Genomic DNA, 57,671 nt, shown 5'->3' with positions numbered 1-57,671 from the left:
GGGTGAGTGGCGGGCCGTCGATGTCGTCGCGGCGGCGCTCGCCCGGATCGAGCGGGTCGAGCCCACGCTGCACGCGTTCATCGAGGTGTGGGCGGAGGAAGCCCTGCGGCAGGCCAGGGAGGTGGATGTGCGGGTCGCCGCGGGCGCGCGGCTGCCGTTGGCCGGGGTGCCGATCGGCGTGAAGGGGCGGTCCGGGCGGCGTGCGGCGGCGGCCCGCGCGCTGGTCGCCGCCGGGTGCGTCCCCGTGGGCGCGACCTCCGTACCCGGCCCGGGTACGCCCTGGCAGACCTGGGGTCTCGGCGCCGCCGGCCGTACGGTCAACCCCTGGCGGGCCGACCGTACGCCGGGCGGCTCCTCCGCCGGGTCCGCGGCGGCGGTCGCCGCGGGCCTGGTACCGCTGGCGACCGGCACGGACGGCGCCGGATCGGTACGCATCCCCGCCGCCTGGTGCGGCATCGTCGGCCTGAAATCCACGAACGGACTCCTCCCCTCCGCCGACCGCACCGGCCTCGCCTCGGCCGGGGTCCTCACCCGTCACGCGTCCGACGCTGCGGCGTACTGGCGCTGCGTGACGGAAGCCGCCGGAGCCGCGCGGGAGTCGGCGCCCGCCGTCAACCCTCCATCCGCTGCCCCGGCTCCTCCCGTCGCCGTCTGGTCGGACGACCTCGGGTTCGCCGACGTCGAACCCGGGCTCGTCGCGATCGCCCGTACCGCCGCCCTTCGCCTCGCGGGCGCGGGGCTCGTGCGGCAGGCCCCCTCTCCCCCGGGACCGTCCGGCGCGCTCGTCCTGGAGGACCCGGGGCCCGCCTGGCTCACCCTCCGCGCCGGGGCCGGGGCCGGGGCCGGGGCCGGGTCCGGGGCCGGGGCCGGGTCCGGGGCCGACGCCCGTGTCGATCCGGCGGACCTTCGCGCGGCCCAGGAGATCCGCGCCGAGAACGACCGACGGCTCGCCACGCTCTTCGCCGGGGCCGACCTGATCCTCACCCCCACCACGCCCAACCCCCCGCACGGTCACGACGGTCCCGGTGACCGTTACTCCACGGCCCTCACCTGGGCGTTCAACCTCAGCGGGCACCCGGCGCTGAGCATCCCGGCCGGCTTCGACGCCGACGGATGCCCGGTCGGCCTCCAACTCGTCGCCCGGCCCGGCGAGGAGGCCCTGCTCCTCCGCGTGGCGAAAGCCGTCGAAGCCACCGAGGCCGCCAGGACCGCGAAGACCACCGAGGCCACCGAGGCCGTCCGGGAGTAGCCCCCATTCCAGCCCGTTCGGGCTGAGGTTCACGGACGCTCGACCGCTGGTTGGGCGGTGTCGTCCCTCCGGCACCGGCTGTGCGCCGGGGGCGGGGGATCCCGCCCTGTCCTGCCGCGATGTTGATGCTTACGTTGGTGTCGGCGTTGCAGGTGAAGCCGCAGGAGGAACAGACGAACCCGGCTAGGCACCCTCTGGGACACCGCCGCCCTGACCCGGGCGAAGACGTTCCTCAGCACGGAGCCGCCGTTCGCGGGCTTCCCGTACGACACGGAGGAGGAGGCCGCCGCCTGAGCCGTCGCGTCAGGCGGTGATGTCCTTCGCCGTGAATCTCGCCCACGCCGCCGACCCGAACACCGCCGCGTACACGGCCTGAAGACCGAGATTGCGCTGGAGGTCGTCCCAGTAGACCGGCTCGCGCATCAGATCGGCGAAGGAGAGCCAGTAGTGGGAGAAGAAGTACGGGTGGAGGGCGTCGAGCTGGGGGATCTGGTCGAGGATCTGGACGGTGATGAGCAGCCCGACCGTGGTGGCCATGGCGGCGATGCCGCTGTTGGTGAGGGTGGAGATGAACAGCCCGAGGGCCGCGACACCGATCAGTGACGCCGCCACCGCCAGCGCGATCAGCAGGGCCCGCAGCAGGCCCTCGGCGAAACTGATCCGGGTACCGGAGATCGTGGTGAGGTCCCCGAGCGGGAACAGCAGCGCCCCGACCGCCAGTGCGGAGGCCGCGACCACCAGGGTCGCGACCAGGCAGAACGTCATGGTCGTCGCGTACTTGGTGAGCAGCAGCCGGGTCCGGCCCGCGGGTGAGACCAGGAGGTAGCGGAGGGTGCCCGCGTTCGCCTCGCCCGCGATCGCGTCCCCGGCGATCACGCCGACGGCCATCGGCAGGAAGAAGGGAAGCGTCGCGGCCAGCGCCGTGAACACCAGGAACAGACCGTTGTTGGTGATCTGCGCGATGAACGCGGGCCCGCCACCACCGCCCCGCCCTCCGGTCCGCCGCCCATCGACGACCCGTCGCCCGTCTCGATCCGCACCGCGATCCCGACGAGGATCGGCACGGCCGCGAGGACACCCAGCAGCGCGATCGTCCGCCACCGCCGGAAGGTCGTCAGCAACTCGCTGCGGAACAGTCCGAAGGTCCACAGGAGGCTGGGGGTGCGCGCGGGGGCGGTCGCCTGCGCGGCGGCCGGTGCGGTCTCCTCCGGCGGCGCGTCCGGCGCGTCCGGTGTCTCCCGCGGGGCCTGCGGCCCGGACGTGTCAGCCCGCGACATCGAAACCCTCCCCCGTGAGTGCCACGAACGCGTCCTCCAGGGAGGCGCGTTCGAGGGCGAAGCCGCGGACGCGGACGCCCGCGGTGACCAGTGCGGCGGTCAGTTCGGCGAGGTCGCGGTCGGGTGGGGGCGGTTCCGCCGTCACCCGGCCACCCGCCTCGGCCACGACCACGTCCGCGATTGCCTGCTCCTTGAGCACCCGGGCCGCGTCCGCCGTGTCGGGGGTGGTGACGACGAGACGGCCGCGTGCGCCGGCGGCCAGTTCGGTCACCGCGCCCTGGGTGATGAGCCGGCCCCGGGCCATCACGGCGGCGTGCGTGCACACCTGCTCGATCTCGTCGAGAAGGTGGGAGGAGAGGAAGACGGTGGTGCCGTCGGACGCCAACTCCCGTACCAGCGTGCGGATCTCACGCATCCCCTGCGGGTCAAGCCCGTTCGTCGGCTCGTCGAGGACGAGGAGGCGGCGCGGCTGGAGCAGGGCCGCCGCGAGGCCCAGCCGCTGCTTCATGCCGAGCGAGTACGCCTTCGCCTTCTTGCCGGCGGCGGCCGCGAGCCCCACCCGGTCGAGTGCGGCCGCGACCCGCGTACGCCGGGTGCGCGGGTCGGCGGTCGGGTCGGCGGAGTCGTAGCGGAGCAGGTTGTCTCGGCCGGAGAGGAAGCCGTAGAGGGCGGGGCCCTCGATGAGCGCGCCGACGTGCGGGAGGACGGTCCGGGTGGAGCGCGGCATGGGCCGGCCGAGGACCTGGGCCGTGCCCGAGGTCGGCTCGATCAGGCCCATCAGCATGCGGATGGTGGTGGTCTTGCCCGAGCCGTTCGGGCCGAGGAAGCCGAAGACGCTGCCGCTGGGAACCGTCAGCTCCAGGTGGTCCACGGCCACCTGTCCGCCGCGGAAGGTCTTGGTCAGCCCCTGGGTGTGGATGGCTGCGTCGCTCATGGCTCCCCTCGGGTACGGCCGGTGGGCCGGGACGGCGTACCAGCCGTCCCGGCCCACAGCCGAACGTCACTCCTGCACCGGACCGGTGCCACCGCTGCACCGCCCCGGCCCACCGAGACGGCTTCACCGCGCCCGGCGGCTCTACTTCGCCGCGTTCGCCGCCTTCACCAGGGCGTCCTTGGTGACGGCACCCGCGTACACCTTGCCGTCGTCGGTGAAGAGGACGTTGATCAGCCGGGTCTTGAAGACCGTACCCGAGCCGAACTCGCCCTTGACCTGATCACCGAGGGAGTTCAGGAAGCCGTCGACCCGGGCGTCGCCGGACGACTCGCCGCCGCCCGTCGGCATGCCGGCCTCGGACCCGCCGTCGATCACGGCGATCGTGCTCCAGCCCTTGCCGATCATCTTCAGCCCGTCGAGCCCGCTCGCGAACTCGTCCTCGGAACCCTCGGACCCCTCGGAACCCTTGAGCCCCTTGCCGTCCTCGTTCTTGAACTCACCGTGCTTGCCGGGCCCCTCGAACGCGGAGTCGCCGGACCCGGACTCGTGGCTGCCCGACTTCTCGACCTCGTCCGCCTCGGTGACCTTCGCGCCCTTCGGTGGGGTGAAGTCGAACGTCGACGCGTTCGGCTTGCCGAAGTCGACCTTCGTGAAGCCCGCGTCCACGACGGCCGCGCCACCGCTCGCCGGGGTGAGCGTGAACTTCAGCGGCAGCCCCGTCTTCTCGTCGACGGCGATGGAGATCGCCCCGACCGTGGAGCCGGACTGCTTCGGCTTGATGACCAGCTTGTACGCGTCCCGCCCGGCGACCTGAGCGGTCCCGTCGACGGCCACGGACGTGGTGTCGTCGACGGCCTTCAGGGCCTCCTCGGCGAGCTGCTGGGGCGTGGCGGGTACGTCCTCGGCGGTGTCCGGGGCGTCCTTGCCGCCCTTGCCCGCGCGGTCCTCGCCCTCGCCCTTCGGGCCGACGTCGGTCGCGTGGTAGACCTCGTTCGAGGCGCTGTCGTACGCCCACAGGTCGTCGCCGTTGTGGATGACGCTGTACTCGGCCGCCTCGTCCAGCAGCGACAGCTTCTGCTTGTCGGGTCCGTCGGCGGCGATCCGCAACGTGTGGGTGCCGGTTGCGAGTTCGAGCAGCTTGGAGGACGGGTCGGCGGAGGAACCGCCGTCGCCGCCGGGGGCGCCCTGCGATCCCAGGCTGTCCGCCAGGCCGCCCAGGTCGGGCAGGCCCAGATCCGTGGTGATCTTCACCGTGCCGGACACCTGCTGCACGTCGGACGCGGCGATCTTCTCGATGAGTTCCTGCGCGCTGATCTTCGGCAGATCGGGGTCACCGGAGCCGGCGAAGGCCGGGACGAGCCCGATGGTCGCGGCCGCCACGCCCAGCACGGTGACCGGGACGACGTACCGTGCGGCCTTGCGTCGCCGTGCCGAGCGCGCCTCCTCGGCCTCGGCCGCGAGCACGGCCGCGTCGCCGGACCGGGTGCTGTCGTCGGTTTCGTACGGTGCCATGTGTGCCTTACCTCCGTCGTCGGCGGCGGCGTCTGCTCTCAGCCGCCATTCTCACCCGAATCGGTGAGGAGTGGTGATACCCATCTGACCAAATCGGCCAGAGGGAATCGTCAGACTCGGGACTCAACTCCACGTACTGCTACGGGATGACATGGCGGACCGTCAGGGATGACATGACGAGGCGGCGCCTCCCCACGACCCGTAGGGGACGCCGCCGACGACCGGATCGCGGACGCCGACCCGACGCGAGGACGTCCGGGCGCGAGGACGATCCGGCACGAGGACGATCCGGCACGAGGACGACCGGCACGAGGACGACCGGATGCGGCGACGTCAGGGGAGAAGGCGATCCGGCGCAGATGCCTCTCCGGCGCAGCGACGTCCGGGGCGACGACGACCCGGCGCAGTGGCTGTCCGGCGCGGGTGACTGTCCCAGGCGCGGGTGGCTGTCCGGCGCCGTGGCTAGCCGGCGCGGTGCACCACGGCGTCGCACAGCTCCACCAGCGCCGCCTTCGCGTCGCAGTCCGGGAGGGGGGCCAGCACGGCGCGGGCCTCCTCCGCGTAGCGGATCGTGTCGCGGCGGGCCTGCTCCAGCGCGGGGTGGACGCGGAGCCGGGCCAGGGCCTCGGCGTGGCGGGCGTCGTCGGTGAGGTCGGAGTCGAGCAGCTCGCACAGGGCGATGTCGTCCGCCAGCCCCAGCCGGCCCGCCCGCTCGCGCAACCGCAGCACCGGCATGGTCGGCACGCCCTCGCGCAGATCCGTGCCGGGGGTCTTGCCGGACTCGTGGGAGTCGGAGGCGATGTCGAGGACGTCGTCGGCGAGTTGGAAGGCGACGCCGAGCCGCTCCCCGTACTGGGTGAGGATGTCGACCACGGTCTCGTCGGCCCCGGCCATCAGCGCGCCGAGCCGTCCGGCGACCGCGACCAGCGAGCCGGTCTTGCCGCCGAGCACGTCGAGGTAGTGGTCGATCGGGTCGCGGCCGTCGCGCGGCCCGGCGGTCTCCAGGATCTGCCCGGTGACCAGCCGCTCGAAGGCCTCGGCCTGGATGCGGACGGCGTCGGGGCCGAGGTCGGCGAGGACATGGGAGGCGCGGGCGAAGAGGAAGTCGCCGGTGAGGACGGCGAGGGAGTTGTCCCAGCGGGCGTTGGCGCTCGGCACGCCCCGGCGCACCTCGGCCTCGTCCATCACGTCGTCGTGGTACAGCGTGGCGAGATGGGTCAGCTCGACCACGACCGCCGAGGGCACGACGCCCGGCGCGTAGGGGTCGCCGAACTGCGCCGCGAGCATCACCAGCAGGGGGCGGAACCGTTTGCCGCCCGCGCGCAGCAGGTGCTGGGCGGCCTCCTGGATGAAGGGGACCTCGCTCTTGGTCGCCTCCAGCAGACCCTCCTCGACGGCCGCCATTCCGGCCTGGACATCGGCTTCGAGAGCCTGGTCCCGCGCGCTCAGCCCAAACGGCTCGACGACGGTCACGAGGGTTCTCCTGTCTGCTGACGTCTACTGACGATCACACGGTCGCACGGTCGGTCTGGTTCGCTCTCACGGGCGATGACACAGTTTGTCGATCTGTCGCTGCCATCACCCGAGTCAGCGTATCCGGTCACCTTTCGATCACCACGAGCGCCCACGGGTCGACGCGCGTACGGCACCCGCGCGAGGCCCGCCCGGGTACCCGCCCCGCCGCGGGAGACCCCACCGGCATCCGGCGCCCCCGCGGACACCCGAAGACCCTCACGGACACCCGAACTCCCTCGGATTCGCCCGCGAACACACAGCCCGACTTGACCGATTTGCCGCATAGCCAGCACTTCACCCCACTCCTCCCGTGAGTTGGGTCACCAGCCCGGCGCGACGCAGCCACCCGCCACCGCGCCGACTTTCCCTTTGCGGTAGGCAAGTTGACCCGGGAACGCGCATCGGAAATAGCCGCCGAATCACACCAAACTCAAGGTCAACTAGACCTACCGGCCAAACCGGGACTTGTTCCGATCGTGTGCTCTCGCATACGTTCACACCCCGTCCGGACGGACCGCCGAATCCTGCCGCCGCCCGGACTCCCCACCCATCACCACTCATCCACGCACGGCAGGAGCGGGGGACCCAGGTAAGCGCCGGTCCGGCATTTCCCCCATCGGACCGGCTAGGGGTGAAGCCACGCGCAGTAGGCCCGGTGGCCGCGGCACGCACAGCGGCCGCCGGGACGACGCGCGCGGCCGGGCATCTCCAGCCCGAACCCGACAGCTCACCCCGCAGGCGACGGAGAGGAATCCGCCATGCCCGCACGAGGCAAACACCGCCGCCCCAGAAGCAACGCGTTCACCCGTGGCGTGCTCGCCGCCGGAACGGGCGGGGCCGCCCTGGCCCTCCCGCTCACGGTCGCCACGACCGCGAGCGCCGCCACCCCGGCCCAGGCCGTCGGCGCCGTCCAGTCGGCGCCGCAGTCCGCGCCGGCCGCGACGCAGCCCAAGTCCGCGACCTACACCGTCGTCTCCGGCGACACGCTCTCCTCCATCGCCCGGGAGCACGCCGTCAAGGGCGGCTGGCAGCGGCTCTACAAGGACAACCGCGCCGCCGTCGGCGACAACCCGGCCCTGATCCGTCCGGGTCTGAAGCTGAAGGTGAACGGGACGAAGGCGTCCACGGCGAAGAAGGCGTCGACGGCCTCGAAGACCGCCAAGGCCACGCAGGCGTCGGTCAAGACCTACCCGGACAACCTCGACGGCTGGATCCGCGAGTCGCTGGACATCATGGCGCAAAAGGGAATTCCCGGGTCGTACAACGGGATCCACCGCAACATCATGCGCGAGTCGTCGGGCAACCCGCTGGCGATCAACAACTGGGACTCCAACGCGGCCAAGGGCACCCCGTCGAAGGGCCTGCTCCAGGTCATCGACCCGACGTTCGCCGCCTACCACGTGTCCGGCACCCCGTACGACCCGTACGACCCGGTCGCGAACATCACGGCGGCCTGCAACTACGCCGCCGACCGGTACGGCTCGATCGACAACGTGTTCGGTCCGTACTGAGCCCTCACCAGCTCCGCACTCGTTCCCCTGGGCCGACGGGCCCAGGGGAACGCCCTGTCTCAGCGGAACAGCCTGTCCAGCACCACCGCGATCCCGTCGTCCTCGTTGGAGAGGGTCACCTCGTCGGCGACGGCCTTGAGCTCGGGGTGGGCGTTGGCCATGGCGACGCCGTGCGCGGCCCAGTCGAACATCGGGATGTCGTTGGGCATGTCCCCGAAGGCGATGGTCGCGTCCGGGGTCAGCCCGAGATGGTCGGCGGCCAGCGCGAGCCCCGTCGCCTTGGTGATGCCGCATGGCTGGAGTTCGACGGTGCCGGGCCCCGACATCGTGACCGTCGCCAGCGAGCCGACCGCCATCCGCGCCGCCGAGGCCAACTCGTCGTCCGACAGGAAGGGATGGCGCAGCAGCACCTTGCTGATCGGCTCGCACCACAGGTCGTCCCGGCGCGGCACCCGCAGCGCCGGCAGCGTGGGGTGCGGCATGAGGTAGCCGGGCTCGATCAGGGTGAGGCCGTCGACGCCGTCCTGGTCGACGGCCGCGTACACCTGTCCGACCTCCGCCTCGATCTTGCCGAGCGCGGTCTCGGCGAGTTCCCTGTCCAGGGTGACCGACCAGAGCAGCCGGTCCGCGCCGGGGTCGTACAACTGCGCGCCCTGTCCGCACACCGCGAGCCCCCTGCTGCCGAGGTCGTCGAAGAGGGGGCGCACTCTCGGTGCCGGCCGTCCCGTCACCACGAGGTGCTGGGCACCGGCCTCCGTGGCCCGCGCCAGCGCGGCGAGGGACCGGTCGGAGAGCGTGTCGTCACTGCGCAGGAGGGTTCCGTCCAGGTCAGTGGCGATGAGTGAATATGCGGTGGGAGCGGCCATGATCAGAGAATACGGATGCGACGCCCCATCGGTTCGACCCGAACCGGACGACGTACGCCACCCCGACCGGCCGCAACGCCCTGACGCCCCCTGAGGTCAACCCCTTTTCCCGAACAGGGGTTCAGGGGGAGTGGATGGGCACGCGGCCCTTGAGATGGCCGCAGGCCTCGAAAGGGGCGCGGGGAACTGCGCGAGAAGCCCCACCAAACCCGCACCCCGCGACGCACCGCCCCCACCCGAGCTCGTCCCGGAACCCCACCCGAGCTCACCCGGAACCCTCACCCGTGAGCCGCCGCCAAATGCCGAGCCAACCGAGGCGAGGCGAACTCGGTCCCGCACACGAACCGCATCACCGGCCCGTACGACGCCGCCGCCGGCAACCCCGTGAAGTACAGCCCGGGATCGACGACCGGAACCCGGCCCCAGCACCGGCGTCCCCGGCTCACCCCCAGCTCCGTACGGAGCTCGTGCCCGAGGAATCCCATCGCCCCGAGGTCCACCCGGTACCCCGTCGCCGCGATGACATGATCCGCGCCCAGCTCCGCCGTACGACCGTCGTGCCCGCGCGCCAAGAGGACCGGGCGCCCGTCGATGACGCCGGCCCGCACGACCCGGTCCACCTCCCGCACCTCCACACGCCCCTCGAACCGGTCCCGCAGCCACCACGCGCCCAGCGGCCCGAGCACCCGGCGGACCAGGAAGTGCCGGCCGGCGGCGGGCAGGTACCGGTAGGGGTGCGGGTAGTGACTGAGCGCCCACAGCGACCAGGCCCGCCCGAACGGCGACTCGGGGCGCAGCCTCGGCTGCCGCCACGGGGGCGCCCCGAAGGCCACGGCGCCGTGCCCACGCGCCACCACCTGGACCCGCGCGCCGGCCTCGGCCGCCAGGACCGCCGTCTCCAGGGCGGACTGCCCCGCGCCCACGACGATCAGTTCCCGGTCCTTGAACCGGCTCAGGTCGGCGTGCTGGGAGCTGTGCGAGACGGGCCCCGCGGGGGTGGGGCCGTCCACGGCCGCGCCCGCCAGCTCGGCCGGCAGGTGCGCCAGCCCGAACAGCCCGCTCGCCACGACGACGGCCCGCGCGGTGAACGACTCCCCCGAGTCCAGCTTCAGTTCGAAGCCGCCGCTCTCGCTCCGGTCCACCGAGACCACGCGCACCCGTTCCAGGTCGGGCACGAGCCGCTGCTGGAACCACTCGCCGTAGGAGATGAAGGTCTCGACGGGGATGATGTCCTCGTCCGTCACCAGCCGCCGGATCCCCGCCGCGTCGCAGTAGTCGCCCAGGGTGTGGCCGTGCTGCGGCGCGGCGATGCTCGACGCGGCCGGCGTGGACTTCAACAGCATCCCGGCGGGCATGTTGTCCCGCCAGCTCACCATGGGTTCACCGAAGACACGGACGGGAATGCCGCGCGCCCGCAGATGCGCGGCGGTGGACAGACCGAACGGCCCGGCACCGACGACTGCTACCGGTTGAATCACGAAGTCCCTCCCCAGGACGCCTGATGCCTACTTCGTGTGGTCACGCACATGCCCACGTACGCCGACGGCCCTCGGGCCCCAGGGCCCTACGAGCCAGGTCGGACACGGCCTAGGGGCGCACACGGGCGTTGCCGAGGCGGTTGGTCCGCCACAGCTGGTAGAGATGCTTCGCGCCCGGTCGTACGAAGCGCGCGAGCATCGTGAGGAACGGCAGCGGGTCGTCACCCGCGAGCCATGCGAGCTCGGTCCCGTTCGCGCGCGGCGGCGCGTGCGGGGTCGTGTAGCCGCTGCGCCGGTAGGCGAGCAGGGCCGCCAGATCGATGTTCTCCACGATGTACCGGCGCCCGGCGAGCTGTTCCCCCTCCGGGACCGGGCGTCCGGTCAGATCGAGGTGCATGGCGCGGACGACGTCGATCCCGGCCTCGTTCTCGAACAGCCGGAACTGCGCGCCCATCCGCGGGTTGAAGTCCAGCAGCTTGTACCGCCCGTCCCGCCGGTCGAACCGCAGATCGAGGTCGATGACGCCGGAGAACCCGATCTGCTTGATGAACCGGGCGGAGATGTCCGCGAGTTCGGGGTTGTCGACGACGTACGCGTTCGCCGTCATCCCCGCGTGCGGCGGCCACGACCGCACCTTGACCCCGGTGAACATCGCGAGCGGGGTGGAGTCCGCGTCGAAGTAGGCGTGCACGATCCAGTCCTCGGCGTCCTCCCGGGGCAGGTACTCCTGGAGGATCACCCCGGGCCGGTCGCCCCAGCCGCGGGCCAGCCGCAGCAGGCACTCCCGGTCGGCGATGCGGGTCGTCCCGTTGACCGCGGGCTGCCTGCGCCGTTCGAACGCCTCCCGGTTCTTGGCCACCACGGGGAAGCGGGCCAGCTGCGCGAACCGTTCCACGTCCTCGTACGACTGCGGGAACGAGCTCGCGGGGCTGGCGATGCCGTGCTCCACGCAGAGTTCGTGCAGCCCCTGCTTGCTGGCGAGGCTGCGCGGAAGCTTGGCGTCGACGCGGGGGAAGAGGAAGCGGGTCGCGAGCTCCTCCTGGTGCTCGGCGATGAGCACCGCGGCTTCCTCGTCGGTGGGGACGAGCACGGTGGGCCGCCCTATCCGCCGGCCGATGCGCAGCAGCCCGTCGACCAGCCACCCGGGCTCCTCCGTCCCGGTGGTCGGCCACACGAACGCGCGCCGCAGATAACGTGAGGCGGCGGCCGGTGTGTACCGGTCCTCCGTGATCGCGTACATCGGCACGCCGAGGCGGCCCAGGCTGCGGATGGCTCCGACGCCGCCGTGGTGCAGCGGATAGTCGCCGAGCTTCACGACGAGTCCCGGAACGTCTCGGTCCGCCTGTACCGGCGCACCCCAAGTGCCCATGGCCACGGGTCCCCCACGTGTCCCCTACCGGACCCGGACCCACCCCGTCCGTGTCCCCCAGAGGACGCTAAGCCGGAACCTTTCCTTCCGACCCTCCCCTATCAGGACATTGCGAACTCTTTAGACACTCCCCGGTCTTGGCACCGCCCCGTAACGTGAGCCGCGACCAGAGGTACGACGGAACGCACGAGAGCGAGGCAGCACCCGATGCCCCCCTTCGATGTCCCCGACGAGGTCCCCGAGGGTCACCCGTTCGACGTCCCCGAGGGTCACCCCTTCGGTCCGCACAACCTTCCCTACGGCGTCTTCTCCCTCGACACGTCCGACGCCCCCTGGGCCTACGCCGGGACCGCCGGGACCCGTACCGTCGGCGTCCGGCTCGGCGACCACGTCCTCGACGCCGCCGCGGCGGCGCACGCCCTCGGCTCCCCGTACGCCGCGCTGCTGGCGCACCCCACGCTGAACCCCCTGCTGGCGGCGGGGCGCACGGCCTGGTCGGACCTGCGCCGGGCGCTCACGGCGTGGCTGACGGTGCCCTCGCACCGCGAGACGATCGCGCCGCACTTCCACGCGCTGTCCTCGGTGACACTGCACCTGCCGTTCGAGGTGGCCGACTACGTCGACTTCTACGCCTCCGAGAACCACGCCCGGAACGTGGGGCGGATCTTCCGTCCCGACGCCCCCGACCCGCTGACGCCCAACTGGAAGCACCTGCCCATCGGTTACCACGGCCGGTCCGGCACGGTCGTCGTGTCCGGCACGGAGGTGGTGCGGCCGGCCGGACAGCGCAAGGCGCCGGCCGATCCGGCGCCGGTGTTCGGACCGTCGGTGCGGCTGGACATCGAGGCGGAGGTCGGCTTCGTGGTGGGGGCGCCCTCGAGCGGGCCTACCGGTGGGGCTGGGGGACTTCCGCGACCACGTCTTCGGGATGTGCCTCCTCAACGACTGGTCGGCGCGCGACCTCCAGGCCTGGGAGTACGTGCCGCTCGGGCCGTTCCTGGGCAAGTCGTTCGCCACGTCGGTCTCGGCCTGGGTCACACCGCTGGAGGCGCTGGAGGAGGCGCGGGTGGCGCCGCCGGAGCGTACGCACCCGCTGCTGCCCTACCTGGACGACGCCGCGCCGGACATCGATCCCGGCGGGTACGACCTGCGGATCAGCGTCGCGATCAACGGGCATGTCGTCTCGGAGCCGCCCTTCGCCACGATGTACTGGACGGCAGCACAGCAGTTGGCCCACATGACGGTGAACGGCGCCTCGCTGCGCACGGGCGACCTGTACGGCTCCGGCACGGTCAGCGGGGCCACCCCCGGCCAGCGGGGCTCGCTGCTGGAACTCACCTGGAACGGACGCGATCCGCTCGACCTCCCGACCGGCAAACGCACGTTCCTGGAGGACGGCGACGAGGTGACCCTCACGGCGTGGGCCCCGGGCCCGAACGGCACGAAGGTGGGGCTGGGCGAGGTCAGGGGAGGGTGGTCGGGGCGCAGGGTAGAGCGGCGCGCCCGGGCTCAGGGGCGGAACGCCACATCCGGACCCAGGGGTGGAACGGCGCATCCCAGCCACCGGAACCGCGTTCCCACCCCTGGGACAAGCCGGTGGCAGATCTTGTGCCCGCCCCGACGCAAGCGCACGCCGGCACCGTCTTCGCGGCGGAAGGCAAGGCAACCGGAGGGCCGCGAGCGTCCGCTCCGCCTGAACGGCCTTCCCTTCGCGCCCTCTGTGCGGACACGTGCCCGCCGGACTCCCTCGCCCCTGCCTGCTCCGCCGAGAGGTCCGAACTCCCCACGCGTCCCGCGTTCTGCGATTTCACGCAGAGTTCCATCCGCGCTACGCATTGTGCGACGCGCCGACCGCGTCAACTGCGCACCCCGTCAACGTTGCTGACGGGGCGTGAGACGCGGCCGGCCCGCCTGCGACCGGGAAGCCCACAAGACCTCCCCTTATTGATTAGTCGATAATCAATTCCCGGGGCGACGCCAGGGGGCAGGACCCCGGACATTCGGACGGCCAATACACGCGCATGCAACGACACGCCTGCCCGACATTCGCCACGGAGCCGTAGGGAACGCCTCGCATCGTCACACCGCCCGACCGGCAAGAATAATTAAGCGGCACAGTTTTGTGCACTTTATCGTGCACTTTCCCTTTGGTTGAAAACTTGACCTCCCTCCCTGGCGAGCGCGACCGCCAGAGAATGTCCGGTCAAACAGCGACCCAGAGGTGCTCCCTGCTCACTTTTCTCACTCCCGTACGAAAGATGAACGCCAAGAACCGCACAACAAAAGGGGCGTCACGCGAAAATGCTCACGAAACGTCCGTCGACACGGTACGTCTCGTCTTCACTTTCGGAGATGCCACATCAGGCCCTCGAACCCCTCGCCGGAGGGAGTAGCCGACGGTACCTTCCTGGCCACAGTTACCTTTTCGCAGCTCATGGTGTTTACTGGAAGCAGGTCTGAACCTTGGTGGGTCCAGGCCCTTTCATTGGAGGCCTCGGGGGTGGTTCCCCGGGGCCTCCGTGCTTTTGCCGCTTCTCACTCCACATCACGCCCCCCGGTGCACTCCGCAATTACCCTTGCCCTCGCGCCCGACTTTCCGATGCCACACGGTCAACTTGGCGTAAAGAAAAGAATACTGACCGTGACAGCTACCAGTTGCGCGAACACAGAGCAAACCCCCACCGTGAGGGCATTGTTTTCTCCCCCGGCGGATACCACGGAGCCCGCCGAATTCCGTACTCCCGTGCATGTGCGACTGGCGATTTCCTCTCACAGAGAGGTAGCGTTGTCGACCTAACGTCTTCGTGTCGCAACCGGACCTAAACCAGCCGGTGATCATGCGATGGAGAGGGCGCTGGACCCACCAACCCGGGTGCGTCTGCGATCGGCAGGCGCACCCGGACCTCCTTCGTCTCCCCTCGGGAAGGATTCGGACCCCGATGCAGACCGCCGTCCCCGATGGCGTCGGCACACCGCGCGCGCCCATGCCCATGGGCATCGACGACCGTCGACTGACAGACCGTCACCGTCACGCGCTGTTGCCCTCGTACGTCTCCGTTCCCTCCGGCACTACGCCCGGAACGGAGGGTTGACCGTGCCTCCCAAGGTCGACACCTTCCGCACCGTCGAGGTCCTCAACGGCCGCCGGACCATGCCCGCCGGCAGCTTTCTGGACCTCCTCCCCGCCGACGTCTGGCAACTGTTCGTGCGGGCCTGGGGCCTTGACGCGCGGGTGCATGAGCGTGGCGAGGAGCTGGCCCTGGGGCCGGACGACCAGCATGTGTACATCGTCCTCGGCGGCTGCGTCCTGCAGGAACGCCGTCCGCTCGGCACCAGGATCGCCCGGTTCCGCGGGGTGGGCCAATTCCTGGGCGAGGCCAAGCTCATCGACCGCGAAGCCTCGGTCGACACCGTCTGCCTCACCACGACCTGGGTCATGCCCTGCCCCGTACGACGCATGAACGTCCTGCTGCACCAGCAGCCCGACGCTCAACTGGCCCTGCTGCGCAGCCTGGAGCACCGCAACCGCAGCGACGAGATGATCTACGGCACCTCCACCCGTGCGCCGCTCCAGCGCGTCGGTGGCCTTCTGCTGCACCTCGCCGCCGTCGCCGGCACCAGGAGCGGCGCCGAGCCCGGCCACCACACCATTCTCGGACCGACCCAACGGGACATCGCCGACGCCCTGCTGATGGGGATGTCCACCGTGGAGAACGTCCTCCGCCTCCTCCGCGACACCCACCGGGTGATCACCAGCAAGTACCGGCAGTTCGTGGTGACCGACCTCCCCGCACTGCGCGACCTCGTCGCGACCGTCTAGGCGTACCCGCTCTCCGCCGCGCGTCCGTCGGCTTTTCCCCCGCCCCCACCCCACCCCCACCCACGACAGCTTCCTGCGGCGTCGCACAGACCCCATGAGGGTCACGCACGCCCGCGCCCGAACGGATCGGACCACGATGACCCTCAGCTCGACCGCCCTGGCGATCGGAACCAGTGCGGGCCCCCTCCTGGCGGCAGCCCTGGCCGGAGCGTGCACGCTCGCCATCGGGTACCTCGGCGTCCGCCACCACGCCAAGGTCTTCGCGTGGATGAAGCAGACCCACGACAACGACGAGACCGCGAAGGACGTCGAGGACGCCCACAGCTACCTCAAGGAGACCTTCGAGGCGTTGTGCGAACGCGCCCAGAAGCCCTGCCAGGCGGCCGAACTCGCGCCGCTGAAGCGGCTGCGGCACCTCATCAGGGCCTCAGCCGACCAACTGGACGTCCTGCACACCGAACTCCACGGCGTCGTCGAGCACATCGACCTCTACCTCGCCGCCGCTCTCCCCGAAACGGCCGTCGCGGCACGGATGCCGTACGCACAGCATCTCGGCCAGCTGGAACACGCCATGCGACAGGAGCACGCCCGCATCGAACTCGAACGCGCCGTGAACAAGGCGCAGCAACGCATCCGATCGCTCCGACGAACCTGACGGACGGCTCACCGGCTCAGCCACTTGACCGCTCGGCGGCTGGACGGCCGGGCGGCTCGGCGGTCTCGGAGCTTTACGCCCAAGGGTCCGGCTCGGGCTCCTCGTCGGGCCAGTGCACGCCACCGTCCGTGGCCGTGTCCGCCTCCGCGTCCGCGGGGTCGGCGTCGGCCCTGCGCGCCGGGCCCCTCGCCCCTTCGGACCCGGGAGCCTCCGAGGCCGCTCCGCCTTGGGAACCCAGCACCCCCAACACCCCCTCCCCGTACGTCGCCAGCTTCTTCTCGCCGATTCCGCTGATGGTGCCGAGCTCCGCGACGGACGCGGGCGCGGTGGCCGCGATCTCGCGGAGGGTGGCGTCGTGGAAGATGACATAGGCGGGGACGCCCTGCTCCCGAGCCTGTTCGGCGCGCCAGGCGCGGAGGGCCTCGAAGACGGGGATCAGGTCGTCCGACAGCTCGACGGCCGCCGCCTTGGCCTTGCGCTCGCCCCGGCCGGAGCCTGAGCCACCCGAACCGCCGCCCGACGCCGCCCGCGAGGTCACCGGCTTCTTCGGCTCCTTGCGCAGCGGCACGTCCCGCTCTCTTCGCAACACGGTCCCGCTCTCCTCGGTGAGAACGAGCGTGCCGTACTCGCCCTCGACCGCGAGGAGCCCCTGGGCGAGCAACTGCCGTACGACGCCCCGCCATTCGCCCTCGGCCAGTTCCTCGCCGATACCGAAGACGGAGAGCTGGTCGTGGTCGAACTGGATGACCTTCGCGGTCCGCCGCCCCAGCAGGATGTCCACGATCTGCACGGCGCCGAACTTCTGCCCCCGCTCGCGCTGGAGCCGCACCACCGTGGAGAGCACCTTCTGCGCGGCGACGGTGCCGTCCCAGGTCTCCGGCGGTACGAGGCAGGTGTCACAGTTGCCGCAGCCCGCGGCCTGGGGTTCCTGGCCGAAGTACTGCAGGAGCTGGCCTCGCCGGCACTGCACGGTCTCGCAGAGCGCCAGCATGGCGTCGAGGTGACTGGCGGCCCGGCGGCGGAACGCCTCGTCGCCCTCGCTGCCCTGGATCATCTTGCGCTGCTGTATGACGTCGTTGAGGCCGTACGCCATCCAGGCCGTGGACGGCAGCCCGTCACGCCCGGCGCGGCCGGTCTCCTGGTAGTAGCCCTCGACGGACTTCGGCAGGTCGAGGTGGGCGACGAACCGTACGTCGGGTTTGTCGATGCCCATGCCGAAGGCGATCGTGGCGACGACCACGAGCCCTTCCTCGCGCAGGAACCTCGACTGGTGTGCCGCGCGGGTGCCCGCGTCGAGGCCCGCGTGGTACGGCACCGCCTCCACGCCGTTCTTGCTGAGGAACTCGGCGGTCCGCTCGACGGAGTTGCGGGAGAGGCAGTAGACGATGCCGGCGTCGCCCGGGTGTTCCTGGCGCAGGAAGGACAGGAGCTGCTTCTTCGGGTCGGCCTTGGGCACGATGCGGTACTGGATGTTGGGCCGGTCGAAGCTGGCCTCGAAATGCCTGGCCCGGGGCATGTCCAGCCGCTCGGTGATCTCGCGGTGCGTGGCTCGGGTGGCGGTGGCGGTGAGCGCGATGCGCGGCACGTCGGGCCAGCGCCGGCCCAGGAGAGAGAGGGAGAGGTAGTCGGGCCGGAAGTCGTGGCCCCACTGGGAGACGCAGTGTGCCTCGTCGATCGCGAAGACGGAGATCTTGCCGCGGCCGAGCAGATCGAGGGTGGCGTCGAGCCGCAGGCGCTCCGGCGCGAGGTAGAGGAGGTCCAGCTCGCCCGCGAGGAACTCGGCCTCGACCACGCGCCGCTCGTCGAAGCCCTGGGTGGAGTTGATGAACCCGGCGCGCACGCCGAGGGCCCGCAGGGCGTCCACCTGGTCCTGCATGAGCGCGATCAGCGGGGAGACCACGATGCCCGTGCCGGGCCTGACCAGGGACGGGATCTGGTAGCAGAGGGACTTCCCGCCGCCGGTCGGCATGAGCACGACGGCGTCACCGCCCGCGACCACGTGCTCGATGATCGCTTCCTGCTCGCCCCGGAAGGCGTCGTATCCGAAGACCCGGTGGAGCACGGCCAGCGCCTCGCTGTCCGTCCCGGTCGTCCTGTCCTCGTCCGCCATCACACTCGTCCCGCCCGTCCCGATCATGGCCCGCCCCCCGCGCCCTTGCGTCCTGTGCCGTCCGTGCTTCCTCCAGCCCTTGCCACGATAGGCGCCCGCACCGACAGCCTCAGAGTTATCCACAGGCTCCACCCGTGCGGGCCGTATTCGGCCGCACCACCGCTCGCTCATATGTACGACGGGGCCCGGCCCCCTGGCGGAGACCGGGCCCTGTCGTACGAACCGTGGCCGAGCGCGTCCATGCCGTGGCGGAGCGCGCCGATGCCGTGGCCGAGCGCGCCACTGCCGTGACGAAGCACGCCGCGCCTCGGCAGGGCGGAGCCTCAGCGCACGAACACCCCCGCCTGCCCCGCCAGGTCCAGGAAGTACTGCGGTGCGACGCCGAGCACCAGGGTGACGGCGACGCCGACCGCGATCGCGGTCATGGTCAGCGGCGACGGCACGGCGACCGTCGGCCCCTCGGGGCGGGGCTCGCTGAAGAACATGAGCACGATGACGCGGATGTAGAAGAACGCGGCGATGGCCGAGGAGATCACACCGACCACGACGATCGCGCCCGCGCCGCCCTCGGCCGCCGCCTTGAACACGGCGAACTTGCCCGCGAACCCGGAGGTCAGCGGGATGCCCGCGAAGGCCAGCAGGAAGACCGCGAACACCGCTGCCACCAGCGGTGACCTGCGGCCGAGCCCGGCCCACTTGGACAGGTGCGTGGCCTCGCCGCCCGCGTCGCGCACCAGCGTCACCACGGCGAACGCGCCGATGGTCACGAAGGAGTAGGCGCCCAGATAGAACAGCACGGACGAGACGCCGTCGGGCGAGGCCGCGATGACACCGGCGAGGATGAAGCCGGCGTGCGCGATCGACGAGTAGGCGAGCAGGCGCTTGATGTCGGTCTGGGTGATGGCCACGATCGCGCCGGCCAGCATGGTGACGATGGCGACGGCCCACATGACCGGCCGCCAGTCCCAGCGCAGGCCGGGCAGCACGACGTACAGCAGTCGCAGCAGCGCGCCGAAGGCGGCCACCTTGGTCGCGGCGGCCATGAAGCCGGTGACCGGGGTGGGGGCGCCCTGGTAGACGTCCGGGGTCCACATGTGGAACGGCACCGCGCCGACCTTGAACAGCAGGCCCATGACGAGCATCGCGGCGCCGATGAGCAGCAGCGCGTCGTTGCCCATGGTGCCGGCGAGGGCGGGGTTGAGGTCGCCGATGGTGCCGTCGACGACCTGGGCGATCGTCGCGTACTTCACCGAGCCCGCGTAGCCGTAGAGCAGGGCGATGCCGAAGAGGGTGAAGGCGGAGGCGAAGGCGCCGAGGAGGAAGTACTTGACGGCGGCCTCCTGCGACATGAGCCGCTTGCGGCGGGCCACGGCGCACAGCAGGTAGAGCGGGAGGGAGAAGACCTCCAGGGCGATGAAGAGGGTCAGCAGGTCGTTGGCCGCCGGGAAGATCAGCATGCCGCCGATCGCGAAGAGCAGCAGCGGGAAGACCTCGGTGGTGGTGAATCCGGCCCTGACGGCGGCCTTCTCGCTGTCGCTGCCGGGCACGGAAGCGGCCTGTGCGGCGAAGGAGTCGACCTTGTTGCCGTGGGTCTCGGGGTCGAGGCGGCGTTCGGCGAAGGTGAAGACGCCGAGGATGCCGGCGAGGAGGATCGTGCCTTGCAGGAACAGGGCCGGTCCGTCGACTGCGATGGCGCCCATGGCCGCGATGCCGGCCTTCGTGGTGCCGTATCCGCCCGCCGCGAGCGCGACGACCGCGGCGAAGGAGGCCGCGAGGGCGACCACGGAGACGAACACTTGAACGTAGTAGCGGGACTTGCGTGGCACGAAGGCCTCGATCAGGATCCCGATGATCGCCGCGCCGATGACGATCAGGGTGGGCGACAGTTGCCCGTATTCGATCTTCGGCGCGTCGATCTTGGTGATCGGGTCGGCCGCGGTTGTCCACAGGCTGTGGACGGCTGATGCGCTCACTTGGCCGCCTCCACCTCGGGCTGGGGGTCCTTCTTCTGGACGTCGGACATGGTGTGCTCGACCGCTGGGTTGACGATGTCGGTGAGCGGCTTCGGGAAGACACCCAGGAAGATCAGCAGCGCGACCAGCGGGGCGACGACCACGAGCTCGCGCACCCTCAGGTCGGGCATCCCCTCGACCTCGGCCTTCACCGGGCCCGTCATCGTCCGCTGGTAGAGGACGAGGGTGTAGAGCGCGGCGAGGACGATGCCGACGGTGGCGATGATCCCGACCACCGGGTAGCGCGCGAACGTGCCGACCAGGACGAGGAACTCACTGACGAACGGGGCGAGTCCGGGCAGCGACAGCGTCGCGAGACCGCCGATCAGGAAGGTGCCGGCGAGCACCGGCGCGACCTTCTGCACCCCGCCGTAGTCGGCGATGAGCCGGGAGCCGCGCCGGGAGATCAGGAATCCGGCGACCAGCATCAGGGCGGCGGTCGAGATGCCGTGGTTGACCATGTAGAGCGTCGCGCCGGACTGACCCTGGCTGGTCATCGCGAAGATGCCGAGAATGATGAAGCCGAAGTGCGAGATCGACGCGTACGCCACCAGCCGCTTGATGTCGCGCTGGCCGACGGCGAGCAGCGCCCCGTAGATGATGCTGATCAGCGCGAGGACGAGGATCGCGGGCGTCGCCCAGGTGCTGGCCTCGGGGAAGAGTCCGAGGCAGAAGCGGAGCATCGCGAAGGTGCCGACCTTGTCGACGACGGCCGTGATGAGGACGGCGACCGGGGCGGTGGACTCCTGCATGGCGTTGGGCAGCCAGGTGTGCAGCGGCCACAGCGGCGCCTTCACCGCGAACGCGAAGAAGAAGCCGAGGAACAGCCACCGTTCGGTGGTGGTCGCCATCTCCAGGGTGCCGTTGGCACGGGCCTCGGCGATCTCCGGGAGCGAGAAGTTCCCGGCGACCACGTACAGGCCGATGACCGCGGCCAGCATGATCAGACCGCCGACCAGGTTGTAGAGGAGGAACTTCACGGCGGCGTACGAGCGTTGCGTGGCCGCCGTCTCCTCTCCGTGCTCGTGGGCACGGTCCCCGAAACCGCCGATGAGGAAGTACATCGGGATGAGCATGGCTTCGAAGAAGATGTAGAAGAGGAAGACGTCGGTGGCCTCGAAGGAGATGATCACCATCGCCTCGACGGCCAGGATCAGGGCGAAGAAGCCCTGGGTCGGCCGCCACCGCTTGCTGCCGGTCTCCAGCGGGTCGGCGTCGTGCCAGCCCGCGAGGATGATGAACGGGATCAGCAGGGCGGTGAGCCCGATCAGCGCCACCGCGATGCCGTCGACGCCCAGTTCGTAGCGCACCCCGAAGTCCGCGATCCAGGCGTGGGACTCGGTGAGCTGGTACCGGTCGCCGCCGGGGTCGAAGCGGAACGCGACGATCGCGGCGAGCACCAGCGTGCCCAGCGAGACGATCAGCGCCAGCAGTTTCGCGGCGTTGCGCCGCTGGGCCGGGACGGCGGCCGTGGCGATCGCCCCGAGGGCCGGGAGCGCCGCCGTCGCTGTCAGCAGAGGAAAGGACATCGGTATCAGACCGCCCTCATCAGCAGGGTCGCGGCGATGAGGATCGCAGCGCCGCCGAACATCGAGACCGCGTACGACCGGGCATAGCCGTTCTGGATCCGGCGCAGCCGCCCGGAGAGGCCGCCCATCGAGGCCGCCGTGCCGTTGACGACGCCGTCGACCAGGGTGTGGTCGACGTAGACGAGGGAGCGCGTGAGGTGCTCTCCGCCGCGGACGAGGACGACGTGGTTGAAGTCGTCCTGGAGAAGGTCGCGCCGGGCGGCCCGGGTGAGCAGCGATCCGCGCGGGGCGACGACGGGGACGGGCTTGCGCCCGTACTGGAGCCAGGCGAGGCCGACGCCGATGACCATCACGGCGACCGTGGAGATCGTCACCGTCAGGGCGCTGATCGGCGGGTGGCCGTGCTTGTGGCCGGTGACGGGCTCCAGCCAGTGGATGAACCGGTCGCCGATGCTGAAGTAGGCACCGCCGAAGACCGATCCGACGGCCAGGACGATCATGGGGATCGTCATGACCCTGGGCGACTCGTGCGGGTGCGGTTCGTGGCCGTGCTCGTCGGGCTGCCAGCGCTTCTCGCCGAAGAACGTCATCAGCATCACGCGCGTCATGTAGAAGGCGGTGATGGCCGCGCCCAGCAGGGCCACGCCGCCGAGGATCCAGCCCTCGGTGCCGCCCTTGGCGAAGGCCGCCTCGATGATCTTGTCCTTGGAGAAGAAGCCGGACAGACCGGGGAAGCCGATGATGGCGAGGTAGCCGAGTCCGAAGGTGACGAAGGTGACCGGCATGTACTTGCGCAGGCCGCCGTACTTGCGCATGTCGACCTCGTCGTTCATGCCGTGCATGACCGAACCGGCGCCGAGGAAGAGACCGGCCTTGAAGAAGCCGTGCGTCACCAGGTGCATGATCGCGAAGACGTAGCCGATGGGGCCGAGGCCCGCGGCCAGCACCATGTACCCGATCTGCGACATCGTCGAGCCGGCGAGGGCCTTCTTGATGTCGTCCTTCGCGCAACCGACGATCGCACCGAAGAGGAGCGTGACCGCGCCGACGACGGTGGTGACGAGCTGTGCGTCCGGCGCGGCGTTGAAGATGTTCGCGGAGCGGACGATCAGGTAGACACCGGCGGTGACCATGGTCGCGGCGTGGATGAGGGCGGAGACCGGGGTCGGGCCCTCCATCGCGTCCCCGAGCCAGGACTGCAGCGGCACCTGGGCGGACTTGCCGCACGCGGCGAGCAGCAGCATGAGGGCGATCGCGGTGAGCGTGCCCTCGCTCGTCTCGCCGACGGAGCCCAGGACCGGCCCGAAGGCGAAGGTCCCGAAGGTGGTGAACATCAGCATGATGGCGATGGACAGCCCGACGTCGCCGACACGGTTGACCAGGAAGGCCTTCTTCGCGGCGGTGGCGGCGCTGGGCTTGTGCTGCCAGAAGCCGATCAGCAGGTAGGAGGCGAGGCCGACGCCCTCCCAGCCGACGTACAGCAGCAGGTAGTTGTCGGCGAGGACGAGCAACAGCATCGCCGCGAGGAACAGGTTCAGATAGCCGAAGAAGCGGCGTCGGCGCTCGTCGTGCTCCATGTACCCGATGGAGTAGACGTGGATGAGCGAGCCGACTCCGGTGATCAGCAGCACGAACGTCATCGACAGCTGGTCGAGCTGGAAGGCGACGTCGGCCTGGAAGCCCTCGACGGGGATCCAGCTGAACAGGTGCTGACCGATCTCGCGGTGTTCGGCGTCCTTGCCGAGCATGTCGGCGAAGAGGACCACGCCGACGACGAAGGAGGCGGCGGCGAGGGCCGTGCCGATCCAGTGGCCGACGGCGTCGAGGCGCCGGCCGCCGCACAGCAGGACGGCGGCTCCGAGCAGGGGCGCCGCGACCAGCAGCGCAATCAGGTTCTCCACGATTCTTCCGACCCCTTACAGCTTCATCAGGCTGGCGTCGTCGACCGAGGCCGAGTGGCGGGACCGGAACAGCGACACGATGATCGCGAGTCCGACCACGACCTCCGCGGCGGCGACGACCATCGTGAAGAAGGCGATGATCTGGCCGTCGAGATTGCCGTGCATACGGGCGAAGGCGACCAGGGCGAGGTTGCAGGCGTTGAGCATCAGCTCGACGCACATGAACACCACGATCGCGTTCCGCCTGATCAGGACGCCGGTGGCGCCGATCGTGAACAGCAGGGCGGCGAGATACAGGTAGTTGACGGGATTCACTTCGATGCCTCCCCGCTGTTGCCGCCGTTCGCGCCATGGCCGCTGTTGGTGCGCTCCAGGCGGTCCTCGGCGCGCTGCTCCAGGGCCTTGAGGTCGTTGAGTGCCTCGGTCGACACGTCGCGGATCTGGCCCCGGTCCCGCAGGGTCTTGCTGACGGTCAGCTCGGACGTGGTGCCGTCGGGCAACAGGCCCGGAACGTCGACCGCGTTGTGCCGGGCGTAGACGCCGGGGGCCGGCAGCGGCGGCAGGTGCTTGCCCTCGCGTACCCGCTGTTCGGCCAGCTCGCGCTGGGTCTTGGCGCGCTCGGTGCGCTCACGGTGGGTGAGGACCATGGCGCCGACGGCGGCCGTGATGAGCAGGGCGCCGGTGAGTTCGAAGGCGAACACGTAGTCGGTGAAGATCAGGGCCGCGAGGCCCTCCACGTTGCCGCCCGCGTTGGCCGTGCCGAGGCCGTTGAACTCCGACAGCGAGGCGTTGCCGATGCCCGCGATCAGCAGGATGCCGAAGCCGGCGCCGCACAGGAGGGCCAACCAGCGCTGGCCCTTGATGGTCTCCTTCAGGGAGTCCGCCGCGGTGACACCGACGAGCATGACCACGAAAAGGAACAGCATCATGATCGCGCCGGTGTAGACGACGATCTGCACGACGCCCAGGAAGTAGGCGCCGTTGGCCAGGTAGAACACGGCCAGGATGATCATGGTGCCGGCGAGGCAGAGGGCGCTGTGCACGGCCTTCTTCATGAAGACGGTGCACAGGGCGCCGATCACGGCGACCGTGCCGAGCACCCAGAACTGGAAGGCCTCACCGGTGGAGGTGGTGTAAGCGGCGAGTTGCGCGCTCATGCCTGTGCCTCCTCTTCTTCGGGCTTCTCGCCCCTGGAGGTGGCGACCTGACGCACCGTGCCGGGCGCGGCCTCGGTGACCAGCCCCCGGTAGTAGTCCTGTTCGTCCGTGCCCGGGAAGATCGAGTGGGGTGAGTCGACCATGCCCTCCTCAAGACCGGCGAGCAGCTGCTCCTTGGTGTAGATGAGGTTGGCGCGGCTGGAGTCGGCCAGCTCGAACTCGTTGGTCATCGTCAACGCGCGCGTGGGGCACGCCTCGATGCACAGGCCGCACAGGATGCAGCGGGCGTAGTTGATCTGGTAGACGGCGCCGTACCGCTCGCCCGGGGAGTAGCGCTCCTCGTCGGTGTTGTCGGCGCCCTCCACGTAGATGGCGTCCGCGGGGCAGGCCCAGGCGCACAGCTCGCAGCCGACGCACTTCTCCAGGCCGTCCGGATGGCGGTTGAGCTGGTGCCGTCCGTGGAACCGGGGAGCAGTGGTCTTCTGCTGCTCGGGGTACTGCTCGGTCAGCCGCTTCTTGAACATGGCCTTGAAGGTCACGCCGAAGCCGGCGACGGGGTTCTGGAAACCGGGCTTGGTCTCCTTCGGCTCCTCAGCCATCGGACGCCTCCTTCCCATTCGAAGATCCGTCACTGTCAGTATCGGACCCACCACTGACAACGAGCTCCCGCTCCCGGCGCGAACGCCTGCGCGGCACCGGCGGGAGGGTCTGTCCGGGCAGGGGCGGTACGGGGAATCCGCCGGCCATCGGGTCGAATCCGGCCGGTTCGGCGGGCTGGTCCTGTGCTTCGCGCCGGTCGCGGAAGAAGTCCGCGACGAACGAGAGCAACAGCAGGGCGAGAACAGCTCCGCCGACGTAGAGCGCGATCTCGGAGAACGCGTAGTTCTCGTTCCGGAGCACACGCACGGTCGCGACGAGCATCAGCCAGGCCACGGAGACCGGGATGAGAACCTTCCAGCCGAGCTTCATGAGCTGGTCGTAGCGGACGCGCGGGAGCGTGCCTCGCAGCCAGATGAAGAAGAAGACCAGCAGCTGGAGCTTGACGACGAACCAGAGCATCGGCCACCAGCCGTGGTTCGCGCCCTCCCAGAAGGTACTGATGGGCCAGGGGGCCCGCCAGCCGCCGAGGAACAGCGTCACCGCGATCATCGACACGGTGATCATGTGGATGTACTCGGCGAGCATGAACATCGCGAACTTGATGGAGCTGTACTCGGTGTTGAAGCCGCCGACCAGGTCGCCCTCGGACTCCGGCATGTCGAAGGGGGCCCGGCTGGACTCGCCCACCATCGTCACCATGTAGATCAGGAACGAGACCGGCAGCAGCAGGACGTACCAGCGTTCCTGCTGGGCGCCGACGATCGCCGAACTCGACATCGACCCGGAGTAGAGGAACACCGAGGCGAAGGCCACGCCCATGGCGATCTCGTACGAGATGATCTGGGCACACGAGCGGATGCCGCCGAGCAGCGGGTACGTCGACCCGGAGGACCAGCCGGCCAGGACGAACCCATACACCCCGAGAGAGCCGATGGCCAGGATGTAGAGCATCGCGATCGGCAGGTCGGTGAGCTGCATCGTGGTGCGCTGGCCGAAGATCGAGATCTCGTTGCCGGCGGGGCCGAAGGGGATCACCGCGATCGCCATGAAGGCCGGGATGGCCGCGACGATCGGTGCGAGGACGTAGACGACCTTGTCCGCGCGTTCGACGATGACGTCTTCCTTGAGCATCAGTTTGATGCCGTCGGCGAGCGACTGGAGCATGCCCCAGGGGCCGTGCCGGTTGGGGCCGATGCGCAGCTGCATCCAGGCGACGACCTTGCGTTCCCACACGATGGAGAACAGCACTGTGATCATCAGGAAGGCGAAGCAGAACACCGCCTTGACGACGACCAGCCACCAGGGGTCGCGGCCGAACATCGAGAGGTCTTCCGCGGCGAGGTACATCGGGCTCACGCCTCCACCTCCTCGGGGGCCTCGGCGGCGAGCGTCGCGGGGCCGATACGGACGAGTGCGCCGGGCAGCGCCCCGGTGTCGGAGGCGACGCCCGAGCCGGTGGAGTTCAGCGGCAGCCAGACGACGCGGTCGGGCATCTCGGCGATCAGCAGCGGCAGTTCGACGACCCCGGCGGGGCCGCTGACCGCGAGGAGGTCGCCGTTCTTGACACCCGTCTCGGCGGCCGTGGCGGCCGACACGCGCGCGTGGGCGGCGTGCCGGGTCCCGGCGAGCGCCTCGTCGCCGTCCTGGAGGCGGCCCTGGTCGAGCAGCAGCCGGTGTCCGGCGAGGACGGCCTCCCCGGCGGCCGGGCGGGGCAGCGCGGCCCCGACCTCCACCGGCTCGTTGGCCCGTGCCCCCTCCCAGGCCCCGAGGCGGTCCAGCTCCGCGCGCGTGGTGCGCAGGTCCGGCAGGCCGAGGTGGACGTCCATGGCGTCGGCCAGCATCTGCAGGGCGCGCCCGTCGGTGGGTGCCACCCGGCGGGTCATCTGGTCGGGCTTCAGCGCGGCTTCGAACATCCGCACGCGGCCCTCCCAGTTGACGAAGGTGCCCGCCTTCTCGGCGACGGCGGCGACCGGGAGGACGACGTCCGCACGGTCGGTGACCTCGCTGGGCCGCAGTTCCAGCGACACCAGGAAGCCCACCGCGGAGAGCGCCTCTCGCGCGCGTGCCGGGTCGGGCAGATCGCCGACTTCCACACCCGCCACCACCAGGGCCCCGAGCTCTCCGGTGGCGGCGGCCTCGACGATCTGCCCGGTGTCCCGGCCGTAGCGCGCGGGGAGTTCGGCGACGCCCCAGGCGGCGGCGACCTCCTCCCGCGCGCGCGGGTCGGTGGCCGGGCGCCCGCCCGGCAGCGCCGACGGCAGCGCGCCCGCCTCGACGGCGGCGCGCTCCCCGGCCCGGCGCGGGATCCACACCAGCTTCGCGCCGGTCAGCGACGCGGCGCGGACGGCGGCGGTGAGCCCGCCCGCGACGCCCGCGAGACGCTCCCCGACGACGATCACGGCGCCCTCGGTACGCAGCGCCTCGGCGGCCCTGGTGCCGTCGTCGTCGAGGCCGAAGCCGCTCGCGAGGGCGTCCAGCCACTCGGTCTCGGTGCCGGGCGCGGCGGGCAGCAGCGTGCCGCCGGCCTTCTCCAGGCCCCGGGTGGCGTGCGTGGCCAGCGAGAACACCCGCTGCTTGTGCTTCCGCCAGGCCTTGCGCAGCCGCAGGAAGACGCCGGGCGCCTCCTCCTCGGCCTCGAACCCGACCAGCAGGACGGCGGGCGCCTTCTCCAGGGAGGTGTACGTGACGCCCGTACCGTCGAGGTCGCGGCCGCGGCCGGCGACCCGGGCGGCCAGGAAGTCGGCCTCCTCGCCGCTGTGCACGCGCGCGCGGAAGTCGATGTCGTTGGTGTCGAGGGCCACGCGCGCGAACTTGCTGTACGCGTAGGCGTCCTCGACGGTGAGCCGGCCGCCGGTCAGGACACCGGCCCTGCCGCGCGCGGCGAGCAGCCCCCGGGCGGCGACCGCCAGGGCATCCGGCCAGGACGCGGGCTCCAGGACGCCCTCGGCGTTGCGGACGAGCGGGGTGGTGAGCCGGTCGGGTCGCTGCGCGTACCGGAACGCGAAGCGGCCCTTGTCGCAGATCCACTCCTCGTTGACCTCGGGGTCGTCGGCCGCGAGGCGGCGCATGACCTTGCCGCGCCGGTGGTCGGTGCGGGTGGCGCAGCCGCCGGAGCAGTGCTCGCACACGGACGGCGAGGAGACCAGGTCGAAGGGGCGGGAGCGGAATCGGTACGCCGCCGAGGTCAGCGCGCCGACGGGGCAGATCTGGATGGTGTTGCCGGAGAAGTACGACTCGAAGGGGTCGCCCTCGCCGGTGCCGACCTGCTGCAGCGCGCCCCGCTCGATCAGCTCGATCATCGGGTCGCCGGCGACCTGGTTGGAGAACCGGGTGCAGCGGGCGCACAGCACGCACCGCTCACGGTCGAGCAGGACCTGCGTGGAGATCGGGACGGGCTTCTCGTACGTCCGCTTGCGGCCCTCGAAGCGGGATTCGGAGTGGCCGTGCGACATGGCCTGGTTCTGCAGCGGGCACTCGCCGCCCTTGTCGCAGACGGGGCAGTCCAGCGGGTGGTTGATGAGCAGGAGCTCCATCACACCCTTCTGGGCCTTCTCCGCGACCGGGGAGGTGAGGTGAGTCCTGACGACCATCCCGTCCGTACAGGTGATCGTGCAGGACGCCATGGGCTTGCGCTGGCCCTCGACCTCGACGATGCACTGACGGCAGGCGCCGGCCGGGTCGAGGAGGGGGTGGTCGCAGAAGCGGGGGATCTCGATGCCGAGCTGTTCGGCGGCCCGGATGACCAGGGTGCCCTTGGGCACGCTGATGTCGACGCCGTCGATGCTCAGCGAGACGAGATCTTCCGGCGGGACCGCCGCCTCCCCGCTCCCGGAGGGAGCGCCGGTGGTCACGGTCATGCGTTCACCTCCGCGTGCTTGTCCTGGTCGGCCCAGGCCGTCGACCTGGCCGGGTCGAAGGGGCAGCCCCGGCCCGTGATGTGGTCCTCGTACTCCGCGCGGAAGTACTTGAGGGAGGAGAAGATCGGCGAGGCGGCGCCGTCGCCGAGGGCGCAGAAGGACTTGCCGTTGATGTTGTCGGCGATGTCGTTCAGCTTGTCGAGGTCGCTCATGACGCCCTTGCCGGCCTCGATGTCACGCAGCAACTGGACCAGCCAGTAGGTGCCTTCGCGGCAGGGGGTGCACTTGCCGCAGGACTCGTGGGCGTAGAACTCGGTCCAGCGGGTGACGGCCCGGACGACGCAGGTGGTCTCGTCGAAGCACTGGAGCGCCTTGGTGCCGAGCATGGAACCCGCGGCGCCCACTCCCTCGTAGTCGAGGGGGACGTCGAGGTGCTCGTCGGTGAACATCGGGGTGGAGGAGCCGCCCGGCGTCCAGAACTTGAGGCGGTGTCCGGGCCGCATGCCGCCGCTCATCTCCAGGAGTTGGCGGAGCGTGATGCCGAGCGGGGCCTCGTACTGGCCAGGGCTCGCGACATGGCCGCTGAGCGAGTAGAGCGTGAAGCCGGGGGACTTGTCGCTGCCCATCGACCTGAACCATTCCTTGCCCCTGTGCAGGATGGCGGGAACCGACGCGATCGATTCGACGTTGTTCACGACAGTCGGGCACGCGTAGAGGCCCTCGACAGCCGGGAAGGGAGGACGCAGCCGCGGTTGACCACGGCGGCCTTCGAGCGAGTCGAGCAGCGCGGTCTCCTCACCGCAGATGTACGCACCGGCGCCCGCGTGCACGGTGATGTCGAGGTCGAGTCCGCTGCCCAGGATGTTCTCGCCGAGGAGACCCGCCTCGTAGGCCTCGCGGACGGCCTCGTGCAACCGCCGCAGGACGGGGACGACTTCACCCCGCAGATAGATGAAGGCGTGCGAGGACCGAATGGCGTAGCACGCGATGATCATGCCCTCGATGAGGCTGTGCGGGTTCGCGAAGAGGAGCGGAATGTCCTTGCACGTTCCGGGCTCCGACTCGTCGGCGTTGACAACCAGATAGTGCGGTTTGCCATCACCCTGGGGAATGAACTGCCATTTCATCCCGGTCGGGAATCCCGCGCCGCCACGGCCGCGCAGTCCCGACTCCTTGACGTACGCGATGACGTCGTCCGGTGTCATGGCCAGCGCCTTGCGCAGTCCCTCGTAGCCGTCGTGCCTGCGGTAGACGTCGAGCGTCCAGGGCCGGTCCTCGTCCCAGAAGGACGACAGCACCGGTGCGAGCAGCTTCTCCGGGCTGCTGCCCTTGATCTCGGGTGCCAACGTCATCACTCCCCCTCCTCGGCGGCGGGCCCTGCCGGGTGGGCCGGGTCGGAGGCCGATGTCTCCTGTGGCGCGTCGTGCGAGCTGAGGTGTTCGGTCGGCGACGGCTCGTGCACCGTGCGGTCCTGCGGCTCGTCGTGCGGGCCGCCGTCCCGCGGGTGAACGACGCGCGCGGCTCCGGCCTCTCCCCTGGCCAGGCGGAGGCCGACCAGCGACGCGGGGCCCGCGCCGCCGCTCGCCTCGACGGCACCGGGCCGCTCGTCGGGGAAGCCGGCGAGGATCCGCGCGGTGTCCTTGAAGGTGCACAGCGGCGCCCCGCGCGTGGGCCGGACCTCGGCTCCCTCGCGCAGGTCGTCGACGAGTCGCTTGGCGCTGTCGACGGTCTGGTTGTCGAAGAACTCCCAGTTGACCATCACGACCGGGGCGAAGTCGCAGGCCGCGTTGCACTCGATGTGCTCCAGGGTGACCTTGCCGTCGTCGGTGGTCCCCCCGTTGCCGACGCCCAGGTGCTCCTGCAGCGCCTCGAAGATCGCGTCGCCGCCCATCACCGCGCACAGGGTGTTGGTGCAGACGCCCACCTGGTAGTCGCCGGAGGGGCCCCGCCGGTACATGGAGTAGAAGGTGGCGACGGCGGTGACCTCGGCCGTGGTCAGGCCGAGCACCTCGGCGCAGAACCGCATGCCGGTGCGGGTGACATGGCCCTCCTCCGACTGCACGAGGTGCAGCAGCGGCAGCAGGGCGGACCGGGAGTCCGGGTAGCGGGCGACGACGGCCGCCGCGTCCCGCTCCAGCCGGGCCCGAACGTCGTCCGGGTAGTCGGGCGCGGGCAGTTGGGGCATGCCCAGGCTGACGCCCTCGGGGGTGGTGGTCACCGGTCGACGCCTCCCATCACGGGGTCGATGGACGCGACGGCGACGATGACGTCGGCGACCTGGCCGCCCTCGCACATCGCCGCCATGGCCTGCAGGTTGGTGAAGGACGGGTCCCGGAAGTGGACCCGGAAGGGGCGGGTGCCTCCGTCGGAGACGACGTGCACCCCGAGTTCGCCCTTGGGCGACTCGACGGCCGCGTACGCCTGTCCCGGCGGGACGCGGAAGCCCTCGGTCACCAGCTTGAAGTGGTGGATCAGGGCCTCCATGGATGTGCCCATGATCTTCTTGATGTGGTCCAGGGAGTTGCCGAGTCCGTCCGGCCCCAGGGCGAGCTGCGCGGGCCAGGCGATCTTCTTGTCGCCGACCATGACCGGGCCGGGCTGCAGCCGGTCCAGGCACTGCTCGACGATCCTGAGGGACTGGCGCATCTCTTCGAGGCGGATCAGGAAGCGGCCGTAGGAGTCGCAGCTGTCGGCGGTCGGGACGTCGAAGTCGTACGTCTCGTAGCCGCAGTACGGCTGGGCCTTGCGCAGGTCGTGCGGGAGGCCGGCGGAGCGCAGGATCGGTCCGGTGGCGCCGAGGGCCATGCAGCCGGACAGGTCGAGGTAGCCGACGTCCTGCATACGGGCCTTGAAGATGGGGTTCCCGGTGGCGAGCTTGTCGTACTCGGGCAGGTTCTTCTGCATCTTCTTCACGAACTCGCGGATCTGGTCCACCGCGCCGGGCGGCAGGTCCTGGGCGAGTCCACCGGGCCGGATGTACGCGTGGTTCATGCGCAGGCCGGTGATCAGCTCGTAGATGTCGAGAATGAGTTCACGATCACGGAAGCCGTAGATCATGATCGTGGTGGCGCCGAGCTCCATGCCGCCGGTGGCGATGCACACCAGGTGGGAGGAGAGCCGGTTCAGCTCCATCAGGAGCACCCGGATGATCGTGGCGCGGTCGGGGATCTGGTCCTCGATGCCGAGGAGCTTCTCCACGGCGAGGCAGTACGCCGTCTCGTTGAAGAACGGCGTCAGGTAGTCCATGCGCGTCACGAACGTGGTGCCCTGGGTCCACGTGCGGTATTCGAGGTTCTTCTCGATGCCGGTGTGGAGGTAGCCGATGCCGCAGCGGGCCTCGGTGACGGTCTCGCCGTCGATCTCCAGGATCAGCCGGAGCACACCGTGGGTGGACGGGTGCTGGGGGCCCATGTTGACGATGATGCGCTCGTCGTCGGACCTGGCCGCGGTCTCCGCGACCTCGTCCCAGTCGCCGCCGGTGACCGTGTAGACGGTGCCCTCGGTGGTCTCGCGCGCCGAGGCGGCGGACTCCGCCGATGCGTGCTGCGTGCTCATGAGTACGACCTCCGCTGGTCCGGAGCCGGGATCTGGGCGCCCTTGTACTCGACGGGGATGCCGCCGAGGGGGTAGTCCTTGCGCTGCGGGAAGCCCTGCCAGTCGTCCGGCATCATGATCCGCGTCAGCGCGGGGTGTCCGTCGAAGACGATGCCGAAGAAGTCGTACGCCTCGCGCTCGTGCCAGTCGTTGGTCGGGTAGACCGGGACGAGCGACGGGATGTGCGGGTCGGCGTCCGGGGCGGAGACCTCCAGGCGGATCAGCCGGTTGTGGGTGATCGAGCGCAGGTGGTAGACGGCGTGCAGCTCGCGGCCCTTGTCGCCGGGGTAGTGGACGCCCGAGACGCCGGTGCACAGCTCGAAGCGGAGGGCCGGGTCGTCGCGGAGGGTGCGGGCGACGGTCGGCAGGTGCTCGCGCTCGATGTGGAAGGTGAGCTCGCCCCGGTCGACGACGGTCCTGTCGATCACGTTCTCGGGGACGAGGCCCTGTTCCTCCAGGGCGCCCTCCAGCTCGTCGGCGACCTCGTCGAACCAGCCGCCGTAGGGGCGGACGGCCTCCCCGGGGAGCCGGATGGAGCGGACCAGGCCGCCGTAGCCGGAGGTGTCGCCGCCGTTGTTCGCTCCGAACATGCCGCGCTGGACGCGGATCTCCTCGCCGCCGTCACCGCGCTGGCCGGGGAGGTTGGAGGCGGCGAGGTCCTTCTCCGGGTTCACCCCGTTCGACCCGCCGGTGCCGTTCGCATCGTTCTTGCCGTTCGCGTCGCTCATCGCAGCAGCCCCTTCATCTCGATGGTGGGGAGTGCCTTGAGCGCGGCTTCCTCGGCCTCGCGGGCCGCTTCCTCCGCGTTCACGCCGAGCTTGGACGTCTGGATCTTCTGGTGGAGCTTGAGGATCGCGTCCACCAGCATCTCGGGCCGTGGCGGGCAGCCCGGGAGATAGATGTCGACCGGGACGATGTGGTCGACGCCCTGGACGATCGCGTAGTTGTTGAACATGCCGCCGGACGACGCGCAGACCCCCATGGAGATCACCCACTTGGGATTCGGCATCTGGTCGTAGACCTGCCGCAGCACCGGCGCCATCTTCTGGCTGACCCGGCCGGCCACGATCATCAGGTCCGCCTGCCGCGGCGAGCCGCGGAAGACCTCCATGCCGAAGCGCGCCAGGTCGTAGCGCCCCGCGCCCGTGGTCATCATCTCGATGGCACAACAGGCGAGGCCGAAGGTGGCGGGGAAGACGGATGCCTTGCGTACCCAGCCCGCGGCCTGCTCGACGGTGGTCAGCAGGAAACCGCTCGGCAGTTTTTCTTCGAGTCCCATGGTCTTAAAGGCCCCTCAGTCCCATTCCAGGCCGCCGCGGCGCCAGACGTACGCGTAGGCGACGAAGACGGTGAGCACGAAGAGCAGCATCTCCACGAGCCCGAAAACACCCAGGGCGTCGAAGGTGACGGCCCAGGGGTAGAGGAAGACGATCTCGATGTCGAAGACGATGAAGAGCATCGCCGTCAGGTAGTACTTGATGGGGAACCGCCCGCCGCCGGCCGGCGTGGGGGTGGGCTCGATCCCGCACTCGTAGGCCTCTAGCTTGGCCCGGTTGTAACGCTTCGGGCCGATCAGCGTGGCCATGATCACGGAGAAGATCGCAAAGCCTGCCCCGAGGGCTCCCAGTACGAGGATGGGCGCATAGGCGTTCACCGCTCCTCGCTCCTCTCAGTCGGCACTGACTGCTGGCGGATTGCGTCGGCCCTGCTCTCCCGCCCCACCGGCCACACGAGCCCCGTCCGTCTCGACGAAGATCGCGAACATGTGAAGCAGGTCACAAGCCCAACTGCCCCGCATCCTATGCCTGCCGGTCTGTGATCTGCGACACGGGTGCGGCACCGAGTTTGTGATCTCCACCACCTGACGAAGGATCATGAAGTCGGATGAGCGTCGATCTTCATACACGAAGCGCCAGACTGATCACCACAAGTGACATTTTCGCTCGTTACCGCTGGTCACGCAGGGCGTCTCCATATCAAGAGAGTTCCGCTGCATGCAAATTGGCACTGGACGAGGCCACTTGATAGAGCCCGCGTTCACACCCCGGAGGGAGGTCCGATGACGGATGTGGACACGTGCACGCGTTCACGAGCGCCGCGAGGGCGCCCTCCCGCGCGGGACACCCCGGGAACGGGCGACCGTTCCGTGACCTGCGCCACATCGGACCGAGATCAAATCAACGGGCCTTGGCCACTCGCTGCGATCGGTGGTAAGCGCAGGGCAATTCGGGCGTAATCATGAAAGTGCATGATCAAAGGCCTGTTCGACCATGTCCGCTATGCCCGTTACGGCGTCAATAAAGAGTGACGCGCGAGAAATTCGGCGCCCCCGTTGAACAACTGTGGCGCAGCACACGTTTCTTGAAGGTATGGAGGAGTCGCTGGTACCGCTTGTACCCATGTCCCACACCGCTCACATACGCAGCCACCGGAAACCCCGCCGCAACGCGTCCTCGATCGCGATGCGCGCCGGAGTCGCCGGTGGCGTTCTCAGCACCGTGGCAGTGGCCGGCGCGTCCACGTCGGCCTTCGCGGCGGAGCCGGTGACGCAGACGCTCGAACTGCCCACCCTCACGGCCGACCTGGCCACGCAGGCCGCGCAGTCCGCGGACGCCACGAAGGTGATGGCGGCCGGATACCAGCTGCAGGCCGAGCGTGACTCGGCCGCCGAGGAGGCGGCCAAGCAAGCCGACAAGGACCTCGCCAAGGCGAAGAAGGAAGAGGCCCGCAAGAAGGCCGCCGAGGAGGCCGAGCGCAAGGCCGCCGCCGAGCGCGCCTCGCGCGACACCGAGCGGGCCACCCTCTCGACCAACTCGGCGTCGACGACGACCACGACGGCGCCGGCCTCCGGCAGCGTCGGCACGGTCATCAGCTTCCTGAAGGCCCAGCTCGGCGACGCCTACGTGCTGGGTGCCACGGGCCCCAACGCGTGGGACTGCTCCTCGCTCGTGCAGGCCGCGTTCAAGCAGGTCGGCGTGGACCTCCCCCGGGTCTCGCAGGACCAGTCGATGCAGGGCACCGAGGTCTCGCTGTCGAACCTCCAGGTGGGCGACATCCTGTACTGGGGCGCGAAGGGCTCGGCCTACCACACGGGTGTCTACATCGGTAACGGCCAGTACCTCGACGCGGCGAACCCCTCCAAGGGCGTCGTCATCCAGGACCTCTCCGGCTACCCGGCGACGGGTGCGGTGCGCGTGCTCTGACCCGCGCGGTCGCCCAGGGCGTTTTTCGAAGGGCCGCTCTCCCCGCAGGGGACAGCGGCCCTCGGGCTGCCCGCGCAAAGGCCACAGGCGCCCCACAGGGCGCCTGTCGTCCCGCGCTTGTGGTGTTACCGCGCCCTGGTCGACAGTGAGCCTCCCAGGGGCGTACAGCGCGTTCGGCCGGCCACGGAGTGCTCCGTGGCCGGCCGAACGCGGTCATACGCGGTGGTTCGGGGCATACGCCCCGGGGCGGGTCACGCCTTCGGGGCCACCTTGCTCAGGCCGTTGATGATGCGGTCCATCGCGTCGCCGCCGGTCGGGTCGGTGAGGTTCGCCAGCATCTTCAGGGTGAACTTCATCAGCAGCGGATGGGTCAGGCCCCGCTGGGTGGCGAGCTTCATGATCTTCGGGTTGCCGATGAGCTTCACGAAGGCGCGGCCCATCGTGTAGTAGCCGCCGAAGGTGTCCTTGAGGACCTGCGGGTAGCGCTGGAGGGCGAGTTCACGCTGCCCGGGGGTGGCGCGGGCGTGCGCCTGGACGATGACCTCGGCGGCGATCTGGCCGGATTCCATCGCGTAGGCGATGCCCTCGCCGTTGAACGGGTTCACCATGCCGCCGGCGTCGCCGACCAGCAGCAGGCCCTTGGTGTAGTGGGGTTGGCGGTTGAAGGCCATCGGGAGGGCGGCGCCGCGGATGGGGCCGGTCATGTTCTCGGGGGTGTAGCCCCACTCCTCCGGCATGGACGCGCACCAGGCCTTCAGGACGTCGCGCCAGTCCAGCTCCTTGAAGGCGGACGAGGTGTTGAGGACGCCCAGGCCGACGTTGGACGTGCCGTCGCCCATGCCGAAGATCCAGCCGTAGCCGGGGAGCAGACGGTCCTCGCCCGGACCGCGCTTGTCCCACAGCTCCAGCCAGGACTCCAGGTAGTCGTCGTCGTGACGCGGGGAGGTGAAGTACGTGCGGACCGCGACGCCCATCGGGCGGTCCTCCCGGCGGTGCAGTCCCATCGCGAGGGAGAGCCGGGTGGAGTTGCCGTCGGCCGCCACCACCAGCGGGGCGTGGAAGGTGACTTCGCGCTTCTCGTCGCCGAGCTTGGCGTGCACCCCGGTGATCCGGCCCGTGCGGTCGTCGACGATCGGCGCGCCCACGTTGCAGCGCTCGTACAGCCGGGCGCCCGCCTTCTGGGCCTGGCGGGCGAGCTGCTCGTCGAAGTCGTCGCGCTTGCGGACGAGTCCGTAGTTCGGGTAGGCGGCGAGATCCGGCCAGTCGAGCTGGAGGCGGACGCCGCCGCCGATGATCCGCAGCCCCTTGTTGCGGAGCCAGCCGGCCTCCTCGGAGATGTCGATGCCCATCGCGACCAGCTGTTTGGTGGCGCGCGGGGTGAGGCCGTCGCCGCAGACCTTCTCCCTCGGGAAGCTGGTCTTCTCCAGGAGCAGCACGTCGAGCCCGGCCTTCGCCAGGTAGTACGCGGTGGTGGAACCGGCTGGCCCGGCCCCGACGACGATCACATCGGCGGTGTGTTCGGTAAGGGGCTGGGGCTCGGTCACGACGGGTTCTCCCCAAGAAGTAGATGGATCGGAGCAAAGCCTGCCGGACGTCCGAGGCGCCGGACGTCCGGAAAACATGTGCCGACCGGGGTCGGACATGGGCAGTCTATTCAGCGGTACCGATCATCGGCTGAAGGGCTGCCCCTGTGAACCGAGCTCTGCCCGACGTACGGCTGCGTGTCCCCACCGACGAGGACGCCTTCGCCTGGCACCGGATCTTCGACGATCCCGACGTCATGGAGTTCCACGGCGGCCGGTCCGCCGAGCTGTCCGTCTACGAGGAGCTCACCGCGCGCCAGCGCCGCCACGACGCCGAGCACGGGTTCTGTCTGTGGACCCTGCTCGACGAGGAGGGCCGGGCCATCGGCTTCACCGGTGCCCAGCCGTGGCCCCGGGAGTGGGGCCCGGCCGGCGAGATCGAGATCGGCTGGCGGCTCGCCCGCGACCACTGGGGCAAGGGCTATGTGACCGCCGCCGCGCTCCAGACCCTGGAGCGGGTGCGGGCGGCCGGTGTGGGCCGGGTGGTCGCCATGGTCGACGCCCGCAACGAGCGGTCCATCGCCGTCACCCGGCGGCTGGGCATGGAACTGGCGGAGACGTTCACCACGCCCGTGTCGCAGCGGGCGGGACACTGCTACCGACTGACGCTCTAGGGGGTGTTTCGAAAGTCCTGTGCGGTGCCCGCGGTGTCCGGTGCGTGCTCTCGGCGTGCCGGACGAAAGCCCTCGTACTGGACGTACTTGGGGTTTCGGCCGGTGCGGCGAGAGTGCGTGCCGGGCGCCGTGGGTGCTGTGCGGTCCGACGTTTCGGGACTGCGGCGGTCCGGCGGTTCAAGGACTCCGCCGGTTCGGGATTTCGGCAACTCATCACCCAGCGTAGCGATGTGCCGCAGATTGCCACGCAGTGCTTCCGGGCGGGGGCGCCCGGCGGTTACCCTGCCGGTACCGCTGGGGGTGAACATCTGTGCGCATAACACCCAAGTCATCCGAAGTGCGTGTGCCACGGTTCGTCGGGCTGATGGCCGTGGACGCGCGCGAGACGGCCGAGGCGGGCGGGGTGCTCCTCGTCGCGCCCGACCGCCCCGACTTCCCACGCACCGTCGTGGACCACGTCGTACGCCAGTACCCGCCACCGGGGGTGCAGGTGCCGCGCGGCGCCGCCGTGACCGTGTGGTTCGAGCCGGGGGACGACGGCGGGGGTGTGCGGGAGCCCCGGCGCGGTGGGCCGCCGCCAGGGTTGCGCAGGGCGCTGGACGAGCCGGGGGACCCGTTCGCGGTGCTCCGCTAGCTCGACGGGCGCCCCGTCCAGTGTTCCGCCTCCTACCTCTGCCAGAGCAGGATCGTCGCCGCCCCTCCCCCGCCGATCACGAAGGCCGCCGCGATGGTGAGGGCCCAGATCAGCGCGCGGCTGCGGGACTTGGGCGGCTCGGCGGGCGGCAGGTGGTGGTGACCCAGCTCCACGAGCGGGGGTTCGTGGGACGCCGGTGCCGGGGCGGGGACGGAGGGCTGCGACGGGACCCCGTGGGCCGTGGCCGGGCCGTGGCTCGGCATGGCCGGGATCGGCGGTGCGATCACCGCCGTACGCGCTCCCGTCATCTGCACCAGATAGGGCGCGAGGAAGGCCGCGGCGAAGATCCAGAGCAGGCTGAAGAGCAGCGCCTCGGGGAGGTCCAGGCCCGCCTCCACCTCGCCCGCGACCGAGAACTCGGTGGTGAACTCGGCCGTGGCCGAGCCGGACGCCTCCATGCCGAAGCCGCTGATGCCGGCGAGGAGGAGGAACAGCCCGAAGAAGACGCCCGCGGCGAGGAGTTGCTCGCCGCGGCCCGAGGAACGGCGGGCCGCGATGATCCCCAGGGTCAGGGCGCAGACCGCGCCGAGTGTCAACGCTCCCACGACCGACCAGGAGTTGACGGCGTCGCCCAGTTCGGGGAGCCCGAACGACTCGCGCTCGTAGCCGCCGTACGGGCCGGACTCGACGAGGCCGTAGTCGCCGGAGGGGTCGTACGACGTGTCGTCCCCGTACCGGGTGCGGCCCGCCTCGCCCTGGACGGACGCGCCCCAGGAGAGGCCGAGGAGATGGACGGCGAGGTTGGGGAGGACGATCAGCACCAGCAGGAGGGGGTTGAGGTCCTCCTCCCACTCCGCCTGCCACTCGTCGTTCGCAGCGAGGAGCACGAACGTGACGAGCGAGCAGAGGGCGAGGACGACCGCCATGGCCCGTACGGCCGTTCCGGTCGCCCGGAACAGGGTCCGGGGCCCGGGGCGGACGGCCAGCCAGGCGGCCAGGTCGTCGCGTTGCAGCAGGCCGGCCGAGACGGCGGCGGTGAGCAGCAGCGCGCCCAGCGCGGCGCTCCACGGGGAGGCCGAGACCTCGACGCGCGCGATGTCGGGCTGCGCGAACAGCCCCAGCAGCAGGACGGCGGCCGTCACCAGCAGCGTGACCCGCACCGCCGCTTCGAGCCCGGTGGTACGGCCGCCGACGGGCCCCGCCCCGGGCGCTCCCGCACCGGCGTACGCGGCACGGGTCAGCATGCGGGTGCGGAGTTGCCGTACGCCGAGGAAGAGCGCCCCGAGGAACAGGACGGTCACCGTGAGCGGGACCAGGGTCAGGGTGAGGGCCCCCTCGGCGTCCGGGTAGTCGCCCGCGAAGCCGCCGCCCCCGCTCTCGGAGATCGTGAAGCCGCCGCCGAGGCCCTGGAGGAGGGCGGCGAGGGCGAGGCCCATCCGGTCGCCGAAGCCGACGAAGTAGTCGTCCGTGGCGCTCTGGTCGTACGAGGGGACGGCCAGGGCGAGGGCGGCCGCGAGGAGCAGCCCGACCGGCCAGAGCGCGGCGGCCGCGGAGCCGCCCCAGTCACCCCGGAAGGCCCGGCCGAGGAAGCCGCCCACGGGCGAGGGGCGGGCGGGGACGGGGACAGGGGCGGGTACAGGTGCGTACACGGGTGGTGGCGGCAGCGGGGCGGTGGGCCGAGGGTCGGCGCACCCGGTGGGGCGAGAGGGGTCGCCGGGGCGGTCGGCATGCGTTCCCGGCCGCACGCCATGCAGAAGCGCGCCTCGGCCGGGCCTGGTGTCCCGCAGTGCGGGCAGTAGGACGTCATGGAAACCCCCGTCGTCGGACATCACCGGTGCGTGCCGGTGTATCAACGGACGGTAGTTTCCATTGACCGGTTCCCGTCAACAGAATTCCCCGACGAGCATCCCTCGTACGGGTGAACTACGGCTTCGGCAGGCCGACTTCGGCTCTACGCCTGGGCCTTGAACCCCCGGTGCAACGCGACGATCCCGCCCGAGAGGTTGCGCCACGCGACCTTCTCCCAACCGGCCTTGCCGAGGCGCTCGGCGAGACCCGCCTGGTCGGGCCAGGCACGGATGGACTCGGCGAGATAGACGTACGCGTCCGGGTTGGAGGACACCGCGCGGGCGACCGGCGGCAGCGCGCGCATCAGGTACTCGGTGTAGACGGTGCGGAACGGCGTCCACGTGGGGTGGGAGAACTCGCAGATCACGACGCGGCCGCCGGGCTTCGTCACCCGGTGCAGCTCGCGCAGCGCGGTGTCGGTGTCCTGCACGTTGCGCAGGCCGAAGGAGATGGTGACCGCGTCGAAGGTGTCGTCCTTGAACGGCAGCCTCGTGGCGTCGCCCGCGGTGAACGGCAGCCAGGACAGGCGCTCCTTGCCGACCTGGAGCATGCCGAGGGAGAAGTCGCACGGCACGACGTACGCGCCGGTCTGCGCGAAGGGCAGCGAGGAGGTGCCCGTGCCGGCGGCGAGGTCCAGGACCTTCTGCGCGGGGCGGGCGTCGACGGCCCGCGCGACCTCCTTGCGCCAGCGCCGGTCCTGTCCGAGGGACAGCACGTCGTTGGTCAGGTCGTACCGTTTCGCCACTCGGTCGAACATCGAGGCGACTTCGTGCGGCTGCTTGTCCAGGGATGCGCGGGTCACGGGCCCATTGTGGCAGTACGGGCCGGGCGCCGGTGCGGCGCCCGGCGCGACGCCCGGAGTCATCGACGAAGACGGGCTCGGGGGTGGGATTTTCGTTGGCGGACTCGGATTGCGTTCCCGGGACCGGAAAACCACACATGCGGCACAGGCGCCTCTGCTTCATTGCCTTCATGAGCACCGTGAGGAATTCCCTGAAACCGGCCGTCGGACTGCTGTGTCTGGTGACCCTGGCCTGCACGGGCTGCACGACGGACACCCGGGAGGCGGCGACGGGGGCGGCCGGGCCGTCCACCGCGACGACGACGCCCACGGCGCCCACCACCTCCGCGCCGTCCACGGCCTACGCGCCGTACGTGAACGCGACCGAGGCCTCCGACCTCGACGACGCCGGGTCGGCCGCCGCGTACAACCTGGCGTTCGTGATCGCCGACGGTGACGCGTGCACGCCGATGTGGAACGGCACGGACGCGATCGACGACACGGCGGTGAAGTCCCGTGTCTCGGCGCTCACCGGCGCGGGGGCGTCGGTGCGGGTCTCGTTCGGCGGTGCCTCGGGCACGGAGCTGGCCCAGGCCTGCGACAGCGCGACCGAACTCGCCGAGGCGTACGGCGCGGCGCTCGACGCGGCCGGCTCGACCCAGGCGGACTTCGACGTCGAGGGCGACGCGTTGCAGGACTCCGACTCCGTCGCCCTGCGCTCCGAGGCGATCGCGCTCCTCCAGAAGGACCGCCCCGACCTCTCCGTATCCTTCACCCTCCCCGTCATGCCGTCCGGCCTCGACGACGACGGTCTGGCCCTGCTGAACTCGGCCAATGACCACGCCGTCCAGGTCGGCACGGTCAACATCATGACCATGAACTACGCCAGTTCGTACGACGGTGACATGGGCGACTACGCGGAACAGGCGGCCGAGGCGACGCACGGGCAGCTGATGGACGTCTTCGGCACGAGCGGGGCGACGGCGTGGCGGGCGTTGGCGTTGACCTCGATGCTGGGCGTCAATGACGTCGACAACGAGACGTTCACGCTGGAGGACGCGGCGCAGGTGCGGGAGTTCGCGGAGGAGAAGGGCATCGCCTGGGTGTCGATGTGGGCGACGTTCCGGGACCGGGAGTGCGGGGACGGGGCGAGTGACGCACTGGTCGACTGCAGCGGGGTCGACCAGGCGGACGGGGCGTTCGGGGAGGCGTTCTCGGGCTGAGCGGGCGCGGCGGCGTCCCTCAGCGGCGACGGTGGACCAGGCGCCCCGCGCACACCGTGGCCGTGCAGACGCCTGCCCCGTCGTAGACCGCCAGGTCGGCGCGGCCCGCCTCGGCGAGCACCGGGGACGCCGGGTGCGGCAGTACCGAGACGTGGTTGCGCTCGGCGGCCGACCGGAGTTCCGGGGTGTTCGCGTGCTGTCGCAGGATCGCCACCGCGCCCGACTTCAGCACCGCGTGGACCTGTTCGCGGGGCGAGGGGGCGTCCGGGAGCGGGCCCTCGTGCACCCGGCCGGGCCCGAGGACGCCGGACCACTGGCGGACGCGGGCGCCCGGGAACCGCAGGCGGAGGTCCTCCGCCGGGCCCACCGCCCGGACCCGGGTGCCGTCCACCACCACGGCGCCGTCCTTGATCGACTCCGGGTCGTCCCAGCTGCGCCGCACCTCGTCGGCGGCGTGCATCGTCAGCAAGGCCGGGCCTAGTTGGAGGCGAGGATCTTCAGCTCGGGGTGCGCCGTGCCGCCCTCGATCGCCGTGGAGGAGATGTGGGACATCACGCGCGCGTCGACGGGGTCGTTCGCCGGGTCGTCGTGGACGACGAGGTGCTCGTACGTCGTGGAGCGCTGGGCCGGGACCCGCCCCGCCGTACGGATCATGTCGATCATTTCCTGGAGGTTGGAGCGGTGCCTGGCACCGGCCGCCGAGACGACGTTCTCCTCCAGCATGACCGAACCGAGGTCGTCCGCGCCGTAGTGCAGCGTCAGCTGGCCCGCGTCCTGGCCGGTGGTGAGCCAGGAGCCCTGGATGTGGGCGATGTTGTCCATGAAGAGCCGGGAGATCGCGATCATCCGCAGGTACTCGAAGATCGTGGCCTGGGTGCGGCCCTTCAGATGGTTGTTCATCGGCTGGTAGAGGTACGGGATGAAGGCCCGGAAGCCGCCTGTGCGGTCCTGGACGTCACGGATCATCCGCAGGTGCTCGATGCGCTCGGCGTTGGTCTCGCCGGTGCCCATGAGCATGGTCGAGGTGGACTCCACGCCCAGGTTGTGCGCGGTCTCCATGATCTCCAGCCAGCGCTCGCCGGACTCCTTGAGGGGAGCGATGGCCTTGCGGGGGCGCTCGGGAAGCAGCTCCGCGCCCGCGCCCGCGAAGGAGTCGAGACCGGCGGCGTGGATCCGCTGGATCGCCTCCTCGACGCCCACCTTGGAGATCCGGGCCATGTGCTCGACCTCGGACGCGCCGAGGGAGTGGATGACCAGCTGGGGGAAGGCCTTCTTGATCGCGGAGAAGTGCGTCTCGTAGTACTCCACCCCGTAGTCCGGGTGGTGGCCGCCCTGGAACATGATCTGCGTACCGCCCAGCTCGACGGTCTCCGCGCAGCGGCGCAGGATGTCGTCGAGATCGCGCGTCCAGCCCTTGTCCTTGGCCTTCGGCGGGGCGTAGAACGCGCAGAACTTGCACGCCGTGACGCACACGTTCGTGTAGTTGATGTTCCGCTCGATGATGTACGTCGCGATGTGCTCCGTGCCCGCGTACCGGCGCTTGCGTACGGCGTCGGCGGCGGCGCCGAGCGCGTGCAGCGGGGCGTCCCGGTAGAGGTCGAGCGCCTCCTCCGGCGTGATTCTCCCGCCCTCGGCGGCACGGTCGAGAACGGACTGGAGATCGGCCTTCTCGGTCACCGGGGGCGTCCCTTTCGTAAGGGTTGAACTGACCGGGCCAGCCTACGCCAGGAGGTCGGACCGGCCGACGTCAGGCCTTCCGCCTTTGGGTAACTTCCCGTCGAGCGGCGGACGCGAGGCGTGGGGGCGGGAGGTCAGGCCGCGTACGACTCCAGCAGGAGGCCGACGTACGCTCCCGCGATCATGAACGGGCCCAGCGCCACCAGTTGGCGGCGTACGGCGCGACGCCTGGCCAGCGCGACCACCGTGTACGCGCTGCCGATGAGCGCGCCGGCGAACGTACCGAGGTACAGCGCGCCCCAGCCGTACCAGCCGAGGACGGCGCCGAGGCCGAGGGCCAGCTTCACGTCGCCGAAGCCGAGGGCCATGGGTCTGATGAGGAAGAAGAGGAAGTACAGGCCGCCGAGGGCGAGGGCGCCGTACAGCGCCGTGCGCCACTGGCCGGCGTGCTCGGGTACGAGGGCGACCGCGCCCAGGAGGGTGAGCGCGAGGGCCGCGAAGGGGAGGGTCAGGGGGTCCGGGAGGCGTTGGGCGCCGAGGTCCACGAGGGTGAGGAGCACGCCGAGGGGGGCGAGGAGCAGCCATACGGCGAGTTCGGGGCGGGTGCCGGTGGTCAGGGCGAGGGTGGCGCAGATCAGGGCGGTGGTGAGGGCGACGGGGGTGTGCGTGGGCCGTAGGAGCAGGTGGGGGTGGGGTGGCTGTGGTGGGGGTGCGGTGCAGCGGGCGGGGCCCAGCCAGCCGTTCGCCGGGCCGGTGATGTGGTGGTGGCGGGGCAGGTGTGGTGCCAGGGGTGGTCCTCGTCGACCGTGAAGCGGTAGGCGGGGCGGGGAGGAGGGTGCCGGTGGCTGCGCCCCAGGGTGCGGCGGCCAGGGTGAGTGCGATCAGCCAGGGGTCCAGTGCCACGGGGCAGCCTAGAGGGATCTCGCCCCCGCCGCCCCTACCCGTCCCTCCCCACTCTCGGCTTCGCTCGAGCGGGAGGTGCCCCACCCAGGGGCTGCGCCCCTTCGCCCCCCACACGTCCGCCCGGTGGGGCTGGTCGCGCAGTTCCCCGCGCCGCCCCGTGCCTTTTGCCCCTGAGGGCCGGAGGCCCTTCAGGGGCGCGGGGAACTGCGCGAGAAGGCCCACTCAGCCGCAGCCAAAAGCCGGCCCCCTCACTTCATCTTTTCGTCTTTGCCAGGCGGGCCGTCGGGTCGCCCGCGTCCGCGTTGTCCGCGGTGTACTGGAGTTCGTCGCCCACGGGGGTGAGCGTGACCTCGTGGGTGTTGCTGGTGCATGTCTTGGGGTTGTTCTTCGCGTCGGCGATGCTCGTGACGACGACGTGGTCCTCGGTGACCTCCTTGAGGACGAACGTGTCGTCGCAGGCCCCGCCCAGCAGGTCGACGGAGCGGAACGTGCCCAACCGGTCGCCGACGGAGCCCTGTTCGAGAGTGACGGTGAAGGTGCCCGCCGGGAGGTTGCCGCCGAGGGCGTAGCCGTCGCCTTCCCACGAGCCCAGGTACTTCTTGGGCAGGTCGCCCGCCCCGTCCTGCGGTTCCGGGTCCTGGTTCCCCTCGCTCGGGCTGCTGCCGGCCGAGGGGGCCTTGCCGGCTGCCTCTCCGCCCTTCTCGTCGCCGTTCAGCATGCTCAGCCCGAACACCAGACCTAGGCCCGCCACCGCGAACGCGCCCGCGACCGCCAGGGCGACCGAGCAACTCACCCGTCGGCCCCGCCCGTTCGCCGTGGTCGTGGACGCCGCCGCAACGCTCAGCGACAGCTTGCCCGGCGGTGGCACCGTGTCCGCCGACGCGGAGTCGGTCCGCTGCCCCGGCACGTGGGTCACCGGCGGCGACATCACCGGAGGCGGGCCGAACACCCCGCTCGTGGCCGGGACTTGGTCTTCGACCTTCACGTCGGCGGAGGAGGCCGAAGGGGGCGGGGAACTCGGGCGGCCGAGGGGGCCAGGAGGTCCGAGCCCACCGACGGGCTGCTGAACCCCACCGGTCCTGACGGAGCTTCCTCCGCCGCGTCCAGGTTCAGGAGTTGCACCGCGCTGCGGCCGACCTGTTCCACCAGGGGGCCCGGCAGCCAGCCCGCCGCCACCAGCGGGGCCGCGCCCTGGGGAGCCAGCGTGCGGGCGAGCTCGTCGGGGGCCGGGCGCGCTGGGGGGTCCTTGGACAGGCAGCGCTCCACGAGGGCGCGCAGGTCGCCCTCCACGCCGTCGAGCCGGGGTTCCTCGTGGACGACCTTGTAGAGGAGGGCGGCCGAGGAGTCACCGGGGAACGGGGACTGGCCGGTCGCGGCGTACGCGAGGACCGCGCCGAGGGAGAAGACGTCCGCCGCGCCGGTGATGCCCTTGCCGAGGATCTGCTCGGGGGACATGTAGCCGGGGGAGCCGATCGAGACGCCCGTCGAGGTCAGGGACGCCGTGCCGTCCGTGGCGCGGGCGATGCCGAAGTCGATGAGGAGGGGGCCGTCGACCGTGAGCAGGACGTTCGACGGCTTCACGTCCCGGTGGACCAGGTCCAGCGCGTGCACCGCCGACAGCGCTTCCGCCAGGCCCGCGCCCAGGACCCGTACGGAATGGGGAGGCAGGGGACCGCCGTCCGCCACCGCCGTCGCCAGTGAGGGACCGGCCGCGTAGCCCGTCGCCACCCAGGGGACCGACGCCTCCGGGTCCGCGTCCAGAACGGGGGCGGTCCAGGCTCCGCCCACCCGGCGGGCGGCGTCGACCTCCCGCCGGAAGCGGGCGCGGAACTCCTCGTCGAGGGCGAAGTGCGGGTGCACGACCTTGACGGCGACGGTACGGCCGCCCGCGCTCCGCCCCAGATAGACGCGGCCCATCCCGCCCGCCCCGAGCCGGCCGAGCAGCCGGTAGGGCCCCACGACCGTGGGTTCGCCGACATCGAGCGGTCGCATGGACGACACCTCCCCGTCCCTCCCCGTACTCCCCGCGCTTCCAGCGTAGTGCCGTACGCCCGAAAGGAAATGCGAGCGTCGGCGACGGATCCGCAACCGATCCCACAGAACAGCGAATGCGTCAACCGGAATTCCGGGACGTTCACCGGGACTTCGCCGGAATGGAGCTCAGGAAAGCAGGTCGACCTTCACGTCCGCCGGAAATCCGGTGGTGGGACCGACCCGCCGCGCGAACTCGGCGACCGCGGACAGCTGCGGACCGCCGAAGCGGAAGTCCAGGGTCGTGAAGTACCGCTCCAGGACCCGCTCGTCGAACGCCTCCCAGCGGGCCGCCTGTTCGGCGACCTTGGCCACCTCGGTCAGGGACAGGTCGCGGGAGGCGAGGAACGCCTCGTGCACCTTGCGGGTGACCTCGGGCTCCCGCTCCAGGTAGTCACGCCGCGCCGCCCACACCGCGAAGACGAACGGCAGCCCCGTCCACGCCTTCCACATGGCGCCCAGGTCGTGCACCTCCAGGCCGAAGCTCGGCCCGTCGAGCAGGTTCGCGCGCAGCGCCGCGTCCCCGATGAGCACGGCCGCCTCCGCCTCCTGCATCATCAGCGAGAGGTCGGGGGGGCAGGTGTAGTACGACGGTTGTACGCCGACGCTCTCGGCCAGCAGCAACTGCGCGAGGCGTACGGAGGTGCGCGAGGTCGAACCCAGGGCGACGCGTGCGCCGTCCAGGCGTTCGAGTGGCACCTGGGAGACGATCACACACGACATCACCGGGCCGTCGCAGCCGACGGCGATGTCGGGGAAGGCGACCAGGTCGTCCGCGTTGCGCAGGAACTCGACCAGGGTGATGGGCCCGATGTCGAGGTCCCCGCGCACCAGCTGCTCGCTGAGCTTCTCGGGGGTGTCCTTGGTGAGCTCGAAGTCGAGGAGCGTGCCCGTTCTCGCGAGCCCCCAGTAGAGGGGCAGGCAGTTCAGGAACTGGATGTGGCCGACGCGCGGCCGGTTGCGAGAATTGTCCACATCGCGAGGCTAGCCCTCATGGGGTACGGTGCGGGCTCCGGGGGCCGGGAGGTGCCCCCGAAACCGGACGAACACCCCGTGTCAACACTGTCGACGGCGAGTCGTCGGTGGGGCAGAAGAGAAAGTAGAGGCGGTCCGTCAAGCCGGAACCCGAGCGGTTCAAACATCCGGGTGACGTGATCTTGCCCTCTCTTGCATTCCCCTGCCCGCGTGCTAGGCTCGCCCGCAAGTTGCAGTTTGGTTTCCCTTGCAGTACAGAGCCTGCGGAGCATGTGACCGCGGGCTCTCGTCTTTTCAGACGTATGCAGTTGTGCGGCATCTTGTTTTCACACTTGCAGGGTTCTGGAGCAGGGCAACCCTTTGGGCCCAAGGAGGGCTTATGGCTACCGGAACCGTGAAGTGGTTCAACGCCGAAAAGGGCTTTGGCTTCATCGCCCAGGAGGGTGGCGGCCCGGACGTCTTCGTCCACTACTCCGCCATCAACGCGAGCGGTTTCCGTTCGCTGGAGGAGAACCAGCAGGTCTCCTTCGACGTGACGCAGGGCCCGAAGGGTCCGCAGGCGGAGAACGTCACCCCCGTCTGATCCGTTCGATCCGAGGGATGCCCCTCTGACGACGTCTGAGAGCACCACCCAAGGAGCCCCTCGCCTTTCGGCGCAGGGGCTCCTGCCTTTTCGCCGCCCTTTCCCCGCCGCTCTCCCCCGCCCGCTCCTACATGTGCTGCATCACCAGGACGAACGTCGTCCCCGGAGCCGGCGAGTGACCGGCAACGCTTTCGCCTTCCAGGGCGCCCCGACCACCCGGCCCTCAACCCTGCCGGCACCACAACCACGAACGGCTCCAGGTCGGCCTCACCACCGTCTCTTCCGGACGCCGAATCGCCCTGACGGCGATTCGGCTTCCCCTGCCCGGCAAGCAAGGTGGACAGTGGGCCACTCCCCGGCCTTCCCTCAGGCCTCCCGCGCGGCCAGCGACTCCATGACCCGCCGCAGTCGGACGCCCCGCCCCAGGTCCGGTTCGAGTCCCTTCCCCCTCAGCAGTGCGGTCAGGGACGCCTGGACGACCTCCGCGCCCTCGGGAGCGACCCGCTTGGAGACCTCCAGCCACTCCAGAGGCTGGTCCGCTCCCACCGTGCAGTGCTCCACGGTCACTTCATGGTGGTCCAGACGCACCCCGCGCCACCGGACCGTGTGGACGGGACCGAGGACGTCGAGCGAGCCGAGGCCGACGTCGATGTCGGCACAGTCGGCGAGGAAGGCACGCTGACGGTCGGAGAAGACGAGGTCCAGGGGCTTGGCGCCGAGCGCGGCGGCCTCCACGGCCGTACCTCCGCAGTCGGAGACGAGAGCGGCGGAAAGCACCCGGCGGTCGCCCGACCAGGCGGCCGCCAGGTGGAAGGAATCCGGTCCCTGCTCACGGAAGCGCAGCCAACGTTCCAAGAGCCGGGACCGGCGACAGGGCCGCAGTTCCGCGGTCGCGGCCCCGCCCCGCCCGCTCCCCGCCCGTAGGCGCAGGATCAGCCCCGCATCCAGAAGCGGCAGGTGACCTGGCGCCGTGGAGCGGGCGAGGGCCTCACAGAAGTAGACGCGGCGCCGGGCTCCCCCGGTGTCCGGCGCCAGCGCCCCAGTCGCGGCGGCCGCGCCCGCACCCGAGAACGTCACCTTGATCTCGACCGAGTCGAGCCGGTCGGATCCCGAGGTGAGATCCCCGCGTCCCACGGATGCCGGCATGGGCCGTCCCCCTAGTTCCGCGACCTGGTTCATTTCCCCTGTTTCCCTTGGTTCTTCTGTTTCTTGTGTTTCTTTGGTTCCTGCTGTTCCTGCTGTGCCTGCTGTTGCCTTCGGTTCCTGCTTTCCTACGTTCTCCATTGAAGGGCCGGGGCGACCCTCGTCGCTTCCGGGAAGTCCCTACACCTCCCCTGACAACTCCCCCTGGGGGATGATGGACGAGCGGGGCCGGGCACGGCGGGCACCAGGGGGTGGCGCATTGTTACGGGGACTCGTCGGTCGGGAGCGGGAACGCCGACTGATGGACGACCTGCTCGTGGCGGGCGGGGCGGGCGGGGCGGCACTGCTGTTGTGGGGCGAACCCGGTATCGGGAAGACCGCCCTGCTCGACTACGCGGCGGAGCGGGCGGCGGCCGGCGGCTCCGGCGCGGCCCCGGCCACGGTCCTGCGCGCCCGCGGCATCGAGACCGAGACCGTGCTCCCCTTCGCCACCCTCGGCGACCTACTGATGCCCCATTCATCCCTTTTCAGGGAACTCCCCGGCGCCCAGCGCTCCGCCCTGGAGTCCTGTCTCGCCCTGAGCGGCGACCCGGCGGACCCGCCGGGCAACCCCTACGCCGCCTGCATGGGCGCCCTCAACGTGCTCGCGGCCCTCGGCGACGAGCGCCCGGTCGTGGTCCTCGTCGACGACCTGCACTGGGTGGACCCCTCCTCCCAGCGCGTCCTGTTGTTCGTCGCCCGCCGCCTCTCCAGCGAACGTGTCGCCCTGGCTTTGGGCTCCCGCCAGGACCACGGCGAGTCGGGGCCGCGCCGCAGCATCCCCGCCGTGCAGGTGGGCGGGCTGGCCCCGGAGGAGTGCGCCGCCCTGCTGGAGGGCCGCGTGACCCCCAACGTGCTCGCCGACCTCGTACGCGTCAGCGGCGGCAATCCGCTCGCCCTGCGGGAGATCGCGGGCGCCCTGACGGACGAACAGGCGCGCGGGGAGCGGCCGTTGCTCGATCCGCCGTCCCTCGGCAGTCATCTGGAGCGTGCCTGGGCGGCCCGGATCGACGGGCTGCCGGACACCGCCCGCCGGGCCCTGGTCGTGCTGGCCGCCAGTCGCTCCACGGCGGCGGGTCCGTTGCGCAAGGCCCTGGAGGCGGCCGGGCTCTCCCTCGACGCGCTCTCCCCCGCCGAGGAGGACGGCCTGATCACGGCCACGGCGGACGGGCTGGACTTCCACCACCCGGTGCTGCGCGCGCTGGTGCTGGGCCGCGCCCCCCTCGCGCACCGGTACGCCGCGTTCCAGGCACTGGCCGAGGTGAGCACCGGCTCGCTGCACGCCTGGTACCGGGCGTCCGCGACCCCCGGTCCCGACGAGGAGGCCGCGGCGGCTCTCGCCGACGCCGCGCGGGAGGCCCGTCGGCGCAGCGCCTTCGGCGAGTCGGCGCTGGCCTGGCGGCGCGCCGCCGAGCTCACCCCGGACCCCGCGCCGCGCGCGGACCGCCTCCACCACGCCGCCTCCGACGCCCTGCTCAGCGGTTCCCCGGCGGGCCCGCAGTGGTGCGAGGAGGCCCTGCGCATCACCCCCGACCCGGCCGTACGCGCCGCCATCCAGGGCCTGTTGGGCCGTATGTACACCTGGAAGGGCGAGACGGCACAGGCGTACGCCCTGCTCATGAACGCCGCCGACGCCGTGCGCGGCTCGGACCGCACCCGGGCCTGTCTGCTGCTGGCGGAGGCGACGGCCGCCGCGCGCCTGGACGGGCACGTTCCGGCGGCGGTCCGTGTCGCGGAGGAGTCCCTCGCCCTCGCCTCCGAGGCCGGGCCCGAACGCTGGTACAGCCTGTCGATGCTGGGCGGGGCCCTGATCATGTCCGGCCGTACGGCGCGGGGGCGCGAGATGCTGGAGGCCGCCGACCGGCACGGCGGCGGTGACCCCGTCCGCGACCAGCAGGTGTACGCGATCGCCGGGCAGGCCTGGAGCCGGGCGGAGGAGTTCGTCCGGGGGCGCCGGCTGCTCAACACGGCCGTGGAGTCCGCCAGGCGGCACAGCGCGGTGGGCGTGCTGGGCTTCACCCTCGCCGTACGCGGGGAGCTGGAGACCCGGATCGGCCAATGGGCGTCCGCGCGGGGCGACTTGACGGAGTCCCTGCGCTGGGCGGAGGAACTGGGCCAGCTGACGTGCGTGAGCTACACGCTGTACTGCCTCGCCCGGCTCGAAGCCCTGCGCGGTGAGCGGGTCGAGTGCGAGGAGCATGTGGCGCGGGCCCGGCGGGAGTGCGGGACGTACGGCATCGGCTGCCAGGAGTTCCACATGACGGCGGTGCTCGGGCTGTCGGCCCTGGCCCACGGCGACCACGACGCGGCCGTCGACCAGCTGGAGCAAACGTTGTCACTGGCGGTCGAGCAGGGCATCGGGAACCCCGAGGTGGTGCCCTTCGCGGCGGACCTGGCCGAGGCGCACGTACGGGCGGGGAACGCGACGCGTGCCGCCGAGGTCGTGTCCTGGCTGGAGGAGCGGGCCCGGGAGACGGGCCTGGCGTCGGCGGAGGCGGCGGCCGCCCGGGTCCGGGGGCTGCTCGCGGGGACGCCGGAGGAGGCGGAGGCGTTCTTCGGGGTCGCGTTGAAGGCCCACCAGCGGACGACGGGGCCGTTCGACTGGGCGCGGACCCTGTTGTGCGAGGCGGAGGTCCTGCGGCGCTACCGCCGCCCGGGGGCCGCGCGCGCCCCGCTGGCCTCCGCCCTGGCCTGCTTCGAACGGCTGGGCGCGGTGCCGTGGGCCCGGCGGGCCGCCGGTGAACTCGCGGCGGCGGGCGGCGTCCTCGGCGCCGCCCGGTCCGCCGACAGCGGCACCGGCGGTATGGGCGGCGCCCTGAACCAGCTGACCCCGCAGGAGTTCCAGGTGTCGCGGGCGATCGCCCGTGGCCTCAACAACACGGAGGCGGCGGCCTCGTTGTTCGTCTCCCGGAAGACGGTGGAGGCCCATCTCACCCGGATCTACCGCAAGTTGCACGTCCGCTCCCGGACAGACCTGACGCGCTTGCTGACGGCGGCGGACCTGGTGGATTGACGCAGGCGGCGCCGCCCCCGGTGGGCGACGGCGCCGCGCAGGCGCGGTTCCCCGACGGCGGGGCCTACGTCACGGGTTCTCGATCGTGGACGGAATGTGGCCGTCCTGAGCACGAGACGACGAAGGCTCCGCCCCCGCTTTTCCGGCGCCGCCCTTCGATGGCCTTTTCGACACGGATCACCCCGACGGCGTCGCGCCAAAACCCCGAAGTTCCGCCAAAGACGCAGAAAGGAGCCGCCGGGGGCGACTGCGGATTCAGCGGCGTTCCTTGAAACGCACACCGACGAAGAGGGCCCCGATCACGCAGCTGAGCGTTCCGGCCCGGACGAAGAGTTCTCCGCCGTCGGCGTCCGGCACCCCCGGCAGGTCCCAGCCCAGCCACCGCACGCACACCCATGCGTACGCCCACCCGGCCACCCCGAGGGCGGCGAAGGCCAGGGCGACCTTCCCGTTGGCCGAGGCGGGAAGGGAACGGAGGTCGGCCGCCACCCGTCGTACATCAAGGGGTTCCGCCTCACCTCGGCGCGCCCTCAGATGCCGCTCGTGGAGGCCGAGGAACAGGAAGCCGATGAGGCACATGGTCACCGAGGCGGTGAAGAGGGGACCGGTGAGGTCGTCGTCCCGACCCGAGGAGGTGAAGGTCCGCACCATGGACCAGCCCCCCACGACGACGGTCACGAGGGTGCAGGCGGTGTAGAGCCTGCCCCAGGGCGAGGAGTGCAGGTGCGCGACGCGTCTTCGGATCATGCGGTCGTACAGTAACGGCCTCGGTTGTGCGGGAAAGGCGGGGACGATGACGAAGCGGGGCGTTCTGCTGGGCTGGGGTGGGCTGGTGGTCCTGCTCGGGGTGGGGGTGGGCGTGTGGTGGGGCTGGTTCCGGGCGCCGTACGCGCTCGCCGACTCGCCCCGGGTCGACGTGACCGTGCGGGCCGCGAAGTCCGAGTATCCCTATACGCGGGAAACCGCCGAGGACGTCGACACCCTGGTGCGGGTCTATGTCCAGCGGCTCAAGGCCGGTGACGTGGAAGGGCTGATGGAGCTGGCCGGGCCCGCGTACGACGGCACCCGGGGTGCCGCCTACGAGCAGGTGCGGGAGTTCGGCGAGGGCGCGCGCGGGCCTGTCGAGGTCACCGTGCTGGAGGGAGACGTCGACTACTTCAACCCCGTCCGGCTGACGTACGACCGGACCGGCCAGGAGCAGGAGTTGCTGCTGGTCAAGGACGACGGGTACTGGTGGGTCGGACTGGGAGAGGGCGACCCGGCCGCGGGGATGTAGGGGGCTACTTCTCGTACAGCCCCTCGATCTCCGTCGCGAAGGCCTTCTCCACGACCTCCCGCCGTAGCTTCATCGACGGCGTGAGGTGGCCCGCCTCCTCGCTGAAACCGTCGGGGACGATTCTGAACCGGCGGATGGACTCGGGGCGCGAGACCAGGCGGTTGGCCTCGTCCACCGCACGTTGCAGGACGGCCCGCAGATCCGGGTCCTCGGCCAGGCGGTCGACGGGGGTGTCCTGCTTGGCGTTCATCTGGGACCAGTGGCTGATGCCCTCGGGGTCCAGGGTCAGCAGCGCGGTGACGTACGGGCGGCGGTCGCCGATCACCATGGCGTGGGCGATGAGGGGGTGGGAGCGCAGCCAGTTCTCCAGCGGCGCCGGGGCCACGTTCTTGCCGCTGTCGGTGACCAGGATCTCCTTCTTGCGGCCGGTGATCGTGAGGTATCCCCCGTCGTCCAGGTGACCGATGTCGCCGGTGGCGAACCAGCCGTCGGGCCCCGCGGGGACTACACCGCCGGCCTGCGGATCCCAGTAGCCGCGGAAGATCTGACCGCCGTGCAGCAGGATCTCGCCGTCGGCGGCTATCCGGACCCGGGTGCCGGGGAGGGGACGGCCGACCGTGCCCAGACGGGGCCGGTCCGGCGGGGTCACGGTGACGGCGGCGGTCGTCTCCGTCATGCCGTAGCCCTCGAAGACGTCGATGCCCGCGCCCGCGTAGAAGGCGGCCAGCCGGCGGCCGAGCGGGCTGCCGCCGGAGATGACGTAACGGACCCGGCCGCCCAGCGCCTTGCGGATGCGCCTGTAGACCAGCGGGTCGTAGAAGGTGCGGGCCGCCTTCAGGAAAGCGGACGGGCCGGGCCCGGTGCCGTGCTGCTCGGCTTCCAGTGCCTCGCCGTAGCGGCGGGCCACGGCGGAGGCACGGTCGTACGAGGAGGCGCGGCCCATGCGTTCGGCGGAGGCGCGGGCCGTGTTGAAGACCTTCTCCAGCACGTACGGGATGACCAGCAGGAACGTCGGGCGGAAGGACTTGAGGTCGGCGAGGAGGTCCTCCGTGCGGAAGCTCGGCGAATGGCCGAGGCGCACCCTCGCCCGCATACAGCCGATCGCGACCATGCGGCCGAACACATGGGCGAGCGGGAGGAAGAGGAGGGTGGAGGCCTCCTCGTCCGTCCTCGCGCGGAAGATGGGGTAGAGCAGGTCGATCGCGTTGTCGACCTCGGCGCAGAAGTTGCCGTGGGTGAGCGCGCAGCCTTTGGGGCGGCCGGTCGTGCCCGAGGTGTAGATCAGGGTCGCGAGGGTGTCGGGGCCCAACACCCCACGTCGTACGGCCACTTCCTGGTCCGACACATCACGGCCCAGCTCGGCGAGCCGGTCCAGGTGCTTCTTCTCGAAGACCCACATGTGGCGCAGGTCGGGGATGCGGTCGAGTTCGGGGCCGAGGGCGGCGGCCTGGGCGGCGGTCTCGACGGCGAGGGCCACCGCGCCCGAGTCCTGGAGGATCCAGCGTGTCTGGAAGACGGAGGAGGTGGGGTAGACGGGGACCGTGACCAGGCCCGCCGCCCAGGCCGCGAAGTCCAGGAGGGTCCACTCGTACGTCGTCCGCGCCATGATCGCGATCCGGTCGCCCGGCATGAGGCCCTCGGCGATCAGGCCCTTCGCCAGCGCGAGCACCTCGGCCGCGAAGGCGGCGGCCGTGACGTCCCGCCACCGGCCGTCGCCCTCTCCGTCCGTCCCGCCGTGCTTCCGGCTGAGGACGACCGAGTCGGGGGCGTGGGTCGCGTTGTCGAACGGGATGTCCGCGAGCGAGCCGTAGGTCACGGGCTCGGCGAGCGCGGGGACGTACGCCTCCCGCACGATGCCGTCCAGCCGCTTCAACTCGGGTTCCACCAGGGCGGGTTCGGTGCTTTCGAGGTTGGACACGGGCGGCTCCTGCGCGTTCGGTGTGTCCGGATCGTACGGGGTTGGTGTGTGAGGTTCGTGTGAGTGTGGCGATGGTCCGGAGATGGAACGGGGCCGGGGATGTGCAGTGTCGCAGACCGCGCGGTCGCGACTCCGCCGCAGGTCAAGGGCGCGTCAAGTTACCTGAGGGTCGTTCAGCTCCCGGGGCGCACGGGAGGCTCGACCGGCTCTTACCTCGGGTAACCTGACTGCGGAGTAAGGATGTGGAGCAAGGAAGCGGAATCCGGCGCGGGAGCAGAGCCCGGCGCGGGGAAGGGGAGACCGTCCGATGCACACCGTCACCCTCACACGACCGCCCTCCCTCGGCCCGCTGCTCGCCAGGGGCGCGCTCCTCTCACCGGGCAGGAGCCGCAGGCTCCCGCGCGCGTCGGCCTCCGGGTTCGTCTCCCCCTCCCGGCTCCCCCGACTGGTCCTCCCCGGCGTCCGGATCGACCTCGCGCGGCTCGCCGCGTACGAGCGGGTCTGCGGGTTCCCGACCGGGGAGGACGCCGTTCCGCTGACGTATCCGCATGTCCTCGGGTTTCCGGCGGCCATGCGGATCATGGCCGGGCGGGGCTTCCCATTGCCCCTGCTCGGGCTCGTGCACACGTCGATCGAGATCACCCGACGCCGACGGCTGCCCGCCACCGGGGTGTACGAGATCACCGTGTACGTCGCCGAGTTGACGCCCCACCGACGCGGCACCGAGGCGACGGTCGTCACGGAGCTGCGGGACGGGGCGGAGACGGAAGGCGGGACCGGGATCGCGTGGGAGTCCCGCAGCACGTACCTCGCCAGGCACCGGCGTGGGCGGGGAGCCGGGTGAGCAGGGGGCCGGGGTGCGGTGGCGGGCGAGGGAGCGCGGGCCGACGGGGGTGGGAGCCAGCGGGACGGGGGCGGCGGGAGCCGTGGCGTACAGGACGGTGAGGGCGGCGGGAGTGGGTCGGCGGGGAGTGGGCGGCAGGAGGTGCCTGCTGTCGTCGAGTGGCGGTTGGGTGGGGATGTGGGGCGGCGGTACGGGGCGGTGTCCGGTGACCGGAACCCGATCCATCTGCATCCGCTCGGCGCCCGGCTGTTCGGCTTCCCCGGGCCATCGCGCACGGCATGTGGACCGTGGCCCGCTGCCTCGCCGAGCACGGTGCGCCTCCGGCGGCCTTGTCCGCGCGGAGTTCCGGGCGCCGGTGCCGTTGCCGGGCACGGTGACGTACACGGCGGACGGGCAGGCGTGGGGTGGGTTCGAGCTGCGCGGGGGCGGTGCCCCTG

At 70.9% G+C, this 57,671-nt stretch carries 41 protein-coding genes, 6 pseudogenes and 1 riboswitch (1 of these 48 cut by a window edge); of the genes and pseudogenes, 13 read left to right on the top strand and 34 right to left on the bottom strand.

The annotated features are described in order from the left end of the window. Positions 1 to 1,249, top strand: the 3' portion of a protein-coding gene (locus E4N62_RS29560; protein ID WP_230219491.1) for an amidase. It extends 125 nt beyond the left edge of the window; 1,249 of the gene's 1,374 nt are visible here — the last part of the coding sequence; its start codon lies off the left edge, out of view; it ends in the stop codon at positions 1,247 to 1,249. Between the two features lie 303 nt (positions 1,250 to 1,552). On the opposite strand, the pseudogene E4N62_RS29555 reads toward E4N62_RS29560, so the two are convergent. The 4 genes and pseudogenes from E4N62_RS29555 to E4N62_RS29540 all read right to left on the bottom strand — a co-directional run bounded on the left by E4N62_RS29555 (position 1,553) and on the right by E4N62_RS29540 (position 6,445). After that, positions 1,553 to 2,526 (bottom strand): annotated as a pseudogene (locus E4N62_RS29555) (ABC transporter permease). Then, a complete protein-coding gene (locus E4N62_RS29550) occupies positions 2,513 to 3,460 on the bottom strand; it encodes an ABC transporter ATP-binding protein (RefSeq protein ID WP_230219490.1) in 948 nt (315 codons plus the stop codon). Before E4N62_RS29550 ends, E4N62_RS29555 begins: the two are co-directional and overlap by 14 nt. A gap of 141 nt (positions 3,461 to 3,601) precedes the next feature. Then, positions 3,602 to 4,972 (bottom strand): DUF2092 domain-containing protein, encoded by a 1,371-nt coding sequence (locus E4N62_RS29545; RefSeq protein WP_230219489.1) that lies wholly within the window; start codon positions 4,970 to 4,972, stop codon positions 3,602 to 3,604. Between the two features lie 462 nt (positions 4,973 to 5,434). After that, a complete protein-coding gene (locus tag E4N62_RS29540) occupies positions 5,435 to 6,445 on the bottom strand; it encodes a polyprenyl synthetase family protein (protein WP_184904774.1) in 1,011 nt (336 codons plus the stop codon). A gap of 590 nt (positions 6,446 to 7,035) precedes the next feature. Then, a riboswitch (cyclic di-AMP (ydaO/yuaA leader) is annotated at positions 7,036 to 7,241 on the top strand. Positions 7,242 to 7,245: 4 nt separating this feature from the next. Here E4N62_RS29540 and E4N62_RS29535 point away from each other — a divergent pair. Beyond that, complete coding sequence (locus E4N62_RS29535; protein WP_230219487.1) at positions 7,246 to 7,998, top strand: transglycosylase SLT domain-containing protein; 753 nt, start codon at positions 7,246 to 7,248, stop codon at positions 7,996 to 7,998. A 59-nt stretch (positions 7,999 to 8,057) separates the two neighbouring features. Here E4N62_RS29535 and E4N62_RS29530 read toward each other — a convergent pair whose 3' ends face one another. The 3 genes from E4N62_RS29530 to E4N62_RS29520 form a co-directional block, all read right to left on the bottom strand. After that, positions 8,058 to 8,864, bottom strand: a complete 807-nt coding sequence (locus tag E4N62_RS29530; RefSeq protein WP_230219485.1) for an HAD family hydrolase — start codon at positions 8,862 to 8,864, stop codon at positions 8,058 to 8,060. Positions 8,865 to 9,142: 278 nt separating this feature from the next. Further along, a complete protein-coding gene (locus E4N62_RS29525) occupies positions 9,143 to 10,342 on the bottom strand; it encodes an NAD(P)-binding domain-containing protein (RefSeq protein ID WP_230219483.1) in 1,200 nt (399 codons plus the stop codon). 109 nt (positions 10,343 to 10,451) lie between these two features. Next, entirely contained in the window at positions 10,452 to 11,711 is a 1,260-nt protein-coding gene (locus E4N62_RS29520) for an ATP-grasp domain-containing protein (protein WP_230219482.1), read from the bottom strand. Positions 11,712 to 11,918: 207 nt separating this feature from the next. Here E4N62_RS29520 and fahA point away from each other — a divergent pair. The 3 genes and pseudogenes from fahA to E4N62_RS29505 all read left to right on the top strand — a co-directional run. Next, positions 11,919 to 13,182 (top strand): annotated as a pseudogene (gene fahA, locus E4N62_RS29515) (fumarylacetoacetase); the annotation flags it as partial. 1,623 nt (positions 13,183 to 14,805) lie between these two features. Next, entirely contained in the window at positions 14,806 to 15,531 is a 726-nt protein-coding gene (locus E4N62_RS29510; RefSeq protein WP_230219481.1) for a Crp/Fnr family transcriptional regulator, read from the top strand. Between the two features lie 136 nt (positions 15,532 to 15,667). Then, positions 15,668 to 16,186: a hypothetical protein gene (locus E4N62_RS29505; protein WP_230219480.1), complete on the top strand. Its 519-nt coding sequence runs from the start codon at positions 15,668 to 15,670 to the stop codon at positions 16,184 to 16,186. A 73-nt stretch (positions 16,187 to 16,259) separates the two neighbouring features. Here the strand turns inward: E4N62_RS29505 and recQ are convergent, their stop codons facing one another. The 15 genes from recQ to E4N62_RS29430 all read right to left on the bottom strand — a co-directional run bounded on the left by recQ (position 16,260) and on the right by E4N62_RS29430 (position 34,600). Further along, positions 16,260 to 18,323: a DNA helicase RecQ gene (gene recQ / locus E4N62_RS29500; protein ID WP_230219479.1), complete on the bottom strand. Its 2,064-nt coding sequence runs from the start codon at positions 18,321 to 18,323 to the stop codon at positions 16,260 to 16,262. A gap of 296 nt (positions 18,324 to 18,619) precedes the next feature. After that, a complete protein-coding gene (gene nuoN / locus E4N62_RS29495; RefSeq protein WP_230219478.1) occupies positions 18,620 to 20,269 on the bottom strand; it encodes an NADH-quinone oxidoreductase subunit NuoN in 1,650 nt (549 codons plus the stop codon). After that, positions 20,266 to 21,837: an NADH-quinone oxidoreductase subunit M gene (locus E4N62_RS29490; protein WP_184904792.1), complete on the bottom strand. Its 1,572-nt coding sequence runs from the start codon at positions 21,835 to 21,837 to the stop codon at positions 20,266 to 20,268. The genes nuoN and E4N62_RS29490 overlap by 4 nt, the downstream gene beginning before the upstream one ends. 5 nt (positions 21,838 to 21,842) lie before the next feature. Then, entirely contained in the window at positions 21,843 to 23,738 is a 1,896-nt protein-coding gene (nuoL, locus tag E4N62_RS29485) for an NADH-quinone oxidoreductase subunit L (protein WP_230219477.1), read from the bottom strand. A gap of 15 nt (positions 23,739 to 23,753) precedes the next feature. Next, the gene (gene nuoK, locus E4N62_RS29480) at positions 23,754 to 24,053 is read right to left on the bottom strand and encodes an NADH-quinone oxidoreductase subunit NuoK (protein ID WP_230219476.1); all 300 of its coding nucleotides are present in this window, start codon (positions 24,051 to 24,053) and stop codon (positions 23,754 to 23,756) included. Continuing rightward, entirely contained in the window at positions 24,050 to 24,895 is an 846-nt protein-coding gene (locus tag E4N62_RS29475; RefSeq protein ID WP_230219475.1) for an NADH-quinone oxidoreductase subunit J, read from the bottom strand. Before E4N62_RS29475 ends, nuoK begins: the two co-directional genes overlap by 4 nt. Beyond that, complete coding sequence (nuoI, locus tag E4N62_RS29470; protein WP_230219474.1) at positions 24,892 to 25,494, bottom strand: NADH-quinone oxidoreductase subunit NuoI; 603 nt, start codon at positions 25,492 to 25,494, stop codon at positions 24,892 to 24,894. Before nuoI ends, E4N62_RS29475 begins: the two co-directional genes overlap by 4 nt. Then, the gene (gene nuoH / locus E4N62_RS29465; RefSeq protein WP_230219473.1) at positions 25,487 to 26,851 is read right to left on the bottom strand and encodes an NADH-quinone oxidoreductase subunit NuoH; all 1,365 of its coding nucleotides are present in this window, start codon (positions 26,849 to 26,851) and stop codon (positions 25,487 to 25,489) included. Before nuoH ends, nuoI begins: the two co-directional genes overlap by 8 nt. Then, positions 26,848 to 29,352 carry an NADH-quinone oxidoreductase subunit G gene (locus E4N62_RS29460; protein WP_230219472.1) on the bottom strand — a complete coding sequence of 835 codons (2,505 nt, stop codon included), beginning with the start codon at positions 29,350 to 29,352 and terminating at the stop codon, positions 26,848 to 26,850. Before E4N62_RS29460 ends, nuoH begins: the two co-directional genes overlap by 4 nt. Continuing rightward, positions 29,349 to 30,704: an NADH-quinone oxidoreductase subunit NuoF gene (gene nuoF, locus E4N62_RS29455; RefSeq protein ID WP_230219471.1), complete on the bottom strand. Its 1,356-nt coding sequence runs from the start codon at positions 30,702 to 30,704 to the stop codon at positions 29,349 to 29,351. Before nuoF ends, E4N62_RS29460 begins: the two co-directional genes overlap by 4 nt. Beyond that, complete coding sequence (nuoE, locus tag E4N62_RS29450) at positions 30,704 to 31,537, bottom strand: NADH-quinone oxidoreductase subunit NuoE (RefSeq protein WP_230220252.1); 834 nt, start codon at positions 31,535 to 31,537, stop codon at positions 30,704 to 30,706. The genes nuoF and nuoE overlap by 1 nt, the downstream gene beginning before the upstream one ends. 29 nt (positions 31,538 to 31,566) lie before the next feature. Beyond that, entirely contained in the window at positions 31,567 to 32,907 is a 1,341-nt protein-coding gene (locus tag E4N62_RS29445) for an NADH-quinone oxidoreductase subunit D (protein ID WP_230219469.1), read from the bottom strand. Further along, positions 32,904 to 33,674, bottom strand: a complete 771-nt coding sequence (locus tag E4N62_RS29440; RefSeq protein WP_230219468.1) for an NADH-quinone oxidoreductase subunit C — start codon at positions 33,672 to 33,674, stop codon at positions 32,904 to 32,906. Before E4N62_RS29440 ends, E4N62_RS29445 begins: the two co-directional genes overlap by 4 nt. Then, complete coding sequence (locus E4N62_RS29435; protein ID WP_043227783.1) at positions 33,671 to 34,225, bottom strand: NADH-quinone oxidoreductase subunit B family protein; 555 nt, start codon at positions 34,223 to 34,225, stop codon at positions 33,671 to 33,673. The genes E4N62_RS29440 and E4N62_RS29435 overlap by 4 nt, the downstream gene beginning before the upstream one ends. A gap of 15 nt (positions 34,226 to 34,240) precedes the next feature. Next, positions 34,241 to 34,600, bottom strand: coding sequence for an NADH-quinone oxidoreductase subunit A (locus E4N62_RS29430; protein ID WP_009310323.1), 360 nt, complete (start codon positions 34,598 to 34,600; stop codon positions 34,241 to 34,243). Positions 34,601 to 35,315: 715 nt separating this feature from the next. On the opposite strand from E4N62_RS29430, the gene E4N62_RS29425 reads away from it, so the two are divergent. Continuing rightward, a complete protein-coding gene (locus tag E4N62_RS29425; RefSeq protein ID WP_230219467.1) occupies positions 35,316 to 36,149 on the top strand; it encodes a C40 family peptidase in 834 nt (277 codons plus the stop codon). A 251-nt stretch (positions 36,150 to 36,400) separates the two neighbouring features. Here E4N62_RS29425 and E4N62_RS29420 read toward each other — a convergent pair whose 3' ends face one another. Continuing rightward, positions 36,401 to 37,693, bottom strand: a complete 1,293-nt coding sequence (locus E4N62_RS29420; protein WP_230219466.1) for a geranylgeranyl reductase family protein — start codon at positions 37,691 to 37,693, stop codon at positions 36,401 to 36,403. 146 nt (positions 37,694 to 37,839) lie between these two features. Here E4N62_RS29420 and E4N62_RS29415 point away from each other — a divergent pair, with 146 nt between their 5' ends. Both E4N62_RS29415 and E4N62_RS29410 read left to right on the top strand, forming a co-directional pair. Continuing rightward, positions 37,840 to 38,346 carry a GNAT family N-acetyltransferase gene (locus tag E4N62_RS29415; protein WP_184904814.1) on the top strand — a complete coding sequence of 169 codons (507 nt, stop codon included), beginning with the start codon at positions 37,840 to 37,842 and terminating at the stop codon, positions 38,344 to 38,346. 310 nt (positions 38,347 to 38,656) lie between these two features. Next, entirely contained in the window at positions 38,657 to 38,980 is a 324-nt protein-coding gene (locus tag E4N62_RS29410; protein WP_184904816.1) for a PASTA domain-containing protein, read from the top strand. 32 nt (positions 38,981 to 39,012) lie between these two features. Here the strand turns inward: E4N62_RS29410 and E4N62_RS29405 are convergent, their stop codons facing one another. From E4N62_RS29405 to E4N62_RS29395, 3 genes and pseudogenes are all read right to left on the bottom strand, one after another. Continuing rightward, on the bottom strand, positions 39,013 to 40,629 hold the full coding sequence (locus E4N62_RS29405; RefSeq protein ID WP_230219465.1) for a zinc ribbon domain-containing protein: 1,617 nt from the start codon (positions 40,627 to 40,629) through the stop codon (positions 39,013 to 39,015). Positions 40,630 to 40,718: 89 nt separating this feature from the next. Continuing rightward, a pseudogene (locus E4N62_RS49730) lies at positions 40,719 to 40,787 on the bottom strand (zinc-ribbon domain-containing protein); the annotation flags it as partial. Positions 40,788 to 40,931: 144 nt separating this feature from the next. Continuing rightward, complete coding sequence (locus tag E4N62_RS29395; RefSeq protein WP_230219464.1) at positions 40,932 to 41,630, bottom strand: demethylmenaquinone methyltransferase; 699 nt, start codon at positions 41,628 to 41,630, stop codon at positions 40,932 to 40,934. A gap of 179 nt (positions 41,631 to 41,809) precedes the next feature. On the opposite strand from E4N62_RS29395, the gene E4N62_RS29390 reads away from it, so the two are divergent. Continuing rightward, positions 41,810 to 42,832: a chitinase gene (locus tag E4N62_RS29390; protein ID WP_230220250.1), complete on the top strand. Its 1,023-nt coding sequence runs from the start codon at positions 41,810 to 41,812 to the stop codon at positions 42,830 to 42,832. A 19-nt stretch (positions 42,833 to 42,851) separates the two neighbouring features. Here E4N62_RS29390 and E4N62_RS29385 read toward each other — a convergent pair whose 3' ends face one another. The 5 genes and pseudogenes from E4N62_RS29385 to E4N62_RS29365 form a co-directional block, all read right to left on the bottom strand. Further along, complete coding sequence (locus E4N62_RS29385; protein WP_230219463.1) at positions 42,852 to 43,301, bottom strand: hypothetical protein; 450 nt, start codon at positions 43,299 to 43,301, stop codon at positions 42,852 to 42,854. Between the two features lie 8 nt (positions 43,302 to 43,309). Beyond that, positions 43,310 to 44,509 (bottom strand): cyclic dehypoxanthinyl futalosine synthase, encoded by a 1,200-nt coding sequence (gene mqnC / locus E4N62_RS29380; protein ID WP_230219461.1) that lies wholly within the window; start codon positions 44,507 to 44,509, stop codon positions 43,310 to 43,312. Positions 44,510 to 44,643: 134 nt separating this feature from the next. Next, positions 44,644 to 45,412 (bottom strand): annotated as a pseudogene (locus tag E4N62_RS29375) (prepilin peptidase). Positions 45,413 to 45,665: 253 nt separating this feature from the next. Then, positions 45,666 to 47,404 (bottom strand): annotated as a pseudogene (locus tag E4N62_RS29370) (serine/threonine-protein kinase). 168 nt (positions 47,405 to 47,572) lie between these two features. After that, positions 47,573 to 48,418 carry a menaquinone biosynthetic enzyme MqnA/MqnD family protein gene (locus E4N62_RS29365; protein WP_184904828.1) on the bottom strand — a complete coding sequence of 282 codons (846 nt, stop codon included), beginning with the start codon at positions 48,416 to 48,418 and terminating at the stop codon, positions 47,573 to 47,575. Between the two features lie 379 nt (positions 48,419 to 48,797). Between E4N62_RS29365 and E4N62_RS29360 the strand changes: the two genes are divergently transcribed. Continuing rightward, positions 48,798 to 49,001, top strand: coding sequence for a cold-shock protein (locus E4N62_RS29360; RefSeq protein WP_003992177.1), 204 nt, complete (start codon positions 48,798 to 48,800; stop codon positions 48,999 to 49,001). 366 nt (positions 49,002 to 49,367) lie between these two features. Here E4N62_RS29360 and E4N62_RS29355 read toward each other — a convergent pair whose 3' ends face one another. After that, positions 49,368 to 50,147, bottom strand: a complete 780-nt coding sequence (locus E4N62_RS29355; RefSeq protein ID WP_230219459.1) for a hypothetical protein — start codon at positions 50,145 to 50,147, stop codon at positions 49,368 to 49,370. Between the two features lie 208 nt (positions 50,148 to 50,355). On the opposite strand from E4N62_RS29355, the gene E4N62_RS29350 reads away from it, so the two are divergent. Continuing rightward, positions 50,356 to 53,196 carry a LuxR family transcriptional regulator gene (locus tag E4N62_RS29350; RefSeq protein WP_268269904.1) on the top strand — a complete coding sequence of 947 codons (2,841 nt, stop codon included), beginning with the start codon at positions 50,356 to 50,358 and terminating at the stop codon, positions 53,194 to 53,196. A 255-nt stretch (positions 53,197 to 53,451) separates the two neighbouring features. Here the strand turns inward: E4N62_RS29350 and E4N62_RS29345 are convergent, their stop codons facing one another. After that, complete coding sequence (locus E4N62_RS29345) at positions 53,452 to 53,943, bottom strand: hypothetical protein (protein ID WP_230219457.1); 492 nt, start codon at positions 53,941 to 53,943, stop codon at positions 53,452 to 53,454. A 46-nt stretch (positions 53,944 to 53,989) separates the two neighbouring features. Between E4N62_RS29345 and E4N62_RS29340 the strand changes: the two genes are divergently transcribed. Next, positions 53,990 to 54,472 (top strand): hypothetical protein, encoded by a 483-nt coding sequence (locus E4N62_RS29340; protein ID WP_230219456.1) that lies wholly within the window; start codon positions 53,990 to 53,992, stop codon positions 54,470 to 54,472. Between the two features lie 4 nt (positions 54,473 to 54,476). On the opposite strand, the gene E4N62_RS29335 is transcribed toward E4N62_RS29340, so the two are convergent. Beyond that, entirely contained in the window at positions 54,477 to 56,390 is a 1,914-nt protein-coding gene (locus E4N62_RS29335) for a long-chain fatty acid--CoA ligase (protein WP_230219455.1), read from the bottom strand. 307 nt (positions 56,391 to 56,697) lie between these two features. Here E4N62_RS29335 and E4N62_RS29330 point away from each other — a divergent pair. After that, positions 56,698 to 57,661 (top strand): annotated as a pseudogene (locus tag E4N62_RS29330) (MaoC family dehydratase); the annotation flags it as partial. Positions 57,662 to 57,671 lie beyond the last annotated feature (10 nt).

It is taken from the genome of Streptomyces sp. MNU76, from assembly GCF_020982545.1.
Classification (GTDB): Bacteria; Actinomycetota; Actinomycetes; order Streptomycetales; family Streptomycetaceae; genus Streptomyces.
The sequence above is the reverse complement of the archived record's forward strand: the minus strand, read 5'-3'. Positions and strand labels throughout refer to the sequence as shown.

Excerpts from the sequence above, each read along its gene's own strand:
- E4N62_RS29550 (WP_230219490.1), bottom strand. The coding sequence starts at position 3,460 with ATGAGCGACGCAGCCATCCACACCCAGGGGCTGACCAAGACCTTCCGC.
- E4N62_RS29460 (WP_230219472.1), bottom strand. The coding sequence starts at position 29,352 with ATGACCGTGACCACCGGCGCTCCCTCCGGGAGCGGGGAGGCGGCGGTC.
- E4N62_RS29345 (WP_230219457.1), bottom strand. The coding sequence starts at position 53,943 with ATGATCCGAAGACGCGTCGCGCACCTGCACTCCTCGCCCTGGGGCAGG.
- nuoE (WP_230220252.1), bottom strand. The coding sequence starts at position 31,537 with ATGCCCCAACTGCCCGCGCCCGACTACCCGGACGACGTTCGGGCCCGG.
- E4N62_RS29535 (WP_230219487.1), top strand. The coding sequence starts at position 7,246 with ATGCCCGCACGAGGCAAACACCGCCGCCCCAGAAGCAACGCGTTCACC.
- E4N62_RS29505 (WP_230219480.1), top strand. The coding sequence starts at position 15,668 with ATGACCCTCAGCTCGACCGCCCTGGCGATCGGAACCAGTGCGGGCCCC.
- E4N62_RS29440 (WP_230219468.1), bottom strand. The coding sequence starts at position 33,674 with ATGAGCGACGCGAACGGCAAGAACGATGCGAACGGCACCGGCGGGTCG.
- E4N62_RS29350 (WP_268269904.1), top strand. The coding sequence starts at position 50,356 with ATGATGGACGAGCGGGGCCGGGCACGGCGGGCACCAGGGGGTGGCGCA.
- E4N62_RS29530 (WP_230219485.1), bottom strand. The coding sequence starts at position 8,864 with ATGGCCGCTCCCACCGCATATTCACTCATCGCCACTGACCTGGACGGA.
- E4N62_RS29520 (WP_230219482.1), bottom strand. The coding sequence starts at position 11,711 with ATGGGCACTTGGGGTGCGCCGGTACAGGCGGACCGAGACGTTCCGGGA.
- recQ (WP_230219479.1), bottom strand. The coding sequence starts at position 18,323 with ATGATCGGGACGGGCGGGACGAGTGTGATGGCGGACGAGGACAGGACG.
- E4N62_RS29435 (WP_043227783.1), bottom strand. The coding sequence starts at position 34,225 with ATGGGACTCGAAGAAAAACTGCCGAGCGGTTTCCTGCTGACCACCGTC.
- E4N62_RS29425 (WP_230219467.1), top strand. The coding sequence starts at position 35,316 with ATGGAGGAGTCGCTGGTACCGCTTGTACCCATGTCCCACACCGCTCAC.
- E4N62_RS29490 (WP_184904792.1), bottom strand. The coding sequence starts at position 21,837 with ATGTCCTTTCCTCTGCTGACAGCGACGGCGGCGCTCCCGGCCCTCGGG.
- E4N62_RS29340 (WP_230219456.1), top strand. The coding sequence starts at position 53,990 with ATGACGAAGCGGGGCGTTCTGCTGGGCTGGGGTGGGCTGGTGGTCCTG.
- E4N62_RS29475 (WP_230219475.1), bottom strand. The coding sequence starts at position 24,895 with ATGAGCGCGCAACTCGCCGCTTACACCACCTCCACCGGTGAGGCCTTC.
- nuoI (WP_230219474.1), bottom strand. The coding sequence starts at position 25,494 with ATGGCTGAGGAGCCGAAGGAGACCAAGCCCGGTTTCCAGAACCCCGTC.
- E4N62_RS29355 (WP_230219459.1), bottom strand. The coding sequence starts at position 50,147 with ATGCCGGCATCCGTGGGACGCGGGGATCTCACCTCGGGATCCGACCGG.
- E4N62_RS29360 (WP_003992177.1), top strand. The coding sequence starts at position 48,798 with ATGGCTACCGGAACCGTGAAGTGGTTCAACGCCGAAAAGGGCTTTGGC.
- nuoF (WP_230219471.1), bottom strand. The coding sequence starts at position 30,704 with ATGACGTTGGCACCCGAGATCAAGGGCAGCAGCCCGGAGAAGCTGCTC.
- E4N62_RS29445 (WP_230219469.1), bottom strand. The coding sequence starts at position 32,907 with ATGAGCACGCAGCACGCATCGGCGGAGTCCGCCGCCTCGGCGCGCGAG.
- E4N62_RS29545 (WP_230219489.1), bottom strand. The coding sequence starts at position 4,972 with ATGGCACCGTACGAAACCGACGACAGCACCCGGTCCGGCGACGCGGCC.